The organism is Microcoleus sp. LAD1_D5, assembly GCF_036702115.1.
Classification (GTDB): domain Bacteria; phylum Cyanobacteriota; class Cyanobacteriia; order Cyanobacteriales; family Microcoleaceae; genus Microcoleus.
Window position 1 is genome coordinate 1 of the sequence record NZ_JAUBSA010000034.1, and the last position, 57671, is coordinate 57671.

The window sequence follows — 57671 nt, forward strand, 5'->3', positions numbered from 1 at the left end:
AACTTATATTGCCGAGGAGAACTCGAATTCACTCATCTTTCTAAATGCTGTTTTCTCACTTTTTCAGCAAGCCCTACTTACTGGCCGTAAACAATGTGTTAAATTTAACTTAACTCACGCTAGTTAATGTTTAGTTGCATAAAGATAATTTTTCCCGCCTATCTACTTAAGCGCGCCGATATGCGATCCGGTTGTGGACTCATATCAAATCCGGCAGCATCGTTTTGGTAAAATCCAGTCAACAGTCACGGAAGCTGCAACCGGAATTGATATAATTCCTCTACCTTAATCTGTGTTTATCTGCCCTCATCTGCGGTAAAAGAAAGAAAATTTCTCGGACCGCAGATGACAAGGGATTGACGCTGATTCACGCAGATGCAGCTCAGAGATATATGAATAATTCCGCTCCTAACAGATTTGATATCAATTGTTTAATCTAAAATCTAAAATCTAAAATCGACTCAGCAAAGTTCAAGCGTCCCAATGGGGGCTGGGGAGTCAACTCTAAAATTTAAAATTTAAAATCTAAAATCTAAAATCTAAAATCTAAAATTGACTGACATTCCTTGCCTCCATCTATCAAAAGAGGGAACTTTTTTAACCGCTCGTCGGTGGATAACCTCTATCTAGAGAACGGTTACGCCGATCGCTCAAATCGAGTAAAAATAGAATGTCATATCTTCTTTTGTATTCTATGAAACTGAATTATTTTACCAAACAACTGGCGACTGTCGGGCGCTTGATGGCTGCAACTATGCTTTGCGTGTCAGCGATGGCCTTCGTGTGGTCTGGTGCATTCTTCTCGAACACCGCAGCAATGGCCTCTCCTGCTGTAAACTCGATGGCAGCAGAAGCAGATGCGGGCGATAAGGTTCAAGAAAAAGCCAGCAAAGATGCTGGACGAGCCAAGAACTTCATCCGAGATACAGAAGAGAAGGTTAAGGAAACTGCCAAGACAAATGCTGCTAAAGTCGATCGATCATCGGAGGATGGTAGTGTAGTAGAGCGCAAAGCTAAGAAAGATGCGGCCACAATTGAGAAAAGAGCATCGGAAGATTCAGCTCGGACTCAGAAAGCAGTAGATAATACCAAGAATGCTGTCGAGAGCGCTGTTGACAGCATCAAGGGTGTTTTTAGCAAGTAGACCATAAATAAGTAGGTAAGCGCAAAAAAACAATAATATCTTGCAGGGGCTTGTAGGGGCGGCTTTAGCGCTTATCTACAGTAAGGGCGAGTCATCGTTGCAGAACCCGCCCTCTCCCCAAGTGATGTTTATTTGTACTTACTTACTTGAAACTGAAAGATTGATGTACATTGACCAAGACCTCTATACGGCTCGTGTAACCGACCCGAAGCCCTTCTTTAAAATTGCCGCAAAAAGCGCAAGTCGCTAGCATAAACCCGGCGAATGTCGTCGATTTCATAAAGTACCATTGCGAACCGCTCGACACCAAAACCTGCAGCAAACCCAGTATATTTTTCTGGATCTAAACCGACTCCTTTAAGAACGTTAGGATCGACAGTTCCGCAGCCCAAAACTTCCAGCCATTTGCCGTTCCACTGCAAATCAACTTCGGCAGAAGGTTCCGTAAACGGAAAGTAACTGGTGCGGAAACGAATCGGCAAATCTTGCCCGAACATTTGCCGCAAAAACTCTTTAATTGTGCCTTTCAAGTCAGTAAATGTCAGACCTTCATCAATTGCTAAAAGTTCAATTTGGTGGAAAACTGCGGCGTGAGTAGCATCAACAGTATCGCGGCGGTAAACGCGGCCGGGAGAGACAATCCGAATCGGCGGTTTGTGCTGTTCCATGTAACGAATTTGCACTGATGATGTCTGAGTCCGCAGCAAGTCGCCACCGGGCAAGTAAAATGTATCTTGCATATCCCGCGCTGGGTGGTCTGGCGGTGTGTTCAGCGCCTCGAAGTTGTAATAATCTGTTTCCATTTCCGGGCCGTTGGCGACGGTGTAGCCGAGGCCGACAAAGATATCGAGAGCGCGGTCTATGACTGCGTTTAATGGGTGTACGCGGCCTTGGGGGCGAAAAATCCCCGGCATGGTGACATCGATGGTTTCTGAGGCTAATTTGGCTCCAATTTGGGCGGTTTGGAGGGCGGCGCGCTTGTCTTCTAAATCGGCTTGCAGGGCTTCTTTGACTGTATTGGCGATCGCACCTACTTTAGGTCGTTGGTCTGGCGACAGTTTGCCCATCATGCCTAAAATTTGAGACAGTTGGCCTTTTTTGCCGAGGTAGCCGACGCGCAACTGTTCGAGTTGTTCGAGGGTATTGGCAGTGGCGATCGCACTTTTTGACTCTTGACCGAGGGTTTCTAGTTGAGTTTCAATGTCGCTTAGCTGGACAGTCATTTTGATTTTAGATTTTAGATTTTAGATTTTAGATTGATGGCTGTTTTGGGCCAAGTTGAGTTTAGCGCAATTTTGGCTCTACAGTCTTGTTGATTTTAGATTTTAGATTTTAGATTTTCGGCAGTTACGGATAATTTGTAATAAGTAATTCGATGTTAGAGCGATCGCCCTAGTTGAATCTAGTTTAGTATTGTTATAAGGCCTATAAAAATTTCAATGAAACTTTTAATTAGCAACGACGACGGCATCTTTGCACAAGGCATCCGCAGCCTCGCCAACGCTCTCGCCGCCGCTGGCCACGACGTGAGCGTAGTTTGTCCCGACAGAGAGCGCTCCGCTACCGGCCACGGCCTTACCTTGCACCAACCCATCCGCGCCGAAATTGTCGAATCTATTTTTGATCCCGCAGTCCAAGCTTGGGCCTGTTCGGGCACTCCCGCCGACTGCGTGAAACTTGCTTTGTGGGCTTTACTTGACAAACCGCCGGATTTTGTTCTTTCCGGTATCAACCACGGGCCCAATTTAGGCACGGATATCATCTGTTCGGGTACGGTTTCGGCAGCAATGGAAGGAATTATGGAAGGCATTCCCAGCATTGCTTTCAGCCTCGCCAGCTTTACTTCGCAGGAATTTGGGCCGGCGGTGGATTTCGCTGTCACCTTGCTGGCACAGTTGGAAAAACAGCCAATGGCGAAACCGATGCTGTTGAACGTCAACATACCGGCAGTTACACAAGCAGAAATTACCGGAGTTGCGATCGCCCGTCAAGGCATTCGCCGCTATTTCGACATATTTCAAAAGCGCACCGATCCACGCGGCAAAACTTATTATTGGCTGGCTGGGGAATTGTTAGAAGATGTAGAAGAAAGCGCCGATTCGGCGGTGCCGCATGATATCCCTACGGACGTACAAGCTATTCGCGACAACAGAATAACCGTAACTCCCTTGCAATATAATCTCACCTGCGCTCCCGACTTGCACTCGTTGCGGGATTGGCAAGTTGAAGGTTTTCCCAAGCAGTGAGCTCCGATCGACCCGATCGGAGCGGTAAACTAGGAATTAAGGAAAAGTGCCTCTCAAGGTCTATACCTTAAGCGTTAACACAGGCCCCCAATTACTTGTTAGTTTTTTTTACTCAAGAAAAACAGTTATGAACGCTCCCACCTATAACACTCATTCTGTCACTTGCCCGATCTGCAACCGTTCCAGCGTCGTAGGCCCAGTCGGCATGGTCAGTGGACTATTCACTTGTCCCCACTGCCATTCTCATATGGTAATTAGCTGGAGCGGTCATTTTGTGCGCGATCCTTTTAGTCTCAAACAACTGACGGTGGGAAAGATGCTCAGGCGCGAGAGCAGACCGTTAGCTCGCCTTCAGCGGGACTTTGGGCTGGGTAAGCCTTTTCCGCTGATTGCAATTTTGGGCAGTGTGGTCTTTTTCGGGTGTGCGCTAGCCGCTACGGAACAATCGCTACCCCGACAGAATTCACTTCAAGGATTTTTAGAGTGGGTGAGCGGAACTGGTAATTCCCAAGATGTCTCACGTTAACATTTCTTAAAAGAAATTGTGACAGATACTGCGTGCAAATATCTATTCCTTTAGGTAGAAATCACACTATTTTAGCAATTGCATCCATCTTGAGCTACGGGTAAGCACTTAAACGCCGTGCCCTTGATCCTGTGTCCAAAAACGTCAAAACCCCAGTCCGGCAGGGGTTAAAACCCCTGCCGCAAAGCTCAAGTCTGGTGGGCTTAAGTTTCACGAGGGTGTTTCGAGTTAAGTTGAAACAGATTACATCGCTCAATTGAGAAACTCAGCAATTTTTCTAACTGCTGTTTCCAAAATTGCTGGCGACTCGACTAAGGCAAATCGCACGTAGCCTTCTCCTGATTTCCCGAAACCGGCACCGGGGGAAGCTGCGACTCCTGTACTCTGTACTAGCTGAGTGCAAAATTTCACGGAATCTTGGGCCCAAGGTTCCGGCAGTTTCGCCCAGACGTACATGGTGGCGGGGGGTACGGGCACTTGCCAGCCGATGCCCTGTAGCGCGTTTACAAAGGCATCCCGGCGTTTTCTGAAGGTTTCTACGCTGGTTCTGACGGTATCTTGAGGGCCCGTTAATGCGGAGATCGCTCCGTTTAAAATCCCTCGGTATTGGTTGAAGTCCACTGCGGCTTTTACCTGTCGCAGGGCTGCAATTAGTTCGGAATTGCCGATCGCATATCCGACGCGAAAACCTCCCATACTGTACGATTTGGATAGTGTAAAAAACTCGATCGCCACACTCTTATCTCTATCGGCCTGAAATATTGACGGCGCCATCAATTTTCGATATTCTTCCTCGTTACCAGACTCTGCCTCTATGAGAGAATTGCGATCGTCAAACACCAAATCCACATAAGGGAAATCGTGAACTAAAACCAGCCCATGTTCTCGACAAAAAGCCACAGCTTTCTCAAAAAAAGCAACCGGGGCGATCGCAGTTGTAGGATTGTGAGGATAGCTCAAAACCATCATCTTCGACTCAGCCAGCACTGCTGTCGGAATATCTTCAAATATCGGCAAAAACGCATTTTCTGCTAATATCGGCATCGGATAAATTTGACCGCCAGCCAAATGCACACCGCCCGCATGGGAAGGATAGCCCGGATCGAGCAACAAAGCAAAATCTCCCGGGTTGAGTACAGCTAAAGGCATATGCGCCGTGCCTTCTTGGGAACCAATTAACGGCAGCACTTCTGTTTCTGGATTGACTGAAATGCCAAATTTTTGCTCGTACCAAATAGCTGCTGCTTCCCGAAAAGATTTCGTCCCGTTAAACAGCAAATAGCCGTGAGTGCTGGTGTCGGACAGAGAATGTGCGATCGCATCTGTAATATGAGCCGCCGCCGGCAAATCCGAAGAACCCAGAGACAAGTCAATCACATTTTGTCCCGCTGCTCTAGCTTGAGCTTTTGCCCGATCCATATCGGCAAATACATTAAATTGCAGTGGATCTAAACGTTTAGCAAATTGCATATTTTCTGTATTTTTGGGGAATTTTAAGGAATATTTTTATATTAGCTAAATTATTTTTTTTTACTAACCGCAGAGAGCGCAGAGGGCAGAGGGCGCAGAGTCAGAGAGGAATATCGAGGATCAAAGAGAGATGTTAAAAAAATATGTGCGATGGCTAGAGTTGTAAGTTGGGAGTTGGAAACTCCCGAATCATTTCCACACTTTATAAGTGATCGTCGAGCAAACCGATTAAAGTTTGTTTAGTAATAGCTCCCTCGTGAGAAAGCACTACTTCGGCATTTTTAAATAGCCGGAGAGCTGGGACTCCTTCTACTTTATACTGCTTGACAGTATTAGGATTGGGGTCAATTTCCATTTTAACCACTTTCAGCCGATCGCTGTAGTTGGCCGCCACCCAGTCTATCGAAGGCGCGATCAGTTTGCAAGGCCCGCACCAAGTAGCCCAAAAATAGGCAAGCACTGGTTGCTCTGCTTTCAGGACTTCTGTTTCAAATTTTTCGTCGTTAATGACAATTACACTGTTGCTCATGGTTCTGCGATTATTTTTTCTATTTATTTCTAAAGCACCGGCGGGCGGGAAACTTGTACCAACTGAGAAGACAGGCCAAAAAAACTCTTACTAATTTTAAAACATTCTGCGAATTATTGAGTAGAAACTAAGGACTCGCGACTGATGGCTAATTCTGTTTGGCGTTTAATTCCACTATTGTCGGCGTCTGGTAGCGTGCAGATGGCGATCGACCAATGGCTGCTGGAACAGCATCTAGCGGGCAAACATCCGCCAACTTTGCGATTTTACACTTGGCAACCGGCGGCGATTTCCTTGGGCTACCACCAGCGCCGATGGCCGGAGTTTTGGCAGCAGTTGTCTTGGCAGGGAATGCCTGTGGAGTTGGTGAGGAGGCCCAGCGGCGGGCGCGCCGTGCTGCACCAAGGGGATTTAACTTATGCAGTTGTGGCGTCGGGATTTGGAAGCAGCCGTATGAAAGCTTATCAGACTATTTGCGAGTTTTTGATTGAGGGTTGGAGGGCGATGGGTTTGGATTTGCACTACGGGGAAGCTGGAAGGGGTTATATTCACAATCCGAATTGTTTTGGTACTGCGACGGGTGCGGATTTAGTTACACTTGATGGCTGCAAGTTAATTGGTAGCGCGCAATTGCGACGGAGTGATGCTATTTTGCAGCACGGTTCGATGCGTTTGCAGCCGGATGTTAAATTGTTTTCTCAAGTTTTTGGGGACAAATTAATTCCTGTGCAATTACCTCTACCTGAAGGGGGAGATGATTTGATTGCCACTGTAATTGATGTTTTGAGTGTGGCGGCTTGTCGCTGTTTTGAGATTGATTTGGAGGTGCAGCCGCTTTCGGATCAGGAATGGCAGGATATTTTGGAATTAACAAGTAATAAGCTGTTTCACATTTAACCTGCATATTTGCGAGCCGGCTTTCCGCGCGCCTTTTGGTAACAGCCAAGATGACCGTTCCACAAGAGATTTGTGGAATAATTCTTGTGGGAGATGTCAAAAAGTCGGCCACCTTTTGGGAACAGCCAAGATGGCCGTTCCACAACAAAGAGTTTTTATTGTAGAACAGCCATTTTGGCTGTTACTGAGACAAGTTAAAAACTTGTACACTGCTTTTTATTAAAAGTCTTCTGACCCGTTGCTCTAACGCCACCAAAAAAGTTAAATTTATATGCACTACAGCTTATGGCTGTGGCTGAGTTTGAACGATCGGCTCTTGGGCAATTTCGCCCAATTTCACAGAATCCAACAAGCTTTCCCAATCAGCCTTGAACGTTGTATCATTAGGCTGATCACGGCGAGCGGCAGCTAAAGTGCTGAGGGCATCTTGCCAAATCCCATTTTCAGCATAAATAAAGGTTTTTTGGCGCGGATCTGCCTGATCTAATTGACGGCGGATATCTGCACTGAGTTCAACACGCCGTACAGTACCGATTTGGATCTGATCTGCCGATCGATCTTGAGAGTCGCAAATCACTGTAAAATTCCAAGTGTAACTTTTGCCTACTTCCAAGGGCTGCACATTTTTGTTAGTGGGGATACTAACGCCGATTACCCCTGATAAATTGCTAATTGTGAGATCCTGTTTATAAATCTGGTTGCCACTTTGATCTTTTAAGATAAATTCGGCTGATTCCGCCTCTGTTGGAGGCAAGTAGAAAAAGAACGTTGGATAGTCGAAAACAGTCCGTCCGATCTTATTTGTAGGCACTAAGGCTGTGAGACCTAGCTGACTAATGCTCGCGCAGCCACCGCGCACAGGGCGTCCCGGTTGAGTGGGAGGCCGCTCATCAATATCTTCACGGGGCTGAATGAAGCGCGGCCCTCCCGGTACAGTGGGTGGTTGGCCCACATTCGGGGGAACCGGCTGTCCCACAACTGCTAATTGGGAAGCATTAAGTGTTGCTATCAATACTATTGAGCCAACTGATGTCAGATTGATGAGAAACCTAGTAATTGTTTTCATATTAACTCCATGAATTTGTAGGGAGAGATTCTCTCTTTTTATTTCTTTTTTCTTCCCAAAATCCGGTAGACATTAACTTTTTGTTCCCTGCCTCTTAACGGTAAAGATCCCCAAGATTCTACCTCAAATTTGTCCGCCAGATGCAGAAAGGTTTCTTCTGCAATCAATATCCGGCAAGTGTCCTCATGCCGATCCTTTTCGCAGCTTTCAAGGCGAGAGGCAATATTTACGCTGTCGCCGATTACTCCATATTCTAAACGGGTTGTGCCTCCCAGACTACCCACCATAACAGGCCCTGTAAAGATGCCTACTCGCATTTTTACGGCCGGTAAACCGCGATCGAGCCAATTTTGATTCATTTCTGGCAAGCGCGAACTTATAGCTAAAGCGGAAGATACGGCAAGGCGAGCATCTTCTGCAATTTCTTCTGCAGTGGTGCGGGGAATGGGTACGCCAAATACTGCCAGCATTCCATCTCCGGTAAATTTATTAATCACACCTTGATGTGCTTGGACTTCTTGGGCCATTGCGGATAAATACTCATTTAACCAACTCATTACCACTTCTGGCGGTAGTTTTTCGGAGATTGTACTAAAACCCTGCACGTCGGTGAGGATGATCGTAGCAGTAACTTTTTGCCCTGGCAATAACCCTGATTCGAGCAGATGGACGCGTTCTTTCCACAGCGCATTTGCGATCGCCGGTGAAGTTTGTTGTCCTAATAATTTCATCACAATCCCTTGCTGTTGCCTCGACTGCTCGTATTTATAGGTGACTGCGACTCCTGCGGTGATTAAAAGTGCCATAGCAGGGGAAATTAGAGGTATCCACCCCTGTTGCATGAAGAGGAAAAAGGTGAATCCAAATAATGAGCCGCAAGCTGCGATCGCACTTCCCATCAAATTCAGCGATTTTTCTAGCCGCCAAGCTAAACAGCCGCCGACTGCACTCCAAACAGCGATCCAGAGTATTTCTTGCCATTCGTCCCAATACCAAAATAGCCCTTGGCCGTCTAAAACTGCACTGAGAATTTGGCTGGTGGCCGTTGCGTGAATTAATACCCCAGGCGTCTGGATATTACCGTTTGTAGTAGCGCTGTAAGGGGTAGAAAAAATATCTTTTACAGTTGGGGCTGTAACCCCGATTAAGACTATTTTACCTTTTACCAATTTGGGGTCAACTTTGCCCTTTAAAACTTGAGTTAGGGTCACGGTTTCTGCTATCTTTTTAGAAGATCGGTAATTGAGCAATATTTGATAGCCTTGGGCATTAATGTTTTGATAACCTCCTGAGTCAGCTCGCAATTTTGAAAATACTATTTTGTTAGCCTCGATTTCTTGTTTTTCTGTCAATTTAGACTCTACTTTTTTACTATTTAAATAGGCAAAAGCTAGTCGCATTGAAAATGAAGTCTGTGTCGTTTCCCCCTCGCTAGCAAACATCAAATTGCGACGCACTATACGGTCTGGATCGACTACTAAATCGTTAAATCCTACCCGATTCTCTGGTATGTTAGGATTTGGTGGCACTCGCTGCAGCTTTGAGTCGCCGCGGAAGGTTATCGGAAATATTTTGGGATTTTTCAATTGAATAGCTAATTCTGCATTCCCCGGCTCGTAGGGAATGTCGCGAATTATATCGAGACCAATAGCTAGGGGTTCAAGACGCGCTATTTGTGCGATCGCTTTTGCTAAAGTGCGATCGGAAATTGGCCATTTTTCAATAGTATTAATATCCCGCTCTGTGATTTCAACTATAAGCAACCTGGGGTCAGGGCCCCGATCGGGCCGCAACTGCACCATGAGGTCGTAAGCATTTAATTCTAGTGGCTGCAACCCGCCTAAATGCCTCACTCCCAATAGAGTTCCGGTCACGACAATCCAGATAATAGCAAGAGGCTGCAAGTCAGGGAAGGGGAAGAAATAAGTTAAGTTTTTTCCACGTCCCTCCGCAAATTTATGATAAATTCTCTTAAAGAATGGGGGCATAAAATTTAGTGTTTCAACCCAGAGTGACAAAGTTGGCTACATCTTAACTCATCACTGATGCCCCTTACCGATGCCCAATTTTTAGTTTTCCTGTGCGGTTTTGGCGATCGCACTTAACTGCAATCCCTGCGGATAGCTGTTTTCTTCTTTGCTGCGCTTGATGTCGGCGATTGAAATCTGGGGTTTGAGGTATTTTGCTAAAACTTTAATCACGTCGCCCCGATCGATCGTCCCCGCTACTGAACCAATCGGCGAGAGGACGATGATTCGGGGGAGTTGGCGGGCTTCCATGCTGTTAATTACTTCGGCGATGGATGCTTTTTCCGAGACTGTGGGGGTTTTTCCCAGGGGTTTCAAAATGTTGTGCAAAGTCTGAATTTGCCACTGACTGCGTTCTGTGAAGCGGATATCGTCGATCGACACTAAGCCCAAATCGCGGCCGTTGGTCGCAGCAATGTAAAATGGAAACGGATTGACTTCTAACAAATAGCGATCGGCAAATTCTCGCAGAGTCAAATCTGCATCTACAACTCGAAACTCGCGGCTCATCGCATCGCTGGCTTTAATTTTGAGCAGGGCTTCTTGCAGTGAAGTCAATCGGCTATAAGCAGTGGCATTGCGAATGCCAAACCCGCCGATCAGCGCAATCCACAAACCGCCGAACTCGCGCGCTAAAAAACATAAACTCAGACCCAAAGCAACGCCCAGCCAACCTAAAACTTGTCCTGTTTTTGCCGCCCAGCGAACGCCGGCAAATCGAGAGCCGGTGATTTTCCAAATTGCTGCTTTTAAAACTTGTCCTCCATCCAAAGGCAGACCGGGAATTAAGTTAAATAATCCCAAAACGAGATTGATGAGTGCTACCCTTTCGGTGACAATTCCTAGCAAACTTTTCGGGGGAAGAACTTGAGAACCCAAACCGAGGATTAAAAACACCGCAAAGCTGACTAGAGGGCCGGCAATAGCTACTTGAAAAGCTTGACCGGGAGTTTTTGATTCCGAGTCGATCGAAGCTACTCCGCCAAATAAGAATAAGGTAATAGAATTAACTTTAATGCCTTGCGATATCGCCGCCAAGCTGTGTCCGAGTTCGTGCAAAAGCACGGAAGCAAACAGTAGCAGAGCTATTGCTAACCCCGCACTCCAGGAGAGCGCAGACCCCCACAGGCGGTAACTGCTGGCGTATTCGCGGGTTGCTAAGGCTAAAATTATAAACCACGAATAATCTATAACTAGGGGGATGCCAAATAAAGAGCCGATTCGCCAACCTGTCTGCATGAATTTTCCTGGGAAAGGAGAGCAAGAAAGAGTTTCTATTATATCTTTTCTTCCCCTTTCCTTTGCCTTTCCCCTGATTTTTACAGAACTCCGGCGCTACCCAAGCCCAAGATTACTCCGGCTCCGAGCAAGTGGCCGAAGCTGGCTGTTGCCAGCAATTCTGGTACCCCGAAGCCTTTGAACATTCCAGGGAGTGCAACGGGTAAAGCTGGGCCCTTGCCTCGGTTTTGCTTGGAGATGCCGTAGTAGCCGATCGTGATCGCCAGCAAATTACATAAAATCATCGTCAGTCCTACCAGTGGCGACCACTCTGGCGTTGAGGGAGCGGTAGATTGTAGGGCTAACAGCAAAGATGAGTTAATCATGTTCTTATCTCCTGATTTCACAGATATATTGAGTTCCAAGATTATAAAAAGCGTTTTGCATTAAACTAAGATTTGTTTTAATAGTTAACAATTCCTTTATATTTTGATACAAATTTGGAACGGAGGAGTCGGAGTGCGGGTTAAAATTTGCGGAATCACTAAATTAGACCAAGGAATTGCGATCGCCCGCTTGGGAGCCCAAGCTTTGGGGTTTATCTGTGTGCCGGCTTCCCCGCGCTATGTCAGCCCAGAAACAATTCGCCTGATTGTCGAGCAGTTGCCGGAAAATGTCGATCGCATCGGCGTTTTTGCAAACACCACAATAGAAAATATCTGTCAAGTAGCGGCAGAGTCAAATTTAAGCGGGGTGCAGTTGCATGGAGATGAAACAGCGGAATATTGCGATCGACTGCGGGAGTTTTTGCCGGGAATTGAAATTATCAAAGCCCTGAGGGTTAAGACTCCTGAAACTTTAGCCGTCGCTGCTGTTTATGCTGTTCGTGTCGATACTTTACTGCTGGATGCTTACCATCCCAATCAACTCGGCGGTACTGGCAAAACGATCGACTGGATGATGTTATCAGAGTTTAGACCGCACTGTCCTTGGCTGCTGGCGGGCGGTTTAACACCCGATAATATTTTAAATGCAATTGATAGTGCGATCGGCAATAACTTCAGCGGTGTTGACCTTTCTAGCGGCGTAGAAATAGCGCCGGGAGATAAAGATTTGACCAAAGTTGCTCAGTTGTTTGCTAATTTAAGTCAACTTGCTCATCATTGATAAATTGGCCATACATAATTCGCGCTTTTTATGCGATTCATTCTTTAGTCAGCGTGAGCGAAGCCTGCCTTATACAAGGCAGACCTCGTTTATACAGTAGCGGTTTCAACCGCAGATTATTCCCTTTATTCTTTTATCGGCGGATCTCAAAAGTACGCGCGGCGAAGCTATCTTGAAGGGAGTCGCCCTCCGGGTCTTCGTATTCTAAAACCAACTCACTCACCGTAGCACCGGTGGGGCCGCGGCGGCACCAACTAATCATTTCTTCCACAGCTTTTTTGGAGCCTTCAAAGACAGCCTCGACGCGCCCATCGGGGAGATTTCTTACCCAGCCGCCCAGGCCGAAATAGTTTGCTTGATTCCTCGTTGAATATCGGAATCCTACTCCTTGAACTAATCCCGAAACAAAAACGCGGACTCTGACGGGCGGGGGTGATTGGTTTTGCATAATAAACGGCTCAACTTACTGCTAACATCTGTTTGAAAATTTTAAGGATCAGTTTGATTATGTTAAATTTTAGTACGATCACGGTGCCGGGATTCCTGATACGCCGCGTCACCCTAGCTTTTTCAACTATTCCCGATTTCACCGATTGGCTGGTTGCAGCTATGCTCGCGCTGGTTTACACTTCGATCGCTCTTTCCGTGGGTTTTTGGTCGGGATTTCTAAAAGTAGACGTGCAAACCTCTCGGCGTACAATTGTGGGAGTGCTTCTTGGCTGTTTGTTAAGTCCGGGCATCACCGAGGAATTATTGTTCCGCGTGTTAATGCTGCCGCACCCGTTCGAGAAGGCTTCTGGGTTAATGCTGTGGTTTTGGGGATGCGCGAGTTTGGCGGTTTTTGTAGTTTACCACCCGCTGAACGCGCTGACTTTTTACCCGGTTGGTCGATCGACCTTTATGAATCCAGTGTTTTTGCTGCTGGCGGCAATTTTGGGAGTTGCGTGCTCCATCGCATACCTGCAAAGCGGTTCTATCTGGCCTGCGGTGGCGGTTCACTGGCTCGCAGTGACAGCCTGGCTGTTGCTACTGGGCGGTTACAGGAGGCTCTATGGTTAAATGTAAAAAGTCCAGCATCACTATTTTGTCAGGAGGATCTCAGTTGTGGGTATCATAGGAGCGATCGTAGGTTTTTTGGCAGGGGTAGCAGTTGCTTACTGGTTAGTGGAAAAGCGCTTAAAGAAGCAAAAGCAAGAATACTTGCAGCAAACTCGCAGAATTACTGAGGAAATAGAATTAGCTCAGATGTCTCGGGTGCAACAAGCTGTCCAATCTCAGCAAGGAGAACGGGAAAATCAGCTTAGAAAAGCTACTATCGAACACGAAAATTTACTCAGACAAGTTACTACCCAATACGAAAACCAGCTCAAACAAGTTGCAGCTCAATACGAAAATCAGCTCCAACAAGTTCGGGCAGAACGCGACAGTCAGCTCCAACAAGTTGTCAGCGTAGACGAGCCTGGGCTGCGGCGACAAATCAGCGAGGAATTAGAAGCGGCTAACAATGCTAGGATGCAGCAAAATATCCAATCTTTGCAAGCAGAACACGAACATCATTTACTCAGAGTTGCTGACGAATTGCATCTAAGTTATCAAGCTCAGATGGAGCAACATTTGCAAAACCTGCAAGATGAACACGAAATTCGCTTGAGGCAAATTGCCGAGGAATATGAGAACCGAGAGGTTGAAATGCAGTTAAATATGGAGGCTTTGCAAGAGCAATACGAGAGTCAGTTGCAAGCGGCTCACGAGCAGTTGAGAGACCACGAAGCTCAGATGCAAGCTACTATCAGGTCTTTGCAAGGGCAGTACGAGAGTAATGTAGAACAAGAAGTCCCGGAGCAGCAGTTCAGTCAGTTAAATTCAACAGAATTTGCCGAAGGTTTATCACAAGAAGAAGTTTTGCAGCAACTGTCAAGTGAGTTAAATCAAACCGAAGTTGAAGAAGAGTTAAATTACACAGATTTTTCGGAACCACAACCAATTGATTTACATCCACCCGAAGTCGAACAACAGCTTCCAATTGCCAGACAAGCACCAAGCTATTCTCTACCGCAGTTGATGGGATGTGTTCAAAGTCAGGACAAAGAAACCCGCAAGTTTGCAGCGTCTGCTTTAGGTAAAATGGCTGCTGCTAATGCTCTGAGATCGGAAGGTCAGCGAGCAATAGAAACATTGGGAAAATTAGCTCACGATATTCACCCGGATGTGCGCGAAGCTGCTGTGGAAGCACTAGCAATGATTAAGTCTGACAAAGTGATTCCGCTGCTACAAAAAGCTTTGCGAGATATAGATAGCGGTGTGGCTAAATCGGCAAGTGCTGCGCTCAATAAGTTTAAATTTTATCCGCGCACTCCGGCGGCTAAACCGAAAACTGTTGATGTGAAAAAACCCAAGCGTTAAGCGGTTACTAGGATATATATAGCAATTCTCAATTGCCTACAACACAGTAGGGATACAATATTGTTGTGTCCTTACCGAGGTGCTGTATTTCACTCAATTTCGATTACTACCACAAACTGTGGAGGTTGGGTTGAGCAAAGAAATCCAACTCAATTATTCGATCGACAACTCGCCCAATCAGACGCAGCAATCACCGACACTGCGCTGTTTAAAACCCTGGGCTGAAACCTTTTTTTAGCAACTGGCAATTGAAATCGCTTCTTGTATCTACACTTAACTCGTGACTAATGACTACTGACTGATGACTAATTTAAAATCGCTGCTTTGTACCGAGTATAAATTTGAGATCGCCGGAGTCGCTAACCGCCATATCTAAGCGAATTAATCCAAAGCGCGATCGCACCCTCACACCCACCCCAACACCCGCCCCAGTCCCCGGTTTGTCCCTGACTACCGCCGGTTTTCCGAGTACACTATCTCCCGTTCCCAAATCCGACGCAAAATCAACAAATATTACGCCGCCAACATCCTGACCCACAGGAAACCGATATTCACCCGAAGCCAAAAAATAACTCCGGCCACTGCCAATATCCCCGCCGTCGTAACCCCGCACGGAATTGCGGCCGCCGAGGCGAAAAGCTTCCGTTGGTGGCAAATCCCCGATTACCGTGCCCGCTTGCAAGTTAAAAGCCAGCATTTCGGGCAAGGCTTCGGACTCGCTGATGCCCAACAAAGTTACTGGCACATACTGTATATAATTTGCCAACAGCCTGTTACTCACAATGTTACCTCGCCCCAGAGGTATCGACTGCTCGGTGCTGAGGCTGAGAATCGAGCCGCTGGTGGGGTTGAATGGATTGTCCCGCCGATCGAGCATCGCACCAAAAGAAACAGTGTATAACTCGTCAACGCCGCTGTCGCTGAATGTGAGAGGATTGCCGAGTTCGTCGCGGCGGGCGATATTTAAGTTGCGATCGCGCGTACTAATGTTTGTATAATTCAGTCCCAAAGTCGATTGCCAATCGCCCAAAGGTCTGGTAAACCTGAGATTTCCCCCCACCCGAATTTCCCGAACTCGGTTCCCGTTGGGCAAATCAATATCCTTGTTGAAAATTTCCGATATTCTGCGATCGCCAAAAGCTCTCACACTGTATCCCAATCGGTCTTCGGCGGCAACGTAAGGGCTGACAAACTGGACATCGTACTGGATACCTCGGAGGCTGGGCTGAACATCCACCGCCAGCCGCTGTGGCACCCGGCCGAAAGTTCGATCGGTATAGGAAAGAGGAACAGCAACGCCAACATCATCACTAAGACTGGCACTCACGCTAAAAGAGCGAGCCGATCGCTCTTGAACGTTGTAAATTACATTAACATCCGTGCCAACTTCTTCAATCGAAACCGTAACCTTGTCAAACAATCCCAATTGCTGCAACTGCTGCAAATCCGATCGCACCACTTCCCGGCTGTAGTTATCCCCCGCCTTGAGTTTGAGTTCGCCTCGGATAAAATCTTCCGAAATTTTGCCCTCAACCGGATTCCCTTTTTTATCAACAGCTTCGCCTCTGGAATTGACAAAGCGAATTTTCACCTCAGCAACGTAAACGCCTTCAGCATTGCTTGCTTGACTGATTTGTAGAGTACCGCCTAGCTGTCGGGCGTTGCTGTTTACTGCTTCGGGGATTTCGGCTTTTGCCGCGATCGTCGCCGGAGTTTTTAACAGAGATGTAAAATCTTTATTGTGGCTGGACTTGAGAGAGGGCGATTCCCTAGGGGATAGCTGCGCCGCGCGTACTTCTCCAGAAGCTGCGAGCTCATCGGATGCCGGCAAATTCTGCACAGTTGGGTTCACCTGAGAGGTTGCACCATTCTCAATCAGCTTTTTAGGAACAGGCATCTTGCCTGTTCCACAAAACAATTCATCTCTTGTGGAACGGGCATCTTGCCCGTTCTTGAGAATGGTGCCAGATGTGAGACTCACCTGATCCTCCTCCCTCTGTGCCCTTGTGGGACAGGCGTCTCGCCTGTCAATTTCTGCGGTTCCCTCTCTAAACTCCGCCTGAGTCGGTGCGGCAGTCGGATCGATCGCCCGCGCCGCCAATTCGTCGCCAGCCAGCGACGCAAAAGTCAAAAATGCAATAATCGGAATTCGCATAGACATTAAATTTAAAGCACACCCAAGGCATATTACCCAAAACCGGGCCCCCTGCGTAATTAGCCGAAAAGAAACCCGGTATTTTTGAGGCTACCGGGTTTCTGGGATGCTGAAATTTGGGAAAGTTCGATCGCGGGCGATCGTAAATTGGGGAAACCGAAAATTTGTTTAAAGAGTTTGTCGAGAAACTCGTTTCTCAAAATGAGCCTGAGTCTGCTGCAACAGTTGTTCGCGACTATCCTTAGCGGTGGTAATGGTAGGGAGCAAGTTGCGAGCTTGTAACGTCATGTGAAGCTGTAGGTGTGCTACGTACTCACTGACATCTTCGCGAAGAGAGCAAGCCGGGTACTGTTTTAAAGTAGAGTTCAAAGTGTTCTCCTGCTTTGAGTTTGCAGTATTTTCTAATAATTATAGAGAATATCATGGTCTATTTCTAATTGTGTACTCCGTAATGAACTTTAACCTTTGGACTGCTGTTTTGTTACAATTGTTTACAAATGTATCTTACCTATCAGGAGTCGATCGCCATGCAGTCTCAAGCACTTGTAGGACAAACTCACACATTAAGTACATTTGTCAATAGTACCACCCAAACAGCCGCCTACCTGGACATCGGGTGCGGCAGACCCTTATTGATGCTGCACGGTTTCTTCGGAGAAAAGACTTGCTGGCTGTCATTAATAGAGTTATTGCAATCTCAGTTTCGGTGCATCAGTTTAGATATGTTGGGTTTTGGAGAATCCAGTAAACCAGAAATCCGCTATGACGTAGCTGTAGAAGTTGATTTTGTCCGGCAAGTTGTAGAACAACTAAATATCGAACCCTGCTGCATTATCGGACATTCTTTTGGCGGTTGGGTAGCATCTGCATATTCTCTAAAATATCCTAATTCTGTTAGCAGTTTAGTCTTAGCAGCACCGGCGGGAATTCGGGACGACACTTTTTGTGGTCAATATGATGCTTTGCGGCCGCTGTTGTGGGAAACCCCAGCCGTGGATTGGGCCTTGCAGTTGGCAAAACCTTTTGCTAGTTTAGCTGGAAAAAGTGAGAAATTGCAGCAAATTGCCGGGTGGCGCAGGGAGTTAATGTCTCAACCAGTAGCAAGGTCATTTTTAATGAGCCGGATGCGGCCGGAAGACGCAGTTGATACAGTAGAAAAAGAAATTCACAAATTGCAAATTCCTACCTTAGTCATAGCCGCAGAGAGTGACGAAACAATTCCTCTATGGCACTGTGAAACCTACGCTAATGAGATACCGGGGGCCGAGTTAGCAATTATTCCTAATGCTGCTCACGGGTTGCCACAAACTCAAGCTCAAATTATGGCGAAGTTGATTGGTAATTTTTTGAATAATTAAGAAAAACGGTGCAAGAAGGCGACTCATAAAAATTGTGATCAACTACTAATTGAAAATAATTGTATTTTAGTATACTACTTTAGTAAGAAATACATAATATATTGCTTAGTGTATTGTACAATTTTTTATTATGGCTCTTAAATCTTGTGTCAGCAGGAGCTACAGACATTTAGTTGAGTCGGGGATATTACCAATGGCTGCAATGAGGAACTATTTTAATCTGGAAGAAATTACGACAGCCAGAAAAATTAGTGCTGCGGTAATTAATATCAGCGGCCGTCAGCGAATGCTTTCCCAACGAACGGCTTTTTTTTGCATGAGGTTAGTTTGTTCTCAGAATGGGGTAGAAAGATCCAAACTGCGGGGGAATTTGTTAGAGGCGATCGAGCTTATGGAAAAATCACACCGCGACTTAATTAATACTGACAGCAGCATCAACTTAGTGAGTCCCCCTTCAGCCACCGTCAAGGCACTGTATTTTGAGGCGCCACTGTATCTAGACAAACAAGTCCGCCAATATATCGATCGAATAAAAGCATTGCTGCAAGTTCCCGATGCCGAACTCAGGCTGGAAAATCCCCACCTGCTGTATATTGTCGAAGCAGCGGGCGGCGAGTTGCTAGAAGCTTTCGATGCCGTGGTGAGTCAATACCAGCAAGAAAGCGAAATCGAACAATTTGAAATCGACCTTAAACAGGTTGAACTTTATCAAGAAAGTTGTGCTGCTACCTCGAAAGCGGAAGCTCAAGCCGCCGAGATCGATCGCGCACTTTGCGAACTAAAACAAACTCAAGCTCAACTCCTCCACAGCGAAAAAATGTCTTCGCTGGGGGCGCTAATGGCTAGTATCGTCCACGAAATTAATAACCCAGTTAGTTTTATTTACGGCAACTTGAGCCATGCCGCAATTTATACTCAAGATTTGTTGAACCTGCTGTGTCTCTATCAAGAATGCTATCCCAATCCCTGTCCCGAAATCACAGATAAAATCGAAGAGATAGATCTTGGTTTTATAGTTGAAGACTTGCCTAAAGTTATCTCTTCCATGCAACTGGGTTCCAATCGCATTCGCGAAATTGTCAAATCTATGGGTAATTTTTCGCGAACCGATAACAGTAACATGACGCTGTGTGATTTGCACGACAGCATTGATAGCACCGTGTTAATTTTGCGAAACCGTCTCAATTCTAAAACAGACCGTCGCGACATTCAATTAGTTAAAAATTATGGAAAATTGCCTGCTGTAGAGTGTTATGCCGGACAGCTCAATCAAGTATTTATGAATATAATTAGCAACGCGATCGATGCTTTGGACGAGGCATCACAAACTCAGCCCTATGCTGCGCTAAAAATTTCTATCAGCACAGAATTAGCAGGGCCAGATCGCGTGAGAGTGCGGATTGCTGACACTGGAACCGGAATGACAGCAGAGATAAAAGAACGAATGTTCGAGCAGTTTTTCACCACCAAGGAAATCGGTAAAGGTACTGGTTTAGGATTGTCTATTGTCTACAAAATCTTAGTAGAAAATCACCGAGGATCGCTTCGGTGCGAGTCGGAACCCTGCAAGGGAACCGAGTTTATCATTGAACTCCCGATCCAGCAAACTTAAGCAATTTACTAATCATCCAAATTTATCTATGTTAACTGTGGCACGCGCGTCCCGCCTGTGTTAACTGTGGCACGGGCGTCCCGCCTGTGTTAACTGTAGTTAAAATTTACACATATCCTACTCTAATTCTAACTTCAAAGTTGGCAACAGCTTTTCTAAATTTCTGAGAGATTTCTGTTGCCAAGGAATATCATTTGAACCCAATACCAAAAGTTTAATCGTTTTCTTTTTCCGGACGCTGATGACAAATTTAGACAGCATACTGATACCAGAACTGTTAACAAAATCCAATTGTTTTAGGTTCAAGGTAATAGTAGGCGGTTCGCGATTGGCGACCTCATCTAACAATTCGACTATTGGTGCATACTCTGGAGGGCCGCTCAGGCTGAGTTCGCCTTGGAAAGTGGCTGTGACTGATTCTGGATCGTACTGAATGCTGTAATCTTCACCTTTAATTTCTTGAATGCCCATTGTGATTGTGTTTCCTGACTAAAATATTGCGATCGCACAAGAGAGTAAACATTGAAATGCTAGAAACTAGACCCTAATTTGAACTACAGTCGTAAGAATTATGGTATCACTATCTGGCCTGCGATCGAATTTCCAACCTATCTTAGCTGAATAGTCATTAATCATCGTCAGCAATCCCAATCCCGATGTGTCACTTTCCGATTCCGCATTCTTTTCAAGCTGCTGCAAATAAAGTTCATTGGGATCGGAAGCCATAATTTCTTCAATAAACTCCTTCAACTTATTTGCCCCTTGTGGATTGACACTATTACTGGCAAAAATTACTGCCGTCACATCTGTGTCACCAATAAAATGTATGCCAAATCTGACCTTGTAATTGGTATCATCGTTATTAAATTTTATCGCATTTTCTAACAGTTCGTTGGCTACGTAGCTCACAGCTCCCTTGCTTTCTTTTATCCGTTTCTCGCTGCTAGCATCCTCCTCATCCACCGGTAGAAAGCTAGACAAATAATCGGCTACAAAATGAGCAGAAAGCCTGTTGTTTCGCCAGCGCTGTTTGATGGGGCGAGAACTGGGGGTAAATGTAAGTTCTAGGGAGTCGTGTTCAGGAGGAAATTCTTCAATGAATTCTCCAAAAATTTGTGTCATTGTTTTTAAGCTTCCAGATGTCATGATTTTTCTGCCTCCAATTGATGTATTAATGTCACTTCTGGGTGAATTTCCACACGCCATTCCAGTTAGCGGGAATACTCTTTTCTAACAGCGATTGGATGCGTTTTAGGTAAAGTTGACTGGGCTTGTCATCTGGATTTAGGGCCACTATCTGTTCAAAACAAACTATGGCCTTAGCGAAATTTCCCTGAGAATATTCTTCGAGTCCCTCCTCAAATATAGGCAAAGTTTGAATTTTGAGCGATCGCACTGGTTCTACTTCAACATCTAACACCTCACAAACTGTAATGGCTTCTTGTCTACCTTTGACAATAGCCCGATCCAAAAAACGGATATGATACTTTTCGGGTTGACTCAAACGTTGTACCACATCTCCAGAAATTAATAAAGATACGCCATAATACTTAGTCAAACCTTCCAGACGAGCGGTGAGATTGACATGATCTGAGAGCGCATCTGCTTGCATCCGATTCGCGTCTCCAATAATCCCAACCATCGTATCACCCACATGGATACCAATGCCAATCTTCAGCGGTATATCCCCATTTATTTTACGGCTTTGATTGTATTTCTGCAACTGCTCCAATTTCACAATTCCTGCCTGAATAGCATCATCAACGCCATCAGGAAAAACTGCCATGACTCCATCTCCAATATACTTGACAATAAAACCGTTGTGCTTACGAATTTCGGGACTAATTTGCTGTAAATAGTTATTGATGAAATCAAAGTTTTCTTGAGGAGTCATTTGCTCCGCCATCGTGGTGAAGGAACGCATATCGGAAAACATAATGGCCATCTCTTTGCTGACGTGATCTCCAAGCTGGAAATCAACAATGCTCTGCTTGCCGAGAAATTGGAGATATTCATCGGGAACAAAACGTCCGTAAGCTTGCAAAAGTTTCTCTAATTCTTGTTCCCGCGCTTTCACCGTTTGCACCATATGCGAAAATACCTGTGCCAGTTCTCCCAGTGCATCACTGCGCGCTGCCACCTCTGACAATATCTGGGGTTCAAAGCTGTTATTTTTCACAGCAATAGCTGCATCTATCACCTTTTTTACCTGCTCGATGTAAGTCTGCATCTCTCGATTTTTATGACGGATCTGGTTTTCGAGATCCGTGGAGTGTTGCGTGATAATTTCTACTAAGGTTTCATAGCTGTTTTTTTCATCCTCTACTTCCTCAAGTTTTTCGCTCAACTCCTGTAGCTGGGTATAGAGATTTTCTGGAGATTTAGAGGGGGCTAAATTTATTTGTGGTTTCATAATTTATACTTCCGAATCGGGAAGCGCAAAATTGTTTGACTCGCTCGCGGTAAATTATTAGAACTTAAACGGGGAGAACTCGAAATCCTGTTTCGGCGTCGAAGTTTGGTCACTAAATCCCATATTCTTCGTAGAAACCGGGTTGACGACCATCAATCATAAATTATGCACAATATTTCCCTGTTGCTTCAATACTAGCAAAGTAATGTCATCAAAAACCTTTTGTTCTCCAATAAAGTCTCGCAAATCAGCGATGGTGGCTTCCTTGATTTGTTCGGCGCTCAAATGCCAGTTTTGAGAAACCACTTCACATAGTCTTTCGATACCGTAGAATTTTTTGTGGATATTTCTAGCTTCGGGGATACCGTCAGTATAAAGCACTACCCCGTCCCCCGGCTCTAAGTCTACTAAAACATGGCTAATCCAATCGGAAATATTCTCATCTAAGCCAAGCGGAAATCCTAAATTTATCATGTCAATCCGTTCAATTTGACCGCCTTTTCTGACCACAAGAGTTTCCTCGTGTTGACCACTAATACTAACTTTACAGTCGGCATAGTTGAGCAAAGCTAGTGTCATATTTTTGTCGGAGTTCATGCGCTGGACATTTTTATAAATAGTGCGGTTGAGGGTATCTAAAAAGCGAACCGGGTCTAGTTCTTGAACTTCCTTCAAAGTGCGAACAGCCGCTTGAGTCATCACCATCAAAATGCCGCTTTCTAGTCCGTGTCCGGTGACATCACCAATGGCAATAGTCACCACTCCTTCAGTATAAAGTACGTCGTAGTAATCGCCACCAACTTCATCTGCTGGCTCCATAAATCCAGCAATATCTAACTCTGTAATTGCTGCTAATTCTGCATATTTGGGCAGAATTAACTGCTGCATTTGTTTGAGGATTTCGAGTTCGGTACTCATCCGCAGATTTTCGGTTTTGAGGCGCTGGTTGAGGGCAGAGATTGCCTGATTAGCATGAGCTAGTTGGGCTGTACGTTCTTCAACTTTATCTTCTAGAGTTTGATAGAACAGAGCATTTTCGAGCGAAATAGCCGCTTGGGAAGATAGGATTTTTAAAACTTCCAATCTGTCAGGAGTAAATGCACCTGTGGCGAGATTGTTTTCTAAGTACACAATGCCCATCGCTTTACCTTGGTTTACAATTGGAGTACACAATACAGATTTAGGTGGGTGCTGAATAATGTAGGGGTCGGCAGCAAAGATATTTTCAGTAGCAATATCGTTAATTACTAAGGTTTCTCTGGTACGCCAGACGTAGTTAATGGCAGTGATGGGAAGGTTTTGGCTTTGAGAGAGTGGAATATTTGGCAAATAGCAGCTATCGCCTAAATATTTAGCAACGATGGATAATTCACCATCCCTTTCTAAGATGAGAGAGCCTTTTGACGCGCCAGCATTTTCTATCAATACTTGCATTAAAATTGACAACAATTCATCAATGTTTATTTGCCCCGATATGGCTTGAGAAGCTTTAATAACTGTTGCCAAATCGAGAATATCAGAAATATTCTTCCCACTTGAACTGATGGTTCCGACTATAGTCTGAGCAATGGTATCTCCTCCATACAAACTTGTTTTTTGTTCTACAATGGGGGCGAGTAATTGGGGATATTTTTGTTCTAAATCATCAATTTTTGCCTGAGCTCCCCAGCGAGCATAAGCGTAATAAGCGTCAGTTAGATAGACGCGGGCAATTTTATCTTTACCTAATTCCAGATAAAATTTAGCTGCAAGTTCACCTGCTAATGCTTCTTCTTGGAGGTATTGGTTTTCTTGGGCAGTAGCAAGAGCGCGATCGTACAAATCGATGGCTTCGAGCCTGTGTCCCAATACTCGTGCGATTTCTGCGGCTACTAAGTCATACTTGTGCTGATAATTCATCGGTGCGTGGAATGCCCAGGTTTGCATTTTTTCCTGATTGGCTCTGACTTGGTTTAAGTATTGTTCCTGAGCGATCGACTCAGCATGGAGATACAGTGCCAGCAGGGCGAGGGAATGGTAAAAGTTGTGCTGGGGAACCATCATCAACGAGCCGACACCAGCGACATATTGCTCTGCTAGCTGGGCATTTTCCACAGCACGATCGCGATCGCCAAACAAATAATTCACAACCAATTTAGCAAAATACACCCCAAAGATGGAAGAGACATTATTGGCGGCTAGCAAAACTGGCAACATTTCATCTTCATTAAAGCTGTCCCCAACTAACCGACAATTATCCTCAGCTAATCCTTGTAAATTTAATGTGAGTTGTCGCCAGATTTTAGTATAATAAGTCTGATATTCTTGTTTGGAATTCAGCATTAGTTCCAAATACTGCTCGTATTTTTTATCTACCGATGTTAAGTCTTCACCGCTAAAAAAGCTGTAGATGCAAAGATACATACCCGAATAGCAAGCATACTCGATATCCCCTGTTTCTAAACCACTTTGGACTGCTGAGAGCAAAGACGGTATGGTCGATCGACTGGGTTCTTTCCAATGTCTCACACAAGCATTGTACACCATCACCACTTTCGAGTGAAATTCTTGGGATGGGAATTTATCTAATACCTGCAAAGATAGTTGGCCGTATTGATAGCCTAATTCAATTTCTCCGATTACTTCACAGATTAAACTGCAACAAGCATAGGCATAACTAGCCGGTGCAGAGTTCCCATATTTGCTACAAATATGTGCCATTGTAAACACAACTGTGGGGTAAATTTCTGGACTAGCTAGATAAGCGGCAGAAGCGATCGCACATAAAATCCTCAAAGCAGCAATTTTATAAGCATCATTAATTTCTGGCCAATTAGCTAAGGCAGAAATCTCCACTGTAGCGGGAAGTTCGGTTTCCAAAGAAACACCAAGCATTCCCAAAACTTGCAATCCAGTATCTACTGCCGATTTCATCTGATTTTGAGCAATATAAGACTGAATTTGCACTGCGTAAACTCTGAGTTTATCGAGAAAGTTTTGCGATCGAGATAGAACTATTTCCGCCAGTTGGTGCGACACATCGAAATTGGTATTCAAATATTCGGCTTCAACTGCTTCTACATAAAGATCAATCGTCAAGTCGTATAAATTTGTCCAGCTATCATCGGCTAGCAGGTTTCGGCCGATAGTTAAGTAATCAACAGCAGCAGCATAAGCTGTGGAAGTTTTAGCTTTACGTCCAGCAATTAAATTCAAGGAAGCTAGTTGATTTTGTTCCGTGCGATCGACAATTAATTCTCGTCCAATGTTCAAGTGGTTGACTATATCAAATATCTGCTCTTCTTTTTCATCTTCTGGGGTATTACTCAACAACAATCTACCAATTTTCAGGTGAGTTGACTGTTTTGCCTCGTCGGGTATCAAAGAGTAGGCGGCTTGTTGAACGCGATCGTGCAAAAATTTGTAACTTGGTAATTGACAATCAGCAACAGCTAATTGTGCAGACTCCCCAGCCTCTGTAAAAAACTTATAAACTTCACTTTGCGGTAAAATTAGACCTTCTTGCAATGCTTTCCACAAATCCGCCGCGGTGTCTTTTTGAGATTTTTCGCAAACAACTGCTAAGGTTTCTAAATCAAATTGACTGCCAATACAAGCAGCTAATTGTAAAATATTTTGAGTAGCGATCGGCAATTTCTGCAATTGATTCGCCATAAAATAAACGACATCATCGCTGACTGCTAATTCTCTAATTTTAGTAATATCGCACTTCCAACCACCCCTTTCTCCCCCTTTCCAGGGGGTAAAATCGAAATAAATTAACTTATCTTCGTACAGTTTTTTGAGGAATTGATTGCTAAAAAAAGGATTGCCTTTAGTTTTTTGAAATATCAATTCTGTCAAGGAAAGAGAGCGTTCTGTCGGACAAGTTAAAGCATCAGCAACCAGACGATTTAGGTCAATTTTTGAAAGTGGCGCGAGAGTAATTTGATTAATTAGAGGGGCTGGTCTATCAATACTGCGGTTTGGTAGATTGCGAATCTCTGATAAAGTCAGCATTAATGGATGAACGCTGGAAACTTCATTATCTCGATAAGCACCAATTAGCAGCAAATGTTGACCCTCGGATTCGCCCAGCAACAATTGCATTAATTTCAGAGATGCTGAATCAGCCCATTGCAAATCATCTAAGAAGATGACCAAGGGGTGATTTTTGGTAGCAAAGACACGAATGAACTTTTGAAATAACAGATTGAAGCGATTTTGTGCAGGACTGGGTTCTAATTCCGGGACAGCAGGTTGCTTGCCAATCAGCAGTTCTAATTCTGGGATAACATCAATAATGACCTGAGCATTATCGCCTAAAGCGGACAATATTTGGGCTTGCCAATGCTGAACTTGAGTAACGCTTTCTGTCAGTAGTTGCCGCAGGAAATTTTGCAAAGCTTGCACCCAGGCGGAAAAGGGAATATCGCGCCTGAATTGGTCGAATTTTCCTTTGATAAAGTATCCCCGCTGCTGGACGATCGGCTTGTGAACTTCGTTAACGACAGCGGTTTTGCCAATCCCGGAAAAGCCTGCTACCAGCATGATTTCGGTAGTAGCTGTACGGGGGAGTTTATGAGGCTCTCGGCTGCTAGTAAGGGAAACCTCCAAATCGGCGGTTGCGAAATTTTCCTGGGGACAGGCGACGCGGTTGAACGCTGCTAATAGGGTCAAAACTTCGGTTTCTCTGCCGTAAAGTTTTTCGGGAATGACCAAGCGTTCAGAAATGTCTCTGCTGCCTAGTTCAAACATTTGAATACTGCCCTGATCCGAGTATTCTTTTAAGCATTTTTCTAAATCGTGTTTGATGCCAACAACTGTTTGATAGCGTGCTTCCGCTGTTTTCGCCATCAGTTTGAGTACGATGTCATTCAATACTTGGGGGATGGCAGGATTTAGGGAGATCGGGGGAATTGGCTGGCGAGCAATGTGAGAATGAATCAATTCCATCGGTTCATGAGATTGAAATGGCAATTGTCCTGTCAACACTTCGTAAAAAGTTACTCCTAGCGAGTAAAAATCGGTGCGGTAGTCAATCCCATGATTCATTCTTCCAGTTTGTTCGGGAGACATATAAGCTAATGTCCCTTCTAAGATGTTGGGATTTTTGATTTCTTGATTTTCTCGAGGCAAAAGCGAGGAAATACTAAAGTCTATTAGTTTAATTTCTTTAGTGTTAGGGTTGATTATAATATTCTGGGGTTTGATATCTTTGTGAATAACTTTGCTGTTATATATTGCTTCTAAACAAGAGCAAATTCTAATGGCAATATGTAAAAAATTCCCTAGGCAATTAGTAAATTTTCCCTGAATACCCCAAGCATCATTGGTGATGTATTCTGCCAGAGAAATACCGCCAAAGTCCTCCATCACTAAGGCAAAACCGTTACGGTATACTTCCAGACTTAAGTGTTTGACAATACCGGAATTTTCAATATTTTTGGCAATGGTGTACTGATTGCGAAACTGCACCAGTTCACTGAAAGTCGGATACTCAGACTTGAGCAGTTTGATGACAACTGGTTGATTGTCTGATTCCGAAAAACCTCGATAAACGGAGGTTCTGGGGCCAGAGTAGAGTTGTTCGATCGCACGGTAGCCAGGAATTGAGATCAGGGTCATAGTTGCTATAGTAGATGTTGAAGGAAGAGGGCAAAAATCGATGGATCGATGCAATTAAGGGCAAGGTTTCAGCGATTCAGAACGTACTTACCGCCGCTCAGGTTGCTAAATCATAGTCAACTTTTGCTTTAATCAAGATAAAAAAGTTTTCGGTAATTAGTGATTAGTTTACTACAGCCCGCAAGGTTTCACTAATGCCTGAGCAAAGAATAATAATTTGTCGATCGCTAACCGCTCATACATCCGAGCCATTTTGTTAAAAACCTTTGAAGCGCTTGCTTCGTAGGATATCTCGCCTATTCAATTCACATTTGGGATATTCCGGTTCCTCTTGGTTAAATTCCCTACAAAATTCTTGGTACATCGCTATTTTTTTATTTTCGGAAATAGAGTTAGGAAAATTTGCGTTTTGGTTCTTGACTACTGGTGCGAATTGCGGATATAGTTCGTCTTGCTGGACTCGTGGCTGGCTGTAGAAAGCTTTGATGGCTGGTAGTGATCGCCTGGGTGGCGTACCGCTATCTAAATCTTCGCTAAAAGCAATCCAGAGTTTTGTATCAACGCTGCTCATGTAGTCGATAAATTTGACGCCATTAGCTTGACAATTTTGATTGTTACATCTTGAAGAGTTCATAACTAAACTATCAGCAAAAACCAATGGTTTAAGTTCCTGACCATAGGGAGCTGGTGTAGCAAAAAGAGGTAGTTTTTGGGGATCGGACAAGCGGATATAAAAAGAATTTTCCGAAAAGCCAATAAAGCTGCTGGCCCCTGCTAAAAAGTCCTGGTATCCAGCGCTTGGATCTTGATTATAGTAGTTGTTGACACAGCCATTTGTACCATTGACTGCACATTCTGCAGATATTTCTACTAAATTGTTCATTACCTGCGGAGCGAGCGGTTTCTCCAAAGCTTCTGTCACGTGATCAAACCCAAACAAGTCTGTATAGCCATCCAAATAAAAGCCGATCGCATTCCAGTCACTGTTAAAGTTGGCAATTAATCGCGGTTTTACGGCTGGTTTGTGAGATAAATAATTAATTAATTCCGGCACTGATTTAACTTGTAAAATATCCGGATCTCGCCCGAATAAAAAATATGAACACAGCCAAGTCGGAAAACCGTAGAGTTGATTGTTGTAAGTTGAGGCTTCTAGACCTACTGGCCAAAACTTTGAAGTTGATATTGCTTGGGAAGCGGGAAGAATCAAATGGTTATCGACTGCATCACCTAACATTAAGGTATCAAGTTCAACTAAATCAAATCCATTTTTACCGAGAATGTTCGGCAAATTGCTGTAGGTATAGGTGTCATATTCTAAATCTTGAGTCATTACTGCATTGAGCAAAATCTGGGGATTTTTATGTTGAAACTCATTAACAATCCGCTTTACCATCGGCTGAAAATTTGCTTCTGGTGTTGTCGGTAGATAGGGGTACAACAATACCGATAAAGTCTGCTGGGCTTGACCGGTGAAAGATAAATAGCGATCGGGACTATTTGCGGTGATGTTCAGATTGTCCACATTGTATCCCGCACACTCCACGCGAGCGATCTTTTGCGTCGAGAAATCCTCTGGGTTGAGTGCAAGAGTTTCGCCTTGTGAGAGGGCGATCGTCTGTGTATTTTGCTTAACCGTGTTGCGAATCTCGCCAGCAGCATAACAGGTAATGGGCTGGTTAGTAGAATTGTGAAGGGAAATCTGACCTGCATTAGCAACTCCGGGAAACAGAGTTATTGTTGCGATAGTTAAGAAGATTGACAGGAGTCGAAAGATGCTGTTTGTCATTTATTTATAGACCAGAATAGATTTTTAATCACTAATGCGGTAGAGCCAGCGTTTTATAAAATTTTATTCAAAATATTTTTGTATAAAGCACAGCCGATCATACTAAATATCTTTATTGTAGACTAGCAGCTATGGGTGAATAAAGCAAGAAGGAAAACAGACAGGATTTAATCCTTTTTCTTGAGAACAAGCAAGGTAATGTCATCAAATACCTTTTGTTCTCCAATAAAGTCTCGCAAATCAGCGATGGTGGCTTCCTTGATGTGTTCTGCGCTCAAATGCCAGTTTTGAGAAATTACTTCACAGAGTCTTTCAATACCGTAGAATTTTTTGTGGATATTTCTAGCTTCGGGGATACCGTCAGTATAAAGCACTACCCCGTCCCCCGGCTCTAAGTCTACTAAAACATGGCTGACCCAATCGGAAATATTCTCATCTAAGCCGAGCGGAAATCCTAAATTCATCATGTCAATCCGTTCAATTTGACCGCCTTTTCTGACCACAAGAGTTTCCTCGTGTTGACCACTAATACTAACTTTACAGTCGGCATAGTTGAGCAAAGCTATTGTCATATTTTTGTCGGAGTTCATGCGCTGGACATTTTTATAAATAGTGCGGTTGAGGGTATCTAAAAAACGCACCGGGTTGGATTCTTGCATTTCCTGAAGAGTGCGGACAGCAGCTTGAGTCATCACCATCAAAATGCCGCTTTCTAATCCGTGTCCGGTGACATCACCAATGCAAATCGTGACAACCCCGTTAGTACAAAGTACGTCGTAGTAATCACCGCCTACTTCCGAGGCTGGCTCCATAAATCCGGCAATATCTAAATCTTCAATGGCTGCGAGTTCTGCGGGTTTAGGGAGAATCAACTGCTGCATTTGTTTGAGCATATCGAGTTCGGAGCTCATGCGGAGATTTTCCGCTTTCAGGCGCTGGTTGAGAGTGGCAATTTGTTTAGTGGCTGTGGCGAGTTCAGAGGTACGTTCTTTGACTTTTTCTTCTAGCGTTTCAAAGGATTCTTGCAGTTGTCTCGCCATGATGTTAAAGGAATTTCTTAAGGTTTCAATTTCCAGAATTCGACTGGAATCAACGTTTTGGTTGAGATCACCACCTGCTAGATATTCTGAAGCTTGAGCAATTTGGTCGAGGGGGCGAGTAATCCAGCTAGCGGTGAAAATACCCACTCCAACAGAGACAATTAGAGCCACAATACACAGCAAAATGGTCTAGCGAGTGTTAGCATAAATTTGCGCCATAAACTCCGCTTCAGGAACTACTACTACAATCAGCCAATTGAGACCGTACTTGTCAGTTAGCGGAGAAACTTGGATAAATTGCCGCTCACCGTTTAGCTTAAAGTCAAGTTGAACTGTTTGATGGATGTCTTCCAAACGCTTGAAGTGATCGAGCAGATAAACCACACTTTGACGCATCAGCGAGTTGCTGCTTTCCTGTGCTTTGATCCGCTTTGTATCTTTGCCTGTTCCCACCGAAAGAGGCTGTTTTTTAACCGAGGTCGCTATTAATTCACCCTGGGGTTCAATGATAAATACTTGACCGGAATTACCCACCCTTAAGGTTTGCAGGAAGTGGCGAATTTGATCTAGTCCCATCTGGCAAGTCAGCACGCCAATTAGTTTCCCTTTGGCATCGTAATAGGGTAGACTCGCATTAATTTGCAGCGTACCGTAACCAAAATTAATATAAACTTCACTCCAAGCTGCCTGTTTCTTCTCAACAACAACTCTGTAAAAAGGGCGCGTGCGAACGTCATAATTGGGCGTGGTTTTGTCAATTGTTGTCCGGTTTCCATCAGCGTCAAGGTTGTAATATATCAAGTCGCCGCCCCCCGGAATCAGTTGCTGGGCAAGCTGAGGTTGTTCAAGTCCAACCAGCCGATTTACCCAACCCACACGCAGGTACTGACCTTTTTCGTTGGCAATTCCCGCGTGACCGATCGACTTAAATTGCAGAACTTGTTTCCAAAAATAGGGTCGAGCTTGCTCCAAATCGTCAAAGTTCAACACCCCCAAAGGTACAGCATCCTGATTGATCTGATTCACCAGTGGCGGAGCTTCCAGATAGGTTTGAACACGTTCGTAAACTCTCGCACTCACTTCCTGCCGCAACTGACTAACAATATCGTTGACTATCTGCTCTCCGTTTCTGTAAGAGAGATAGCCAACGCAGCCAACAGCAGCCAAAATTTGGAGAACAAAGGGAACTACCAAAACATTGCGGAGACGGAATTTGCCCGATCTGGAGACGATCGCACTTTTTTCTGAAACCATTGTTAAAAACACTCCCAGCGGGCAGTTTTTTGTTACAAGACTTGATAAGGGATATATTAAGAGCGACGGACAATGTTATCATATCAAAAACTCAACAAACATCAAATAATCTGCGTTAATCAGCGCTCATCTGCCTGCCTCAGCCGTTAAAATAAAAAAATAAATCCCAACAAAAATGCAAATTATCCAATCCCTCCACGCCACCCTACTCATCTCCAACCTCGAAAAATCCCAACACTTTTACAGCACCGTATTAGAACTGCCAAAAATCGATCGCGACTTAAAATTTCCCGGAATCTGGTATCAAATCGGCGACTTCCAGCTCCACCTAATTTTAGCTGCAACAATTATCCCAGATGCCGTAGACAATGCCAAATGGGGACGCAACCGACATCTAGCATTTTCGGTGGCTAACTTAGAGGCAGCCAAACAGCAGTTAATTGCTCACACTTGCCCGTTTCAAATGAGCGCGTCAGGTCGATCGGCATTATTTACCCAAGATCCCGACGGCAACATCATCGAACTCAGCGAGTAACAGATGAAAATCATCGCTTATTCTTACACAGAACCGCTACTGGAAGCAGCACCCGCACCGGAAATTTGGGGCCAAGAAGTCGATCGCACCTATCAAGACTTAGGAGGGCGACAACAACTGCAACAACTCCTCAAAGACTGCCAAACAGAACCAGTCAAATACCTGTTAATTCAGCGGTTTGAAGAACTAGGCGACACATTACAGCAAGTGTGTTCGCACCTCGCCCAACTCGAAAACCTCGGCGTCGAAATCATCGTACAAGCAGAAACAGAACCGCGAAACCGCAAAAACTTGCTGCAAATCCTCGCAGAAATCCAGCGCAGCCAACACAGCCGGAGTCTTCGCAAAGGACACGCGCGCAACCGCATCAAATCCCGGATTCCACCGGGTAAGGCTCCCTACGGCTACCGGCGCGGCAAAGATTGTTATACGATCGATAAAACCACCGCCCCCACCGTCAAAGACTTTTTTGAACACTTTTTAATTTACGGTTCCTTGCGAGGTTCCGTGCGGTATTTAGCCAAAAAATACAACAAAAAAATCTCTGTAAGTACCGGCCGCCGCTGGCTGACAAATCCCGCCTACCGAGGCGATTTGGAATATCAAAACGGCCAAGTAATTTCTAACACCCACGTCCCGATTATTTCCCGAGAAGAAGCCGCCCAAATAGACAGGTTACTGCGCCGCAACCGCTGCCTTTCTCCTCGCAGCGCTAGCGCCCCACGTTCCCTCGCAGGTTTAGCAATTTGTGCGGAATGCAAATCGCCCATGACAATTGCCAAAGTCACCTCCTACCGCAAAGAAAAAGAATACCTTTATTTGCGACCGATTAACTGTCCAAAACAGCCTAAATGTAGCGGTCTTTCCTACGATGAAGTATTGCAATTAACCATTGCCGGAATTTGTCGGGATTTACCCGATGCTGTGGCGGGGTTGCAAATACCGGATATGAATAGAGTTAAAGCAGGCATGGGAAGTGCGATCGAATTTAAAGAACAAATCATAAATCAACTGCCAGCCCTGATAGAAAATGGCATTTTAGATACAGAAACTGCCGAATTGAGAGCCTACAAAATTCGCACCGAAATTGCGGAAATGCAAAGCAAATTAGCCCAACTACCGCCCGTGAATTTGCGAGAAACAGCTCAAACTGTTTCTCTTCCCCAATTTTGGTTGGACTTGTCGGAATCGGAACGCAGATTCTATTTTCGAGAATTTATCGATCGCATAGAGATTGTACGCGAAAATTTAAAATTGAGACTGCAAATTATTTTCATTTTTTAAGTAAACCGATCCATAACTTCTCCATTAGCTTGAACTAACTTTTTTTAGCCTTTAGCCAATAGGCGATCATCTCTCCTTTACCTTTAACCGTTATCGCACCTCTTTCCTCAAATACATACCGATCTTTTAACAGCTCATAAATAGCAGTAGTAACTTGAATATACCCCGGTAATCCTTGACATTCCATCCGAGAAGCAACATTAACAGTATCTCCCCACAAGTCATAGATGAATTTTTTAGTGCCAATTACGCCAGCAACTACGGGCCCTGTACTAATGCCAATCCGAATTTGAAATGGTTCGCCTCTGTCGGTTTGAAAATCAGCGATCGCTTCCTGCATATCCAAAGCCATATTCGCGATCGCTTCTACATGATCTGCCCTCGGCACAGGCAACCCGCCCGCTACCATATAAGCATCTCCAATTGTTTTAATTTTTTCCAAACCGTGTGTTGCTGTTAATTGGTCAAACCTCGAAAAAATTTGGTTCAGTACATTTACCAATTCTAGAGGTAACATTCTAGCAGCAATAGACGTAAAATCGACAATATCGGCAAAAAGAACTGTTGCTGAATCAAACCTCTGGGCAGGAGAACCCTCGCCCTTTTTCAAATTTTCAACAATCGCTGCTGGTAAAATATTCAGCAATAAATCATCCGACTTTGTTTGAGCAAGCCGTAAAGCTACCTCCACCCCCTGCCGATCTTTAATTTCGTTTTGCAAACGTTCGACAAGTTCTTTGAATTGCTTCGTTTGCTCTTGAAGTAACTGTTGTTGACTTTGAATTGTTAACTGATTTGCCACTCGTGCCAATACTTCTTTAGCGTGAAAAGGTTTAGTAATATAGTCAACTCCTCCCACATCAAAAGCTTTCACCTTATCTAAAACGTCATCTAAGGCGCTTAAGAAAATCACGGGAATGGAACTGGTTTTTGGTGAAGCTTTCAACTTTGCACATACCTCATATCCATTCATGTCTGGCATCATCACGTCCAGCAAAATTAGAGTTGGCGGAAACTCCAGCACTGTCGCGATCGCCCTTTGCCCGTTCAGCGCTTTACGAACCTGATACCCTTGTTCGGTCAAGATTGTAGATAAAAGCCGCACGTTATCGGGCTTATCATCAACTACTAAAATGTTGGCTTGAATCGTAGGATATTGATTGCTGTCCATGCGAGGGTTCACGGTTGTTTTTTAAGCTCAAAGATCTTAACACTTAATAATTCGCTATCCACCAAAAGGAAACAGTATAAATTTTAATTTTTCTCTTATAAAGAGAGGGCAAGGAGAAGGGGTGGGGGCTTAATGTTAGGTCTTTTTTAAATAGGAGATGCTCCTAAGTTGAGATTAGTTGGAAACTGGTATTCTCACCGTGGTAACTGCGGATTGCGCTAGCTCTATAATATCGTCAAACAGGAAATCCTCCACTAAAGTAGTTAAAACTTGTGCGGCTACAGCAAATTCTCTAGGCATTTCCTCAATCAACTTGACAATTTTATCGTCGCAACATTCATGAGCAGCATGAGATATCTTTTCTACCCACTCAAGAGGCATTTGACCGAGTTGTGACTCGACAGATTGATTGCTAGTTCCTCCGCTAATTTCGCTTTCATTTTCTAGTAGTGCATCACCCGATTCCTCGTAAATGTAACGCACTCCTAAAAGTTCTTCCATTTTCGCAAATAATATCTTGGCCTCGAAGGGTTTACGCATGAAATCATCGCATCCTGCTCCTAAAATAGTTTGTCGTTCCTCTTCAAAAACGCTAGCAGTAAGAGCAACTATTACAGTTGGTTTTCCGAGAGGATGAGCTTTAATTTTTCTGGTGGCTTCATAGCCATCCATGACAGGCATCTGCATATCCATCCAGATCAGGTGCGGTTGCCAATCCTCCCATACAGCAATAGCTTCTTGACCATCTCTAGCTTCTCGCACGAGGATGCCTAGTGGTGACAATAATCTGTCTATGACTAGGCAGTTATCGGCGCGATCGTCAACAACCAAAATCCGGTATTCGGGTTGATTCGGTGCTAAACCAATTACTTTTTTCTGCGGTTTAAGAATTTTAATCTCGGTGGGAGTGGCAAGGTTGATTTGAATATCAAATGCAAACTTACTTCCCAACTGAGGTGTACTGCTGACAGTAATATTTCCTCCCATCATTTGTACAAATTTGCGGCTAATTGGTAAACCTAACCCAGTCCCCTGTTGAGATTTTTGACCTGTTTTTGTTTGCTCAAAGGGTTCAAATAACTTATTCATCTCTTCTGCAGCAATGCCAAGGCCAGTATCTTCAATTTCAAACTGAATGCGTAACAATTCCGGGGGAAGGTGATTCGCGTCTACACAATCACAGTCCGCCAAGCTTTCGGACTGATTAAAACCAGTGTACCATCCGGGTTTTTTTTGTATAGCGGTGGTTTCAACCGCTAAGCTTTCGGAATGTTCACAACCCGCGCCGACAAGTTGTATTGGTGTGTCCGAAAACTCTGCGGTTTCAGCCCCCAAACTTTCTCCTACCTTCTTTTTAACTCGCAAAGTAACGCTACCCCTCTCTGTAAACTTGATCGCATTTCCTACAAGATTAATCAAAATTTGCCGCAATTTACCTTCATCTCCAGTAACAAAGTGTGGTACGCCGTCACCCACTTCCAAATTTAGCTGCAATTTCTTAGATTTAGCTTTTAATCGAAACATTTCTTCTAAGGTTTTTAGCAAGCGCATTAAATTAAAACTGCTTTCATTAAGCTGACTTCGGCCGGCTTCAATTTTGGACATTTCCAAAATGTCATTAATCAGGGCAAGCAAGTGTTCACCAGCGCGATTAATAATTTCTAGGTGCTGTTGGTGTTGATTGTTGAGAGATGAATCGCGCACCATCACCTGACTAAATCCGAGAATGGCATTCAGGGGAGTCCGCAGTTCGTGGCTCATAGAAGAAAGGAATTCGCTCTTGGCGCGGTTAGCTGTATCAGCAGCTACGACAGCTTTTTGTAATGCTGTTTCTGCTAATTTGCGATCGGCAATTTCTGTTTTGGCTTGTTCAAAAAGCGTGCATTGCTGGATGGCAATTGCTAGCTGCACGGAAATTTGCTTGAGAGATTCTATCTCAGAAGAGTTCCAATGCCTTTGACTGCGGCAGTGATGAGCAATGAGTAGCCCCCATAATTTTTCACCTTGCAAAATGGGAACCACGAGGTTAGCTTTAATTTCAAACTGGCTCAGTAAATTAACGTGGCACTCTGAAATACCTGCCGTATAAATATTGTCGATCGCGCGCAGGTGTCCCTGCTCGTAAACCGAGACGTAGCCTTCTCGAAAACAAGGGTCATTAATGTCAATTCCCAAAATCGGCATCGTACCCACGGCTACAGACTCGACGGCTATAAATCCACTCCAATCTGGGTTAAAGCGGTAAATAACTGTTCTATCAGTTGACAAAAACTGCCGGATTTCTTCAACAGCCATTGTCAGCACTTCTTCTAAGTTAAGAGAGGAACGAATTCGCTCTTGAATGGAATTCACCAGCCGCTCCCTTTTTACTTGTTGCTGCAAAGCTGCTTCCGCCTGTTTGCGAGGAGTAATATCTACTCCATAACCAACGCACTCCACAGGTAGGCCAGCAGCATCTTTGACTAACTTAACCTCGTCATATATCCACCGATAACTACCGTCTTTGTGCCGTTCGCGGTATTCGTAGGAAATCGATTCTTTTTCCAAAATTCGCCCGTATGAAGTAGCAACAATCTCTCTATCGTCTGGGTGAATGAGGCTATGCCAATCAAGGGAACCATCAATAAATTCTCTGGCTTCGTAACCAATCATTGAAACAACATTATCGCTGACAAATGTTACGTCATAATTTCCCCCTACTTTGCAGCTAAAAATCACCGCCGGAGTAGTCGCCAGCAAATATTGCAAGCGTTCGGTGACAGAACGCAAGTTTAACTCAGCTTGCTTGCGATCGCGAGCTTCCATTGCTAAAGCTGCGATCTGCGCCACATAGCTAGCGAAGCTTTGTTCGTCGAGCGTCCAATTCCTGGTCGTTCCCTGATGTTCTAAACAAATTACACCCGCAATTTGCCCTTTATGTGTAATAGGAACATCTAGCATGGACGAGATGTTTAAAGGCTTCAAATAAGATTCGCTAAATTCTCGGGTGCGGGGATCTGTTTGGGCATCAACCGCTGCGATCGCCTGTTCTGTATTCAAAGCTTGAAAATAGCTAGGATAGTCAGCAAGTTTCAGTTCTGCACCGGCGCTGTGTTGATTGGGAGTCAGTTCGTAAATATCCGCACAGGACATGGCGGATTTATCTTCCTGATAAAACCAAATACTTGCCCGATCGACATTCAGAGTACGGGTTGCCATTTGTGTAATCTCTCTCAACGCCTCGCCGATATTTCCCTCGTATATACTAGAATTTTTTGCTAATTCGAGTAAACCATTTTGTTGTTCGGTTAACCTAGTTTCTCGTTCGCGTAAAGCCGATTCAGCAGCTATTCTTTCTCGAATTTCTGCTTCTAAATAACCGTTTATTTCTCTCAACTCTGCGGTGCGTTCTTGAATTTTAATTTCTAAGTCATCATAAGCACAGCGCAAAGCTAATTCTGCATCTTGACGCACGGCGATTTCACACTGCAACTTGCTATTAATTGCCTCTAATTCTTGGGGGGTTTTCAAAGATAAAAACTGTGGCAATAGTGTTACCATTTGTCCAGCAGTGTAGCAGGAAACCAGTGCAGTAATTCCTTTTTCAATCCCCGACAGCCAATAAGCGGAATGCCACAGCGTCCAAATGTCTATCAAGTGACCAGTGCCGCAGAGAATAATAAATGCACCAAATAAAGCAAATATTCCTAAAAAAGGAACGTCGCGCCGCTTGAAAACAAAATAAATTAGCATCGCCGGAATTGAATAGTAGGCGATCGCGATTAAAAAATCCCCAGTTACGTGCAGCCACACTAAAGGCGTTTGCCACAGATAGCAGTGACCGTGAGGCATATACTCAGTTGGAGAAAAGATACTTTTGACTAATTGCCACATAATATTTGCTAGTTGCCGATAATAGGGATTTGATGATGCCTAAGTTAGGCGAAAAATAAAAGAAACCGAAAGTGGTAGCTGGATTCCGCATTATTTATTAACGCCTCAGCCCAGCTTGTTCATAACAGCTTGCTTTTGCACTAGGTGGCGATCGCAACTGTGCGATCGCAAAGGAATTTCAATGATAAACTCAGTACCTCTGCCCACCTCGGAAGTGCAGCGCAAATAACCTTGATGGGTTTGAATAATCTGATAAGAAATCGCCAAACCTAGCCCAGTACCATAACCGATAGGTTTGGTCGTATAAAATGGATCGTAAATTTTAGCGATCGTCTCAGGATCTATGCCAGTGCCATTATCAGCAATGTGAATCTGCACCCACTTGCCATCAACTAAAAGCGTGCGGATGCGAATTTTTAGCAGTTGGCAATGGGGGTTTGGTAAGTGATCATCAAAATTATTGTCCCAATAGGCATTGGTCGAAACTCCCTGCGCCGCCATCTGTTCTAAAGCATCAATAGCATTAGAAAAAATGTTCATAAATACTTGGTTAAGCTGTCCAGCATAGCATTCCAATTCTGGCAAATCTCCATACTCTTTAATCACTTGGATAGGCGGACGGTTTGGTTGTTCTTTCAAGCGGTGCTGCAAAATCATTAAAGTGCTATCGAGTCCTTCATGGATATTTACCTTTTTCATCTCGGCTTCGTCTAACCGGGAGAAACTTCGTAAAGATTTAACAATCTCTCTAATTCGCTCTGAGCCAATTTTGATCGAAGCAAAAAGTTTTTGCAGGTCTTTTAAAATAAAATCGAGTTCGATAGTGTGAATCTTGTCGGCAATTTCCGGCGCAGGAGTGGGGTAATAAACTTGATAAACCTTAATCAATTCCACAATCTCTTTAATGTATTCTTCAGCCGGAATCAGATTGCCATAAATGAAATTGACAGGGTTATTGATTTCGTGAGCAACACCAGCTACCATTTGCCCCAAAGAGGACATTTTTTCATTTTGTACGAGTTGAGCTTGGGCGCTTTTAAGTTGTTGCAGAGTGTTCTCTAATTGCTGAGTTTGCTCTAGGAGTTTAGCTTCCGAGTGCCGCAATGAATTTTCAGCCAAGGAGCGATCGCGATTTTCCTGTTGCAAAAGTTCATTGGTTAATTCTAAAGCGAGCGTCCTATCCATCACCCGTTTTTCCAATTCTAGCATTAATTTCGAGAGTGCTTCTTGAGCTTGTTTGCGATCGCCAATCTCATTTTGTAAAGCCAAATTTGCCGCCGCCAATTGATCGGGACTGGGGATAGCCAAGATTTTTGGGATTAGTTCCACCAGCACTGCTGCGGTAGATAGCGAAATCAGCGCTGTAATCCCTTTAAGAAAACCAGAGAACCAATAATTAGGATGCCACAGCGTCCATATTTCCATAATATGGGTAATACCGCAGCAAATAATAAAAGAGCCAAACAGCATGAAAACCCAGTCAAAAGGCAGGTCTTGCCGCTTTTTGACAATATAAATCAGCGTGAGCGGTATCAAAAAATAAGCGACGGCTATCAAACCATCGGACAAAATGTGTAGCCCCACTAATCCCGGCTTCCACAAGTAACAATGACCGTGAGGAATAAAATAATTGGGAAACATTTTATGAACCATTTGCATCAAATCAACTCGGTTATTGGCTAATAATTAAAAAAAATCGCAAAAAATCCCAAAACCTGCTGTCACAAAAAGAAGAATTAGGCTTTTGGACTTAACACTTGTGAGGAGTAGATGCAGCGATATGAAAGTACATTTTATTAAATTAACATCACTTGAGTAAATTTTAGCAAGGTCAAGTGTCACATTTTTAATTGTGGCTTCATGAGCAACTGTGACACCTGCCTGACATTTTGGCTAACGAGGGCAAAAAAGTGAACGCAGCTACCTGAAACTTAGTCTCACCAACACACCTTGAAACTGGGTTATAAGACTCCGTGACCAGGGAGGCAACGGCGCAAGCACAAGATTTAACCGATGTCACGGATTTAACTTAACGAAGAGAACCCTTCTCAAAAACCTGTAGAGGTGGGTTCACTCTTGTAGCCTTGAAGAGTGCAGACAACTTAAATACACCCACCCCCACCCCGCCAGGGGACTCTTTATTGACAATGGTACTCTGGGCGCGAGATTTAACGGATTTGAGCAGTTATTCCCTGAGAAATGTCGCGACAGTATCGTGTCGCAATCCAATAGGCGATCGCATTAGGCTTTACAGTCAATCATAAGTGATAATATCAACGATATACTTATATGGTAATTGCCAGTTATGACGATAGATGAGGTACTACAGCTAACTCGTGTCCGATCGCAAAAAGATTTATATCCCGTACAAGAAATCATACTCCGCCAAGTTTGGGAAGGAAAGACTTATACAAGCATCGCATCTACCTCTAATTACGGAGAGCATTACCTGAGAAACATCGCCTCGTCCTTGTGGCAATCTCTCTCTCAAATCTTACACACATCTATTAGCAAATCAAATTTTCGCTCTTGTTTAGAATCACGTTCCCTGACGGCAGATGAACGAGCATTAATAGAAGAATTCACCCGCAGCCAATGCCTAGCAACACCTTTAGAATTTCCCGGTTCTCCCGTGCCCCTCGATTCGCCATTCTATATCCATCACCCGCTAATTGAAGAACTCGCCTATCGAGAGATTACTAAACCCGGAAGTGTTCTGCGGATAAAAGCTCCCAGGAAGATGGGAAAAAGTTCCCTTCTGCTACGGATTTTAGAGCGCGCGACTTCTCTTGACTATCGAACTGTAAGTTTAGATTTTCAGCAAGCTGAGGAAGCTGTTTTAGACAACCTCGATAAATTTTTACGGTGGTTTTGTGCCAACATCAGCCGTCACCTAGAATTGCCACCTCTATTAGATGATTATTGGGATGAAGACATGGGTAGCAAAGTAAGCTGTGCTATCTATTTACAACAATATATTTTAGACAAAATAAATAATCCTCTAGTCTTAGCTTTAAATGAAGTCAATAGAATTTTTGAGTATCCAAAAATTGCCAGAGAATTTTTGCCGCTGCTACGAAGCTGGCATGAAGAAGCAAAGCGCATTGAAATGGTGGGAAAACTGCGGTTAATCGTTCTTCACTCCACAGAAATTTATATTCCTTTAAAGCTCACTGAATCGCCTTTTAATGTCGGTTTACCGCTGCAATTGCCCTATTTTACAGAAGAGCAGATACTTGCTTTAGCCCAGCGTCACGGACTGGATTGGACAGAGGGTTCCGATGCCGATCGACTGATGGCCATGGTAGGGGGACATCCTTATCTAGTGCGGCTAGCTCTTTACCACCTCTGTCAAAACAGTTTAACGCTCGATCAGCTACTACAAGAAGCTCCCACCATAGCCGGAATTTATAAAGATTATTTGCGGAGTTTTTGGGTGACATTGCAAGAGTATCCCGAACTTGCGGTTGCACTTAAACAAGTGGTAAAATCGGAACGCGGGGTGGAATTAGATCCGATAGTAGCTTCTAAATTAGTTAGTATGGGGCTGATTCATATCGATAATAACCGCTGTACGCTGAGCTGCGAGTTGTACCGCATGTATTTTGGTTCGCCCAACTTTATTTAGATCGAGGTTTGAGAGTTTATTTGCGTAATTTATATGAGAATGAAGCGATCGCACCACATCCTCACCTCTCACTAAACTCAATAGATACTCACATTTAAACCAACCCAGAAACGGCATGACCCAGGTTACATACCAAATTGGAGGCAGTCTCGCTAGTGATGCACCTACCTATGTTGAACGACACGCAGATATCGAACTTTATCAAGCCTTAAAACGAGGCGAGTTTTGCTACGTCCTCAACTCCCGACAAATGGGCAAATCTTCCCTTCTCGTTCGCACCCTGCACCGACTGCAAGCAGAAGGATTTCTATGCAGTACCATTGACATGACGCGCGTCGGTAGCGAAAACATTACTCCTTTACAGTGGTACAAAGGAATCATTGGGGATTTGTGGCGTAGCTTTAATTTATTAGGACAAGTTAATTTAAAAACCTGGTGGAAAGAACAAGAAGAAGTCTCTCTCCTGCAAAGATTGAGTCAGTTTATTGAAGATATTTTATTAGCCAGATTTCCGGAGGAGCGAATTTTTATATTTGTTGATGAAATTGATAGTATTTTAAGCTTAGATTTTCCTGTAGATGACTTTTTTGCCTTAATTCGTTATTGCTACAACCAACGAGCCATCAATCCCTCATACAATCGGATTACCTTCGCGATTTTCGGAGTAGCTACACCAAGCGATTTAATCGCCGATAAAAATCGGACACCTTTTAATATCGGACAATCGATCGATTTGTCAGGATTTAGCTTAGAAGAAGCGCAACCATTAGCGAAAGGGGTAGAAAATGTCATAGCCAATCCGCAAGAAGTTCTCAAAGAAATCTTAGTTTGGACGGGAGGACAGCCATTTTTAACCCAAAAAATATGTGAATTAGTAGTAAAAAAGGCGGGGTCAGCCCACAGCGGTGATTTAAAAATACCACCCGGAACAGAGGAATTTTTTGTCGAATCGGTGGTGCGATCGCACATCGTCAATAACTGGGAATCTCAAGATGAGCCAGAGCATCTGAAAACGATACGCGATCGCATCTTGCGAAACGAACAACGCGCCGGAAGATGGCTCGGCATTTACCAGCAAATCTTACAAAGCGTAGGGGCGATGCCCCCGTACCCGCCCGTCCCAACAGATGACAGCCCAGATCAAATCGAACTATTGCTATCGGGTTTAGTGGTAAAAAAACATGGGTATTTGCAGGTAAAAAACAGAATTTATCAAGAAGTATTTAATCTCGAATGGGTAGAAAAACACTTAGGGCAACTGCGCCCTTACTCCCAACTATTTGATGCTTGGATCGCTTCCAAACAACAAGACGAATCGCGACTGTTGCGCGGACAAGCGCTGAAAGACGCTCAATCCTGGGCGCAAGGTAAAAGTTTGAGCGATTTGGACTATCAATTTTTAGCCGCTTCTGGTGAATTAGACAAGTTGGAAATGCAGCAAGCACTGGAAGCAGAACGAGTAAAAGAAGTCGAAGCACGACTGCTAGAAGAACGCAAGCGCGTAGCTTATGAAAGAAAGACAGCACAGCGACAGCGCAAGTTTATTGCAGCGTTGAGTGGGTTGCTGATAGTGGCGATCGCATCCGCCATTTTCGCCCTCTGGCAATATCACCGCGCCCTCACCAACGAAATTCAAGCCCTCACTTCCTCATCCTCCGGGCAATTCGCCTCCCAACAGCGATTAGACGCTCTCGTGACTGCCATCAAATCAAGACGCAGGCTCGACAGTCTCCCTAATCCCCACCCTCAGTTGCAATCTCAAGTTCGGCAAGTGCTGCAACAAGCCATCTACGGCAATACAGAACTCAATCGCTTCTGGGGACATCGAGGTTGGGTACTGGCGGTTGATGCCAGCCCAGACGGTCAACTGATCGCTACAGGCAGCAACGACCAAACGGTTAAGCTTTGGAAACCCGATGGCACTCTGCTGCACACTCTCCAGCACACTGCCACCGTTCACGCCCTCAGTTTCAGTTCTGACAGCCAGCGCTTAGTGACATCTAGCTTGGACGGCAACATTTATCTGTGGAATCGGAAGGGCAAGCTGCTCAAAACCTTTCCGGGACACAGTACCGCAATTTGGGACATCGCCGTGAGTCCTGACGGTCAGCGCATTGCCTCCGCCAGTGAAGATAATACCATTGGCCTGTGGAGCATTGATGGCAAAGCGATCGCAACCCTGACAGGACATCAAAGTGGGGTTTGGGGTGTTGCCTTTAGCCCCGATGGAAACCTCCTCGCCTCTGGCAGCACAGATGGTAAAGTCAAGGTCTGGACTCTAAATGGCAAACTGGTGAGAACCCTGGAAGGACACAGCGCCGCCGTTTGGGATGTTGAGTTTGCCTTACTTGCAGACAATGGCGGCATCAAACGTCCGGCGATCGTCTCTGCCAGCGCTGACAACACGGTGAAAGTATGGCAACCCGACGGAACGTTGCTAAAAACTCTCACAGGTCATAATGCGGAAGTGTTTGAAGTTGCCGTTAGCACAGCAGGCGATGTCATTGCTTCCGCCAGTGCCGATCGAAACATCAACCTCCAGAAGCCGGACGGAACAATCCTAAAAGTTCTCAAAGGGCATCAATCTGGAATTCGAGGCGTTGCCTTTATTCCCAAAAGTCAAATGCTTGTCTCCGCCAGCGACGACAATACCGCGCGACTCTGGAATCCAACAAACCCCTTCTCAAAAGTTCTACTCGGACACGGCGGAACTATTTGGGATGTGGATTTCAGCCCGGACGGTCAGATGTTAGCTTCAGCCAGTTCCGATCGCAGTTTCAAACTGTGGCCGCAAGACGGCACGTTGCTGAAGTCTTTTGCCGTAGGAAATAGCATTTACTCGGTTGCTTTTCTATCTGGTGGCAGCTTTGCCAACCCTGCGGGCGCACCCACCCTTGCTACCGCCAGTGACGATAAAACGATTAGATTTTGGCACTTTGACGGAACGTTGTTGAAAACAATAAAAGGACATCAGGCGGGAGTTTGGGATGTCTCCGCCAGTCCAGACGGTCAGCTACTCGCTTCTGCGGGCGACGATAAAACCGTGAAACTGTGGAAGCCCGATGGCACTTTGCTGAAAACTTTCAGAGGACATCGGGCTAGGGTTTACGATGTGGATTTTACCCCCGACGGACAGAGGCTGGTTTCCGCCAGTGAGGATGGCACAGCTCGGTTGTGGAGTCTTGACGGTAGGTTTTCCAAGATTTTGAAAGGTCATAGTAGTGGAGTTTGGGAAGTTGCCATCAGTCCAGACGGTCGCACTTTGGCAACTGCGAGCATGGATGACACGATTAAACTCTGGACGATCGATGGCACGTTGCTCAAAACCCTTAAGGGGAATACTAGAGGGATGATGGCAGTTGATTTCAGTCCAGACGGTCAAATGCTGGTGGCGGGAGGCGCAACTGGCGCACTCAAACTTTGGAAGACGGACGGTACAGAAATAACCGCGCTAACCGGACATGAGGGGAATGTGTGGGGGGTGGCGTTTAGCCCCGATGGCAAACAGATTGCCTCTGCGGGGGACGATCGCACAGTGATTTTGTGGGATTTGGAGCGGATTCTCCAACTAGATCCGCTGGCTTATGCCTGCGATCGCGTGTGGGATTACCTGCGAACAAATGCCGATGTGAAGGAGGAAGATAGACATTTGTGCGATCGGATAAGCTTGGATTCTACTCAACCTTAGCTAGAGCATAATCCCAAAAGAGCCAGAGGAAGAAAAGTAGTAGTTTCAGCAATTAGCCCATGTCGTCAACATATTGGCATTTGCGATCGATTGCAGTCTTAAACAGGAGCGATCGAACAAGAGAAAAAAATGCTAAACCAAGTTTAACCCCACATTCCGCACTTCTTAACATAGTCAAAAATATGTTGACGAGAAAACGTCATCCTAGGAATTTAATCGCCAACATATTCTCTATAATTAATGACTCTTGATAACAAATAAACACTCCTTAATAATAACTCATATTTCTACATATCAGCGGAATACTTGTAGACAAAAAATTACAGCCATTTCTTACCAAAAAATCCCCAATTAATGTTAAGACCTGCGGAAGATGGGTAATAATGTGGTGTGTGATGAGACCATCATTTTTGCTATTCATGCTAACTCTGTATGAGGAGTTTCATCCCTCCTACAGAGTTATCAGTCTCTTTCAATTGCCTATTCTAGCTAAGACTATTTTTTAACCTCATTATTATTACCTTCCCCAACGATCGATCGCATTCCTTCTAGCGTAGCGGGAATGCTGCGCGGATCCATAAACATCACCTTGCTGCTGTCGCTGGTGCCAATTTTTAGACCCATATCCAGATAGTTTTGAGCTAACAAAAATTGTAAAGCTTCCCGGGCAGTGGGGTCATTTTGCAGAGTTTTGCCGATAATTTGCAAGGCCTCAGAAGTAGCTTGAGCTTTCAAAACCTGACTTTGGCGTTCTGCTTGAGCTTTCAGGACGATCGCCTTTTGTTGAGCTTCTGCTTCCAAAATAGTCGCTTTTTGGCGGGCTTCTGCATCCAGAACTTGCGCTTCTGCTTTACCTTTGGCGCTGTTAACTGCTGACTCGCGTTCTCCCTCTGATGTCAGAATTGCCGCCCGCTTCCGTCGATCGGCTGCCATCTGCAATTCCATCGATTCCTGTACAGTTTTAGAAGGGATAATATCCCGCAATTCTACCCGCGTTACTTTAACTCCCCAAGGATCGGTAACAACGTCTAAATCTCTGAGCAAAATTTCATTAATTTGAGAACGGGCAGTAAAAGTTTGTTCGAGATCCAGTTGACCCATTTCGGCGCGAATTTGGGTCAGCACCATATTTACCATTGCTGACTGAAGATTTTCTACTTTGTAACAGGCTTTTTCCAAGTCCACAATCCGCCAGTAAACCACAGCATCAACGGTGAAGGAAACGTTATCCCGCGTGATACAAGCTTGCGGAGGAATATCTAAGACTTTTTCCCGAATTGTTTGCTCGTACACGACGCGATCGAGAAACGGCGTGACAAAATTCAAACCGGGTTCCAGTTTCTTGCCGCTGTATTTACCTAAAGTTTCCACCAACGCTTGATTGCCCTGATTGATAATCTTGACGGAACCTGCGAGGGCTGAGCCGCCTAAAGCCAAAAATACGAGTAAAAAGTATTGTTCCATGGTCGCCTCCTATAAATGTTGACTGTTGACTGTTGAGTGTTAAATGTTGACTAATGACTGATGACTAACTACTAATTGCCTGTGATTAATTACGCATTTTGTTTAAGAATGCAAGAGATTTTCGGGCAAAACTATCAGAGTAGTGCCTTTGCGTCCGACGACAATTACGTTTTGGTTGGGGGGGATAGTGGTCTTCGTGTCTTCGCAGCGAGCTTGCCAAGAATTCCCCTCATAAATCACTCGGCCGGCTTCTCCGGGGGGAATTTCTGTTAAAGTTTTTGCTTCCTGAGAATCTGCGATCGCCCTGGCGTTGCCTTTAGGTATCAACCGCCGAGACAGCAGCACAAAAACAGTCGAAAATACCATCCACAGGAATATTTGTAAATTAACGTAAGGTAGAACTAGAGAGCATCCAGCTACGGCGAAGGCGCTCAGTCCCATCATAAAAGCGACAAAAGCAGTCGGGAGAAATAGCTCTGCCAAACACAGCAAAGACCCAGCTAGCAGCCAAAGGAGCGTCGGAGTCCAGATCATAAAAAGAATAGGTGATACTATTTAGATCTTAGATTGGAAATTTAAGATTTAAGAAATGCAAACAACTGACTCTGCAAGGATTTGCGACTTGCTGGCCCTCAGAGCGATTTTTCGCGCCACGGTATCAGGTTGAGGCTTCTACCGTACTCCAAGTCAGAGTTTAGTAACTTAAATTACAATTTAAGCCGGTGCAGACTGGCAGAAACTACAATTTCTAGGGGCCCAAAGGCAGTTAAGAAATTGGTAGGGGCTAAAATCAGTTTATTCTCAAGCTCATAAATTTGGGCTTGCGAATCCTATATCTTCAGAATGTTTTTACACAAACTATTTCGATATGATCAGCAGTTTCTCCGAACCCATTTATTGCCCGAATCTTAGCTGTCCCGATCCACGCAATACCTTTGGCCGCCAGCACTGTGCAGCGTGCGAAACGGATTTAATTTATCGCTATGTGTGGGTGGTGGGACAAGCAGCCGAGGAAGTGCCGACGGGTAAGGTAATAGCCGATCGATACTTTGTCATTGCACCCCAAATCTGGCTCGACAGCCGTCCAGCTCTGCCTCCGAGCGTCCCGGAACAACTGCCGGATACCATTATGCCTTACCTGCATTTGTATCCCCAACGGCTGCATACGCCGGAAGTATACGGTTTTTGTTCGCTTGGGGAAGCACCGGAAGCGACAGAGGTGCTGTTGTTGGAAAATGTGCCCATCAATAATTTCGGTCGCCTGTATCCTTCTATTTTAGAATCTTGGTCTGGGACAACCGCCGCGCGCCAAGTTTACTGGCTGTGGCAAATGCTCCAACTGTGGGCACCGCTGTCGGAACAGGGAGTCGCTTCGAGTTTGCTGGTACCGGAAAATTTGCGGGTGGAAGGTTGGCGGGTACGCCTGCTGGAACTACACCGGGGCAATTTTGTACCGACGCTGCGGGATTTGGGAGATGTGTGGTCAGGTTTGGTGGAATCAGCGCAACCCGAGGTGCAGTCGAAACTCGGAGAGATTTGTCAGTTTATGCGCCGCAGCAGCATGAATTTCGACGCGATCGCCCTGGAACTCAACGATTTACTATTAGAACAAGCCGCTCAATTGCCTCTGCACTTAGAAGTAGTCGGCATGACTGATACCGGGCCGCAGCGCTCCCAAAATGAAGACAGTTGCTATCCGACTGCTGCTGATTTTCAATCTAGCAAAACTTCTGGGGGCGAGAAACTAATTCCTTACTTGACAATGGTTTGCGACGGGGTTGGAGGCCACGAAGGAGGAGAAGTTGCCAGTCAATTAGCCGTGCAGTCCCTGAAAGCTTTAATCCAAAATTTGCTCGCAGAAATCGCTCAACAAGAAGAGTTGATGACGCCAACAATGGTCATCAAGCAACTCGAAGAAATAGTCAGAGTTGTGAATAACGTGATTTCCGCTCAAAATAATGAGCAGGGAAAAGAGTTGCGCCAGCGGATGGGGACGACTTTGGTGATGGCCCTCCAGTTGCCTCAAAAAGTGAAAATTTCCGAGGATTTGCCCTCAAATAACAGTCACGAACTTTATTTAGTCAATGTTGGAGACAGCCGCGCTTATTGGATTGGCAAAAATTACTGTCAGCGGCTGACTGTGGACGACGACGTAGCGTCAAGGGAAGTCCAGCTAGGACACTGTTTATACTGGGAAACTCAACTGCGATCCGATGCAGGAGCCCTGACTCAAGCTTTGGGCACGCGGGACGGCGATTTCCTGCGCCCGACGATTCAGCGATTTATTGTCGAAGAGGAAGGCTTACTGCTGCTGTGTTCCGACGGTTTGAGCGACAACGACTGGGTAGAGCAATCTTGGGAGAATTACGGCCCAGAGGTGCTTGAGGGCAAAATGTCTTTGGAAGCCGCAGTTCAGTCTTGGATTCGTCTCGCCAACGAGAAAAACGGTTATGACAACACCTCGGTGGTGGCGACTCACTGTCGGATGTCGCCGGAGAGATTGGTACTGTTTGATCCGGCGGTGGCGTCAGCGCCAGTGTCAGCCTCGGTGTCGCTGCCACCTTCCCTCGCGGCATCCCTCCAGAAGTCCGGGAGGATTCCAGAATCTCAGCTTTCAGAATCGTCCAAACAGTTGTTGTACCCCGAAACTTCCCCCGCCCCGGAACCCGTTCAAAAACGGCAGTCCAAGCTTCCGCTGCCCCTACTGGGGGTGTTGGGGCTGATATTAGCCGGCGGTGGTTTAGGTTTGTGGGTGCAAAGCCTCCAAAGCCGCCAGCCAGATCCCGAACAACTTCCGCCACCGCCGGAAATTCCCGCTCCGAGTCCTTCGGAAATTCCCTCGCCCGGGGCCGAGAGTCTCTCGCCGTCGCCCGAATCGACTCCTGCGGAAATTCCGCCGCCCGATAGCGAGAGTCTCTCGCCGTCGCCCGAATCGACTCCTGCAGAAATTGCGCCGCCCGAAGAAGCGGAAACTCCTTTGCCATCACCGGAGTAAGGGAGATTAGACCTCTTGCAAAAATCCTTTTCCTCAATTGATGGGCTGGAGAGCCCGTCCTAATTATTTTTGCAAGAGGTCTATTGAATTAAGTCGTCATAAATTAGAGGTAATTAACCCGGATTTGGTATTACATAATTTTCTCGCAGGCGTGTGAAAACTATTTGACAATTTATTGATAATGATAATCGCCTTAGTTGGGATCGTCCAACCTTTCCCCTTTTTTGTTATCATTATTAGTGAATTTTTTATCCAGTTATAGGGATTGACAAAATCTACTCATTTCTAAGTTGTTACCAATGACTTGACATAAGTTATTTTATATAAATCACTGTTGGGAGCATCTCACTTTTGCAGCACAGCTATAAATTAAAGTTTTGAGGCAGAAGGAAGGAGCCAGAAGAAGTGTTTTTACAAATATGAGATGCTCCCATCACAGTTAATAATTTTGTATCATAGTCCGCTTGCAGAAACAAGATGGCTAAAAAGTCAGCCATCACTACAAAAAGTAGTTAAAAATGCTTAAGAATCTCCATGCAGCTAACAATTAGCGATTAGGAACTAACAACATAAGCTTTTTTTATATTGACGGCGCACAATTTATTAACTATAATTACCAGACCAAAAATAACAAAAATCTTACGCCTAACAGTTTTTCTCAAATAACCGTTAAACTATTCTAACGTTTGCGCGTACCCAACCTCGCAGGCACAACCTATATCTGTTAAGGATTCGTCCTGATTCACAGGAGCAAGATTTTAAAATATGCATCTCAGCGAACTGACTCACCCAAACCAATTACACGGCCTCTCGATTCATCAACTCGAACAAATTGCCCGACAAATTCGAGAAAAGCATTTAGAAACTGTAGCCGCTAGCGGCGGCCACCTCGGCCCAGGATTGGGTGTAGTCGAACTGACCTTAGCACTCTACCAAACACTCGACCTCGATCGCGACAAAGTTACTTGGGATGTCGGCCACCAAGCTTATCCTCACAAATTGATAACCGGCCGCTACAACCAATTCCACACCCTCCGCCAAAAAGACGGCGTTGCAGGCTATCTCAAGCGCTGCGAGAGCAAATTCGACCACTTCGGTGCAGGTCACGCTTCCACAAGCATTTCCGCAGCACTAGGAATGGCAATGGCGCGCGACCTCAAGGGGGAAAACTTTAAAACTGTAGCAGTCATCGGCGACGGCGCATTGACTGGCGGCATGGCACTCGAAGCCATCAACCACGCGGGCCATATGCCGAAAACTAATTTGTTAGTTGTCCTCAACGACAACGAGATGTCAATCTCGCCCAACGTCGGCGCAATTACCCGCTATTTGAACAAGATGCGATTGTCGCCACCAGTGCAGTTTCTCAAAGATAACTTAGAGGAACAATTCAAACACATTCCCTTTGTCGGCGAAACTTTTACTCCAGAAATGGAACGCCTCAAAGAAGGGATGAAACGCTTGGCAGTCTCGAAAGTTGGAGCAGTAATTGAAGAATTGGGCTTTACTTACATGGGCCCGGTAGATGGACACAATTTGGAAGAGTTAATTACCACTTTCAAACAAGCTCATACCATTCAAGGGCCGGTGCTAGTTCACGTTGTGACGGTGAAGGGCAAAGGATATGCGATCGCCGAAAAAGACCAAGTAGGATATCACGCCCAAAATCCCTTTAACTTAGCCACGGGCAAAGGCATTCCCTCCACTAAACCCAAGCCTCCAGCTTACTCGAAAGTCTTTGCCCACGCCCTGGTCAAGCTAGCAGAAGATAATCCCAAAATAGTTGGCATTACCGCTGCAATGGCAACCGGAACAGGTCTGGATAAACTTCATGAAAAACTGCCGAAACAGTACATTGATGTCGGGATTGCCGAACAGCACGCCGTGACTTTATCCGCTGGTTTAGCCTGCGAAGGAATGCGCCCGGTTGTGGCAATTTACTCGACATTTGTGCAGCGGGGATACGACCAAATAATTCACGATGTTTGCATTCAAAACTTGCCAGTTTTCTTCTGTTTGGATCGCGCAGGCATTGTTGGGGCTGACGGGCCAACTCACCAAGGAATGTACGACATTTCCTTCTTGCGATGCCTGCCAAATATGGTAGTTATGGCACCAAAAGATGAGGCAGAATTGCAGCGGATGATAGTCACGGGAATCAACCACACAAGCGGCCCGATCACGATGCGTTACCCGCGTGGCAACGGTTACGGCGTGCCTCTGATGGAAGAAGGTTGGGAAGAATTGCCGATCGGCAAAGCCGAAATTCTCCGCAACGGCGACGATTTGCTGATATTGGGTTACGGTTCAATGGTTTATCCGGCAATGCAAACCGCCGAGATTCTGAGCGAGCACGGCATTGAAGCAACTGTGATCAATGCGCGTTTTGTCAAGCCTTTGGACACCGAATTAATCTTGCCTTTAGCACAGCGAATCGGCAAAGTTGTCACAATGGAAGAAGGCTGTTTGATGGGAGGTTTCGGTTCAGCAGTAGCCGAAGCTTTGTTGGACAATAATGTTGTGGTTCCAGTAATGCGGTTGGGTGTACCCGATACATTGGTAGATCATGCAACGCCTGAACAATCATTTGCCAGTTTGGGATTAAATCCGTCGCAAATGTGCGATCGCATCTTAGCAACATTCAGCCGCAAACAGTCTCCTGTTAGCGTGTAAATAGCTAAAATTGTAGGGTGCGCCTAGCGCACCTTACTCTTCGATATCCGATCTATGACAGTGAAAGAGCAACATGATTGAAGGAAGATTTGAGGATAAGGGAGAAAAAACAATGACTAACGTGAAACCAAATCGCATAGTACGGCGGGGAAGATTATTCCCCGAAATCCAGTGGTCAGAAGAGAAAAAAGCCCAGTGGCGTGCTGAAAGAGAAGCATTTTATCAGCGCTGCAAACCTATTTTCGATCGCCTAAAACCAGAATTGATTAAAACCCACTACAACTGGTACATGGCGGTTGAACCCGACAGCGGGGAATATTTTATCGACAAGGATGATATGCTAGTTGCAAACCTAGCCCATGAGAAATACCCGAAAGCTAAATTGCACGTTTTTCGGATCAATGAAACCGGAGTTTGTGGCACAATATGATTCAAGGAAGATTTGGTGATGAGGACGAGCTATTTTTTGAAATTGAACTGATTGCTGATAACGGCTTAGAATTACCTGTTGATGCTCTGCTTGATACAGGTTTTTCTGGCTCGTTAGCAATGGACAGTCAGGATTTAGAGGGACTTGATTGGACATATGTCAAACAAGAAAAAATGCGAACAGCTAAGGGAGAATTTAATTTCGATCTTTATGTAGGAAAAGTGCGTATTGAGTATCTAGAATTTGACATTCCCGTTCATGTGGGTGACGGAGTACCGGAAATTTTAATCGGTCGCCAGTGGCTGAAAACTCGGCGGTTAGTAGTTGATATGCCTGCGGGTGTTTTGACATTGGGAGCGAGTTAAAAGCAAGATGACTTTAAAAAGTTTTGACATAGTAATAGTAGGAGCCGGCCCAGCAGGCGGTCACTGCGCGAGAATCCTAGGCTTAGGCGGTTATTTGCAGAGAAAAATTAAGGAATTGATTAAGAAATTTCACTTGTAAGGTGCGTCCCTTGAGAGATTGTTAGTTGAGGGAAAAATCTCGCTGATAGACGCACCATACTAAGCTAATTTTAAGGCATTTTCTGCGGTGACTTGAATGCGTGGCAGCAACAACAAAGAATCTTCAAAACTGCTAAAATTCAATGTATATGATACACCAAAAGTATATCCACTCGCGCCAATTAAATGCGCTACAATTGGATCGACCTCACCGTAAGGATAGGCAAAACATTTAACAGATTTCTCTAATCCCCGTTCCAATATGGCACGGGATTTGGCCGCCTCCCGCACAATTTCTGTGGGCGACAATGCAGTCAAAGGTTGATGAGTAGCAGACATAGAACCGAATTCAATTCCTGCATCCCGCAGTTGCAAAATTTCCTGCCATCCCATTAACGGTACTTCTTCAAATTCGGCTTTTTCCCAACTATTGGTCTTTCCTATTGACTCCGCTACCAGAAAAACAGTGGCTGTAAAATCAAAGCGTTTTAGCAGAGGCAAAGCATATTGGAAAAAGTCCAGATAGCCGCCGTCAAAAGTCATCAATATAGCTTTACCGGGTAAAGGAGTTTTAGCCAGTTTTGCGCTTCGCCAATTTTCCCAACTCGCACTGTAATAACCCAGATTTTTGAGATTGTGTAACTGTTGTTCAAAAATCTGGGGAGTAACTGCGTCTAAACCGTCAGGAGAAATGCGGCGGTAGGAGAGAATCGGGAGTTTTTTTGTAACGCGATAATTGTCCAAAAGTTGAGGTTTCACCGAGTGAGAAACTTCCCGATAAGAAGATTTTGAGCCAATGATTTCCGGTGCGTAAAATACTTGCTTTGGAAACTCGTTTTCTTGGGGAATTTGCATTGTCGGTTCCCCCGCGATTGCCGCGGCTGACTCGATTTCCTGCAGCGCCGCCGCCGGGAGTGCGGCGCGACGGCTGACACTCGTCCCGATCGCACCCGATCGCCTGCCGAAAATCACCGCATTTTGGGGGTAAATGCCCCCAGCACCCGGTGCATTCAAGCAGTCGGGCAAATTAGACCTTTGTTGAGCACAAGAGGCTAAGCGCGATCGTAGCCATTGCTTGCCGTTGAGTGGTTTTCCCAGCAAAGCTTCTCGCACGGCGGCGACGCACAACTCAAAACCAATATTTCGAGTAATTGTCGATCGCAATTTTTGAGCCGAAACAACATTATTTTCCACCGCAACAGTGACAATACCGACAGCAACGCCGCCTATTTTTACCAGCACGTTTATTTCAGCAAGCTCAACTTTTATATTAGCAAATTCGTCGCTAACTTCTACAGCAATCAAATCTTTTTCGAGGGTAATTGTGGGGACTTCCTCAGCTATTTCAGGCTTGTAGAAATCCTCCAAATGCCAATGCGGACGCCCCCATAATTCTTGCAAAAATAGCGTCCAGTCATGTTTAGGATGCAATGGTTCCAGCAAAGTTTCCCACAATTTATTGCCTTTTTCGCAGCGATTGCGTTGAAAGAAGCGATCAATAATTGGCCAAGCAAACTGGGCTGCAACCGCATCCGCCAACACCGAAGCCGCAACCATGCCATCGCAAATCGGCAATTCAATAATACCGAGTTGAATTCCTTCTAGTTTGATCGTACAGCACAGGCGATCGCATATTTGCCCAGCGTAAATATCCGAAATTGGTTCGGTCACTTCCACCGTAACTTTCCAGGCCATTTCACCGTTGACTCGCTTAACTTTATCTAAAATATATCTGATTTCATTTCGAGTGAAAATTTTATGATATTTGTGAACGTTACTACTTTTGACATCTCTCTCAATTCCTTTGTGCCAAGGTAGATTTAAACTGAGATTCGCGGCTTTTTCTTGATAATTAACGAGCATTGTGCCGTCATATTCAATGCCCATAAAATGACAGATTTTTCCTAGAATTTGTGTTTTGTTATCTAAAAGCTCCTCATATTTAACTAATATATGATTGGATTTATTAATATATTTGTGGCTAGTTAACATCGCGTGTTCCCAGCGATAGATACAGTGGTTTAAATCCCAACCAGCGCCCCACAATTCGTTAAAACTCTTAGTAGCCTCATACATAGAAGCTATTGTATCCATACCATTTCGCAAAATATGTATAAATTTCGCATCCGGCAAAAAGCGCTCTATGTCATCAATAAAATATATGTGTTCCGGCGTTTTTTCCAACCAAACGCTGTTTTTTTGTTCAGCAGCCAAACCATCCAAAACTCTCACAAACCAACTAGCTTTAGCTTCCACACTTTGGCTGTCATCAAAATCTTTCAAAAGTTCAGGACGTTTAATCTCATCCTTAAAAAAAGCTTCCATTCTACCTGGCAACTTTCCAGCAAACTGATCGTACAGCAAATAGTGAAAAAACTTAGATTCTGGAAAAGAAATAACTTCGGGATGAGCGGCTAATAAGCTTTGAAGAATTGTTGTGCCGCTGCGAGGAGCTCCCACTAGAAATATTCGTTTCATTTTTATACTTTATAAGTTGTTGTGAATGAGATTTTTTTTATGAACCGCAGAGAGCGCAGAGGGCACAGAGGGAGAGAATAAAGAGGTAGGATTTATGTTCCTCTGTGCCCTCTCTGCGGTTAAAAACTATTTTTCTAACTCCAAGTAAAATCCTGTTTTAACAAATCAGAAAGTTCCTGATTGTAAGGCTTGAAATAATCTGTCAGTTGTTGTTCGATTGCTGCTGGTATTTTGCTGTACTCCTCGATCGTATTAATCTCATATTGTTTACTTGCGATCGCACTAATATCCAAGAAATCTAACACGTCGGAAAAAACTTTGTCGGTATTTGCCTCAAAATCTTCGCTTTTGAGAATTAGCAACTGTTCCCTCGGAAAATAATCGAGCCAATTCTTGATTTGTTCAACATAAATTCCTCGCGACAAATAAGAATAATGTTGGTGGTTGAAACTGTAATAATCTTTATCGGCTTTGATTTTTTCAATTTCACCTTTTAGGCGAGCGGGCTCGGAAGCGATCGCCTTTTCAAAATCCAGCTTTTCGCAGCCGATCGCCACTTCTAAATGATAGTTCAGCCAAGCTCGTTTTACCGGGTTTCGCAGCATTACAATCAGCTTAACATCCGGGAAACACTTGTAAACCCGCTCTGCCACCAACGGATGATAAATATAGTAAGGAGTCATTTCCCACAGCAACACCTTCTCATCCGCCACACTGCGCGTCAAATGCTTGCTGTACCAATCAACGCCCCGCTCAAAATTCAAATCAAAAAAGTGAATGTTGTGGGAACCATCTTTGATAATTTGCAAGTGATTTGCGAGATAGCCGGATAGAGGTTCCGTGCCACACTGTTGAGCGCCAATAATTAAAAAGTCTGGTGCCTGCTTATTTTTCAACTGAGTCGAAATTTTGGCATAGGCGGGATTGTCCTTATTCAAGGCGTGAACTTTTTCGGCGGCTTCTGGTAAATCCGCCACCTGCATTTTGCCATCAAATTCCCAGCGGTTGGGCGGACAAAGAATCGTTTT

Annotated in this window: 41 protein-coding genes (1 of these 41 running past the window's edge); 17 read left to right on the forward strand and 24 right to left on the reverse strand. The window is 44.8% G+C overall.

Features of this window, described 5'->3' with window-relative positions; all coding sequences use genetic code 11:
* Window positions 1-670: 670 nt before the first annotated feature.
* Window positions 671-1144: a hypothetical protein gene (locus QUA70_RS15805; protein WP_333348532.1), complete on the forward strand. Its 474-nt coding sequence runs from the start codon at window positions 671-673 to the stop codon at window positions 1142-1144.
* 218 nt (window positions 1145-1362) lie between these two features.
* On the opposite strand, the gene pheS is transcribed toward QUA70_RS15805, so the two are convergent.
* Window positions 1363-2367, reverse strand: coding sequence for a phenylalanine--tRNA ligase subunit alpha (pheS, locus tag QUA70_RS15810; protein ID WP_333331597.1), 1005 nt, complete (start codon window positions 2365-2367; stop codon window positions 1363-1365).
* Window positions 2368-2583: 216 nt separating this feature from the next.
* On the opposite strand from pheS, the gene surE reads away from it, so the two are divergent.
* Together surE and QUA70_RS15820 are read left to right on the forward strand one after the other, a co-directional pair.
* On the forward strand, window positions 2584-3390 hold the full coding sequence (surE, locus tag QUA70_RS15815) for a 5'/3'-nucleotidase SurE (protein ID WP_333348530.1): 807 nt from the start codon (window positions 2584-2586) through the stop codon (window positions 3388-3390).
* A 127-nt stretch (window positions 3391-3517) separates the two neighbouring features.
* The gene (locus QUA70_RS15820) at window positions 3518-3916 is read left to right on the forward strand and encodes a hypothetical protein (protein WP_333070462.1); all 399 of its coding nucleotides are present in this window, start codon (window positions 3518-3520) and stop codon (window positions 3914-3916) included.
* Window positions 3917-4168: 252 nt separating this feature from the next.
* Here QUA70_RS15820 and QUA70_RS15825 read toward each other — a convergent pair whose 3' ends face one another.
* Both QUA70_RS15825 and QUA70_RS15830 read right to left on the reverse strand, forming a co-directional pair.
* Window positions 4169-5386, reverse strand: a complete 1218-nt coding sequence (locus QUA70_RS15825; RefSeq protein ID WP_333348528.1) for an LL-diaminopimelate aminotransferase — start codon at window positions 5384-5386, stop codon at window positions 4169-4171.
* A gap of 202 nt (window positions 5387-5588) precedes the next feature.
* Window positions 5589-5915, reverse strand: a complete 327-nt coding sequence (locus tag QUA70_RS15830) for a thioredoxin domain-containing protein (RefSeq protein ID WP_333348526.1) — start codon at window positions 5913-5915, stop codon at window positions 5589-5591.
* A gap of 144 nt (window positions 5916-6059) precedes the next feature.
* Between QUA70_RS15830 and QUA70_RS15835 the strand changes: the two genes are divergently transcribed.
* Window positions 6060-6812, forward strand: coding sequence for a biotin/lipoate A/B protein ligase family protein (locus tag QUA70_RS15835; protein WP_333348524.1), 753 nt, complete (start codon window positions 6060-6062; stop codon window positions 6810-6812).
* Window positions 6813-7095: 283 nt separating this feature from the next.
* Here the strand turns inward: QUA70_RS15835 and QUA70_RS15840 are convergent, their stop codons facing one another.
* The 4 genes from QUA70_RS15840 to psaK all read right to left on the reverse strand — a co-directional run bounded on the left by QUA70_RS15840 (window position 7096) and on the right by psaK (window position 11509).
* Window positions 7096-7878: a DUF928 domain-containing protein gene (locus QUA70_RS15840; protein ID WP_333348522.1), complete on the reverse strand. Its 783-nt coding sequence runs from the start codon at window positions 7876-7878 to the stop codon at window positions 7096-7098.
* 38 nt (window positions 7879-7916) lie between these two features.
* Window positions 7917-9866: an adenylate/guanylate cyclase domain-containing protein gene (locus QUA70_RS15845; protein WP_333410496.1), complete on the reverse strand. Its 1950-nt coding sequence runs from the start codon at window positions 9864-9866 to the stop codon at window positions 7917-7919.
* An 81-nt stretch (window positions 9867-9947) separates the two neighbouring features.
* Entirely contained in the window at window positions 9948-11144 is a 1197-nt protein-coding gene (locus tag QUA70_RS15850; protein WP_333331575.1) for a site-2 protease family protein, read from the reverse strand.
* A gap of 80 nt (window positions 11145-11224) precedes the next feature.
* A complete protein-coding gene (gene psaK / locus QUA70_RS15855) occupies window positions 11225-11509 on the reverse strand; it encodes a photosystem I reaction center subunit PsaK (protein ID WP_333348518.1) in 285 nt (94 codons plus the stop codon).
* Window positions 11510-11642: 133 nt separating this feature from the next.
* Here psaK and QUA70_RS15860 point away from each other — a divergent pair, with 133 nt between their 5' ends.
* Window positions 11643-12290, forward strand: a complete 648-nt coding sequence (locus QUA70_RS15860; protein ID WP_333348516.1) for a phosphoribosylanthranilate isomerase — start codon at window positions 11643-11645, stop codon at window positions 12288-12290.
* A gap of 133 nt (window positions 12291-12423) precedes the next feature.
* Here QUA70_RS15860 and QUA70_RS15865 read toward each other — a convergent pair whose 3' ends face one another.
* Window positions 12424-12738 (reverse strand): acylphosphatase, encoded by a 315-nt coding sequence (locus QUA70_RS15865; RefSeq protein ID WP_333331565.1) that lies wholly within the window; start codon window positions 12736-12738, stop codon window positions 12424-12426.
* Window positions 12739-12797: 59 nt separating this feature from the next.
* Here QUA70_RS15865 and QUA70_RS15870 point away from each other — a divergent pair, with 59 nt between their 5' ends.
* A complete protein-coding gene (locus tag QUA70_RS15870; RefSeq protein WP_333348514.1) occupies window positions 12798-13349 on the forward strand; it encodes a CPBP family glutamic-type intramembrane protease in 552 nt (183 codons plus the stop codon).
* A gap of 45 nt (window positions 13350-13394) precedes the next feature.
* Complete coding sequence (locus QUA70_RS15875; RefSeq protein WP_333348512.1) at window positions 13395-14693, forward strand: HEAT repeat domain-containing protein; 1299 nt, start codon at window positions 13395-13397, stop codon at window positions 14691-14693.
* 310 nt (window positions 14694-15003) lie between these two features.
* On the opposite strand, the gene QUA70_RS15880 is transcribed toward QUA70_RS15875, so the two are convergent.
* Both QUA70_RS15880 and QUA70_RS15885 read right to left on the reverse strand, forming a co-directional pair.
* Window positions 15004-16854 (reverse strand): BamA/TamA family outer membrane protein, encoded by a 1851-nt coding sequence (locus tag QUA70_RS15880; RefSeq protein WP_333348510.1) that lies wholly within the window; start codon window positions 16852-16854, stop codon window positions 15004-15006.
* A 162-nt stretch (window positions 16855-17016) separates the two neighbouring features.
* On the reverse strand, window positions 17017-17217 hold the full coding sequence (locus QUA70_RS15885) for a hypothetical protein (protein WP_242720238.1): 201 nt from the start codon (window positions 17215-17217) through the stop codon (window positions 17017-17019).
* A gap of 128 nt (window positions 17218-17345) precedes the next feature.
* On the opposite strand from QUA70_RS15885, the gene QUA70_RS15890 reads away from it, so the two are divergent.
* Window positions 17346-18206, forward strand: coding sequence for an alpha/beta hydrolase (locus QUA70_RS15890; RefSeq protein WP_333348508.1), 861 nt, complete (start codon window positions 17346-17348; stop codon window positions 18204-18206).
* 130 nt (window positions 18207-18336) lie between these two features.
* A complete protein-coding gene (locus QUA70_RS15895; protein ID WP_333348506.1) occupies window positions 18337-19818 on the forward strand; it encodes an ATP-binding protein in 1482 nt (493 codons plus the stop codon).
* A gap of 117 nt (window positions 19819-19935) precedes the next feature.
* On the opposite strand, the gene QUA70_RS15900 is transcribed toward QUA70_RS15895, so the two are convergent.
* The 7 genes from QUA70_RS15900 to QUA70_RS15930 form a co-directional block, all read right to left on the reverse strand.
* Window positions 19936-20289 carry a slr1659 superfamily regulator gene (locus tag QUA70_RS15900; RefSeq protein WP_333331544.1) on the reverse strand — a complete coding sequence of 118 codons (354 nt, stop codon included), beginning with the start codon at window positions 20287-20289 and terminating at the stop codon, window positions 19936-19938.
* Window positions 20290-20355: 66 nt separating this feature from the next.
* The gene (locus QUA70_RS15905) at window positions 20356-20964 is read right to left on the reverse strand and encodes a DUF6272 family protein (RefSeq protein ID WP_333331541.1); all 609 of its coding nucleotides are present in this window, start codon (window positions 20962-20964) and stop codon (window positions 20356-20358) included.
* A 31-nt stretch (window positions 20965-20995) separates the two neighbouring features.
* Window positions 20996-22231, reverse strand: a complete 1236-nt coding sequence (locus QUA70_RS15910) for an adenylate/guanylate cyclase domain-containing protein (protein WP_333331538.1) — start codon at window positions 22229-22231, stop codon at window positions 20996-20998.
* Between the two features lie 156 nt (window positions 22232-22387).
* Window positions 22388-27838 carry an AAA family ATPase gene (locus QUA70_RS15915; RefSeq protein WP_333348504.1) on the reverse strand — a complete coding sequence of 1817 codons (5451 nt, stop codon included), beginning with the start codon at window positions 27836-27838 and terminating at the stop codon, window positions 22388-22390.
* Window positions 27839-28094: 256 nt separating this feature from the next.
* Window positions 28095-29627 carry a hypothetical protein gene (locus QUA70_RS15920; RefSeq protein WP_333348502.1) on the reverse strand — a complete coding sequence of 511 codons (1533 nt, stop codon included), beginning with the start codon at window positions 29625-29627 and terminating at the stop codon, window positions 28095-28097.
* Window positions 29628-29794: 167 nt separating this feature from the next.
* Window positions 29795-30814, reverse strand: coding sequence for a SpoIIE family protein phosphatase (locus QUA70_RS15925; protein WP_333410498.1), 1020 nt, complete (start codon window positions 30812-30814; stop codon window positions 29795-29797).
* Between the two features lie 42 nt (window positions 30815-30856).
* Window positions 30857-31921: a cache domain-containing protein gene (locus QUA70_RS15930; RefSeq protein WP_333348498.1), complete on the reverse strand. Its 1065-nt coding sequence runs from the start codon at window positions 31919-31921 to the stop codon at window positions 30857-30859.
* A gap of 175 nt (window positions 31922-32096) precedes the next feature.
* On the opposite strand from QUA70_RS15930, the gene QUA70_RS15935 reads away from it, so the two are divergent.
* Complete coding sequence (locus tag QUA70_RS15935) at window positions 32097-32456, forward strand: VOC family protein (protein WP_333348496.1); 360 nt, start codon at window positions 32097-32099, stop codon at window positions 32454-32456.
* A gap of 3 nt (window positions 32457-32459) precedes the next feature.
* The gene (locus tag QUA70_RS15940) at window positions 32460-33740 is read left to right on the forward strand and encodes a recombinase family protein (RefSeq protein WP_333348495.1); all 1281 of its coding nucleotides are present in this window, start codon (window positions 32460-32462) and stop codon (window positions 33738-33740) included.
* A 34-nt stretch (window positions 33741-33774) separates the two neighbouring features.
* Here the strand turns inward: QUA70_RS15940 and QUA70_RS15945 are convergent, their stop codons facing one another.
* The 3 genes from QUA70_RS15945 to QUA70_RS15955 all read right to left on the reverse strand — a co-directional run bounded on the left by QUA70_RS15945 (window position 33775) and on the right by QUA70_RS15955 (window position 40443).
* Window positions 33775-34911 carry an adenylate/guanylate cyclase domain-containing protein gene (locus tag QUA70_RS15945; RefSeq protein WP_333331610.1) on the reverse strand — a complete coding sequence of 379 codons (1137 nt, stop codon included), beginning with the start codon at window positions 34909-34911 and terminating at the stop codon, window positions 33775-33777.
* Window positions 34912-35085: 174 nt separating this feature from the next.
* Window positions 35086-38784, reverse strand: coding sequence for a GAF domain-containing protein (locus QUA70_RS15950; protein ID WP_333348493.1), 3699 nt, complete (start codon window positions 38782-38784; stop codon window positions 35086-35088).
* A gap of 105 nt (window positions 38785-38889) precedes the next feature.
* The gene (locus QUA70_RS15955; RefSeq protein WP_333348491.1) at window positions 38890-40443 is read right to left on the reverse strand and encodes an ATP-binding protein; all 1554 of its coding nucleotides are present in this window, start codon (window positions 40441-40443) and stop codon (window positions 38890-38892) included.
* A gap of 646 nt (window positions 40444-41089) precedes the next feature.
* Between QUA70_RS15955 and QUA70_RS15960 the strand changes: the two genes are divergently transcribed.
* Window positions 41090-42412, forward strand: coding sequence for an AAA-like domain-containing protein (locus tag QUA70_RS15960; protein WP_333331514.1), 1323 nt, complete (start codon window positions 41090-41092; stop codon window positions 42410-42412).
* A 115-nt stretch (window positions 42413-42527) separates the two neighbouring features.
* Window positions 42528-46100: an AAA-like domain-containing protein gene (locus QUA70_RS15965; protein ID WP_333348489.1), complete on the forward strand. Its 3573-nt coding sequence runs from the start codon at window positions 42528-42530 to the stop codon at window positions 46098-46100.
* Between the two features lie 495 nt (window positions 46101-46595).
* Here QUA70_RS15965 and QUA70_RS15970 read toward each other — a convergent pair whose 3' ends face one another.
* Window positions 46596-47564: an SPFH domain-containing protein gene (locus QUA70_RS15970; protein ID WP_333331508.1), complete on the reverse strand. Its 969-nt coding sequence runs from the start codon at window positions 47562-47564 to the stop codon at window positions 46596-46598.
* Window positions 47565-47666: 102 nt separating this feature from the next.
* Window positions 47667-48098: an NfeD family protein gene (locus QUA70_RS15975; protein WP_333331505.1), complete on the reverse strand. Its 432-nt coding sequence runs from the start codon at window positions 48096-48098 to the stop codon at window positions 47667-47669.
* 334 nt (window positions 48099-48432) lie between these two features.
* Here QUA70_RS15975 and QUA70_RS15980 point away from each other — a divergent pair, with 334 nt between their 5' ends.
* From QUA70_RS15980 to QUA70_RS15995, 4 genes are all read left to right on the forward strand, one after another.
* Window positions 48433-50559 carry a protein phosphatase 2C domain-containing protein gene (locus QUA70_RS15980; RefSeq protein WP_333348487.1) on the forward strand — a complete coding sequence of 709 codons (2127 nt, stop codon included), beginning with the start codon at window positions 48433-48435 and terminating at the stop codon, window positions 50557-50559.
* Window positions 50560-51324: 765 nt separating this feature from the next.
* Window positions 51325-53232: a 1-deoxy-D-xylulose-5-phosphate synthase gene (gene dxs, locus QUA70_RS15985; RefSeq protein ID WP_333331499.1), complete on the forward strand. Its 1908-nt coding sequence runs from the start codon at window positions 51325-51327 to the stop codon at window positions 53230-53232.
* A gap of 112 nt (window positions 53233-53344) precedes the next feature.
* Window positions 53345-53662, forward strand: coding sequence for a hypothetical protein (locus QUA70_RS15990; protein ID WP_333331496.1), 318 nt, complete (start codon window positions 53345-53347; stop codon window positions 53660-53662).
* Window positions 53659-54027 carry an aspartyl protease gene (locus QUA70_RS15995; RefSeq protein WP_333331494.1) on the forward strand — a complete coding sequence of 123 codons (369 nt, stop codon included), beginning with the start codon at window positions 53659-53661 and terminating at the stop codon, window positions 54025-54027. The genes QUA70_RS15990 and QUA70_RS15995 overlap by 4 nt, the downstream gene beginning before the upstream one ends.
* 198 nt (window positions 54028-54225) lie before the next feature.
* Here QUA70_RS15995 and QUA70_RS16000 read toward each other — a convergent pair whose 3' ends face one another.
* A complete protein-coding gene (locus QUA70_RS16000) occupies window positions 54226-56643 on the reverse strand; it encodes a sulfotransferase (protein WP_333348486.1) in 2418 nt (805 codons plus the stop codon).
* A 134-nt stretch (window positions 56644-56777) separates the two neighbouring features.
* A protein-coding gene (locus tag QUA70_RS16005) for a Wzt carbohydrate-binding domain-containing protein (protein WP_333348484.1) crosses the window boundary here: on the reverse strand, window positions 56778-57671 show its 3' portion. 1179 nt of this gene lie beyond the right edge of the window; the window shows 894 of its 2073 coding nt (coding positions 1180-2073); the start codon falls outside the window, past its right edge; it ends in the stop codon at window positions 56778-56780.

Coding starts and splice junctions, on each gene's coding strand:
- QUA70_RS15805 (WP_333348532.1), top strand. CDS start 671: ATGTCATATCTTCTTTTGTATTCTATGAAACTGAATTATTTTACCAAA.
- pheS (WP_333331597.1), bottom strand. CDS start 2,367: ATGACTGTCCAGCTAAGCGACATTGAAACTCAACTAGAAACCCTCGGT.
- surE (WP_333348530.1), top strand. CDS start 2,584: ATGAAACTTTTAATTAGCAACGACGACGGCATCTTTGCACAAGGCATC.
- QUA70_RS15820 (WP_333070462.1), top strand. CDS start 3,518: ATGAACGCTCCCACCTATAACACTCATTCTGTCACTTGCCCGATCTGC.
- QUA70_RS15825 (WP_333348528.1), bottom strand. CDS start 5,386: ATGCAATTTGCTAAACGTTTAGATCCACTGCAATTTAATGTATTTGCC.
- QUA70_RS15830 (WP_333348526.1), bottom strand. CDS start 5,915: ATGAGCAACAGTGTAATTGTCATTAACGACGAAAAATTTGAAACAGAA.
- QUA70_RS15835 (WP_333348524.1), top strand. CDS start 6,060: ATGGCTAATTCTGTTTGGCGTTTAATTCCACTATTGTCGGCGTCTGGT.
- QUA70_RS15840 (WP_333348522.1), bottom strand. CDS start 7,878: ATGAAAACAATTACTAGGTTTCTCATCAATCTGACATCAGTTGGCTCA.
- QUA70_RS15845 (WP_333410496.1), bottom strand. CDS start 9,866: ATGCCCCCATTCTTTAAGAGAATTTATCATAAATTTGCGGAGGGACGT.
- QUA70_RS15850 (WP_333331575.1), bottom strand. CDS start 11,144: ATGCAGACAGGTTGGCGAATCGGCTCTTTATTTGGCATCCCCCTAGTT.
- psaK (WP_333348518.1), bottom strand. CDS start 11,509: ATGATTAACTCATCTTTGCTGTTAGCCCTACAATCTACCGCTCCCTCA.
- QUA70_RS15865 (WP_333331565.1), bottom strand. CDS start 12,738: ATGCAAAACCAATCACCCCCGCCCGTCAGAGTCCGCGTTTTTGTTTCG.
- QUA70_RS15870 (WP_333348514.1), top strand. CDS start 12,798: ATGTTAAATTTTAGTACGATCACGGTGCCGGGATTCCTGATACGCCGC.
- QUA70_RS15880 (WP_333348510.1), bottom strand. CDS start 16,854: ATGTCTATGCGAATTCCGATTATTGCATTTTTGACTTTTGCGTCGCTG.
- QUA70_RS15890 (WP_333348508.1), top strand. CDS start 17,346: ATGTATCTTACCTATCAGGAGTCGATCGCCATGCAGTCTCAAGCACTT.
- QUA70_RS15895 (WP_333348506.1), top strand. CDS start 18,337: ATGGCTCTTAAATCTTGTGTCAGCAGGAGCTACAGACATTTAGTTGAG.
- QUA70_RS15900 (WP_333331544.1), bottom strand. CDS start 20,289: ATGGGCATTCAAGAAATTAAAGGTGAAGATTACAGCATTCAGTACGAT.
- QUA70_RS15905 (WP_333331541.1), bottom strand. CDS start 20,964: ATGACATCTGGAAGCTTAAAAACAATGACACAAATTTTTGGAGAATTC.
- QUA70_RS15910 (WP_333331538.1), bottom strand. CDS start 22,231: ATGAAACCACAAATAAATTTAGCCCCCTCTAAATCTCCAGAAAATCTC.
- QUA70_RS15915 (WP_333348504.1), bottom strand. CDS start 27,838: ATGACCCTGATCTCAATTCCTGGCTACCGTGCGATCGAACAACTCTAC.
- QUA70_RS15920 (WP_333348502.1), bottom strand. CDS start 29,627: ATGACAAACAGCATCTTTCGACTCCTGTCAATCTTCTTAACTATCGCA.
- QUA70_RS15930 (WP_333348498.1), bottom strand. CDS start 31,921: ATGGTTTCAGAAAAAAGTGCGATCGTCTCCAGATCGGGCAAATTCCGT.
- QUA70_RS15935 (WP_333348496.1), top strand. CDS start 32,097: ATGCAAATTATCCAATCCCTCCACGCCACCCTACTCATCTCCAACCTC.
- QUA70_RS15940 (WP_333348495.1), top strand. CDS start 32,460: ATGAAAATCATCGCTTATTCTTACACAGAACCGCTACTGGAAGCAGCA.
- QUA70_RS15945 (WP_333331610.1), bottom strand. CDS start 34,911: ATGGACAGCAATCAATATCCTACGATTCAAGCCAACATTTTAGTAGTT.
- QUA70_RS15950 (WP_333348493.1), bottom strand. CDS start 38,784: ATGTGGCAATTAGTCAAAAGTATCTTTTCTCCAACTGAGTATATGCCT.
- QUA70_RS15955 (WP_333348491.1), bottom strand. CDS start 40,443: ATGCAAATGGTTCATAAAATGTTTCCCAATTATTTTATTCCTCACGGT.
- QUA70_RS15960 (WP_333331514.1), top strand. CDS start 41,090: ATGACGATAGATGAGGTACTACAGCTAACTCGTGTCCGATCGCAAAAA.
- QUA70_RS15965 (WP_333348489.1), top strand. CDS start 42,528: ATGACCCAGGTTACATACCAAATTGGAGGCAGTCTCGCTAGTGATGCA.
- QUA70_RS15970 (WP_333331508.1), bottom strand. CDS start 47,564: ATGGAACAATACTTTTTACTCGTATTTTTGGCTTTAGGCGGCTCAGCC.
- QUA70_RS15975 (WP_333331505.1), bottom strand. CDS start 48,098: ATGATCTGGACTCCGACGCTCCTTTGGCTGCTAGCTGGGTCTTTGCTG.
- QUA70_RS15980 (WP_333348487.1), top strand. CDS start 48,433: ATGATCAGCAGTTTCTCCGAACCCATTTATTGCCCGAATCTTAGCTGT.
- dxs (WP_333331499.1), top strand. CDS start 51,325: ATGCATCTCAGCGAACTGACTCACCCAAACCAATTACACGGCCTCTCG.
- QUA70_RS15990 (WP_333331496.1), top strand. CDS start 53,345: ATGACTAACGTGAAACCAAATCGCATAGTACGGCGGGGAAGATTATTC.
- QUA70_RS15995 (WP_333331494.1), top strand. CDS start 53,659: ATGATTCAAGGAAGATTTGGTGATGAGGACGAGCTATTTTTTGAAATT.
- QUA70_RS16000 (WP_333348486.1), bottom strand. CDS start 56,643: ATGAAACGAATATTTCTAGTGGGAGCTCCTCGCAGCGGCACAACAATT.